Consider the following 57,671-nt stretch of genomic DNA (forward strand, 5'->3'; position numbering starts at 1 on the left):
GATCATTTTCAGAAGCTTTCCAACTCACTGACGTTGCCCAAAGCCCTGTCAGCGGAGGCGCATCTTACCGCGCCAGTTTGATTTGTCAACCGGTTGTTTTTCGTTCATCTCCAAACAACCCATTTTCAAACCGCACTTCCCGGTCAGCGATGATGATTCATTCTGCCGATCCGTGGTGACCGTTTGGGTCAGTCCGTGGAAGTGGGGCGCATTATACGGCAGATGTTTTATGTAACAACCTGAGGACAATACCTATAATTAAGCCACACTCCGAAGCAGGGGTGGCTGATAGCCTTTATGTAGGGGAGAGCCATGACATTGCCTTTACAAACCCCCTTCTTTAGAATGCCCTTCACAAAACAGACAATAGTTTGCGCCTGATTTAAAAGCGGCAAGTGGCTTCAGGATACTCAATCGTCCCAATGTGGCAGCAATGCTCCCAGCCAGCTTGCCGACACTCCATGTGTCTCGTTTGCTCCCGGTTCTTTTCACAATACTCCACCGGGCAGTAAGACATATGACAGCTCTACTATTCTCCAATAGTAAACAATCAATACCGGCACCTATATGCCGTTAACACCTTTCAAGACTCATATATATTACTGGAGACACCACTTGTTCGAACCCCACGCCAGAAACGTTGCCACCATAAAGAATGATCTTCTTTCCGGTTTAACGGTAGCACTTGCTCTTGTTCCAGAAGCTGTCGCCTTTGCCTTCGTTGCCGGGGTCGAACCTCTGGTCGGCTTATATGCCGCCTTTCTTGTTGGTCTGATTACAGCTGCCATTGGTGGCCGCCCGGGGATGATATCCGGAGCAACGGGCGCCCTGGCCGTGGTTATGGTCAGCCTGGTTGCCAGTCACGGGGTACAGTACCTGTTCGCGGCGGTGGTTCTGATGGGCATTATTCAAGTGCTCGCCGGCCTATTCAAACTCGGCAAGTTCATCAGAATGGTTCCCCATCCGGTGATGCTTGGCTTTGTAAATGGTCTGGCCATCGTGATCTTCCTGGCGCAGCTGAGTCAGTTTGGTGTTCAGGGTGAAGTCGGCTGGTTAACCGGCTCTTTCCTGGAAAATAGTGTTATTGATGTTGCCTGGATGAAAGGCAGTGAGCTCTATTTGATGCTCGGGCTGGTTGCCTTAACCATGGCCATCATCCATTTTCTGCCCAGGCTGACCACGGCCATTCCCTCTTCTCTGGCCGCCATCATGGTGGTCACCGCTCTCGCCCTTGGTTTGAATCTGGATACCAGAACCGTTGGTGATGTTGCCGGTATTGCGGGCGGGCTTCCGGCATTCAGCATTCCTTCAGTGCCGTTTACTTTTGAAACCCTGACGATCATCTTACCCTACTCTCTGATTCTGGCCGCTATTGGTATCATTGAGTCACTGCTGACCCTGAGAATGGTTGATGAAATCACCGAAACACACGGCAGCAGTAACCGGGAGTGTGTGGGCCAGGGTGTGGCCAATGTGGTTACCGGTTTCTTTGGCGGCATGGGTGGCTGTGCGATGATTGGCCAGAGTATGATCAATGTGAACTCTGGTGGCCGGGGCCGTCTGTCTGGTATTTCTGCGGCATTATTCTTGCTGAGCTTTATCCTCTTTGCTTCTTCATTAATTGAAATGATTCCGGTGGCGGCCCTGGTTGGTGTTATGTTCATCGTTGTTATCGGAACCTTTGAGTGGAGTAGCTTCCGAATCATCAACAAAGTGCCCAAAGGGGATGCCTTTGTGCTGGTGCTGGTTTCGGTAGTGACCGTTCTGACGGACCTGGCTGTGGCGGTTATTGTCGGCGTTATTGTTTCTGCCCTGATTTTTGCCTGGGAGCATGCCAAACAGATCAAAATCACAAAACTGGAAGACCAGGATGGCTCAACGATTTATAAGGTGCATGGTCCACTCTTCTTTGGTTCCACCACACACTTTCTGACGCAGTTTTCGCCTAAAGACGACAACAGAGATGTGATTATCGACTTCCGGGACTCCAGGGTCTGTGACCATTCCGGACTGGAAGCCATTGATACGCTGGCCGAGCGCTATATGAACAGTGGCAGGACGCTACACCTGCTTCACCTCAGCAATGACTGCAGAAAGCTGCTGAAAAAGGCGGGTAACCTGGTGGAAGTGAACGTCATCGAAGATCCCAAGTACTTTGTTGCTACCAATGCCTGATTATCATCCAGCATGACTCAGAGCCCGGACTTAACTCCGGGCTTTTTAATTGATGCAACTTTATACCCGTGGATAGCTGACCAGACACCAATTGAGAACCGTTGCACCAAATGATAAATTACCTCATGGTGTCAATAATAAGAAATATAAAGAGGCGTCTTAGCTATGAAAACCGTCGAGCAGTGGTTCACGGAATATGGCGAAAGCCACCAGAATCCCACCAATAAATTGATCCACTGGATCTGTGTGCCAGCCATCCTTTTCAGCATTATCGGTATACTATGGGCATTCAGCCCCGTTGCCACCTGGGCGATGATGGCCGTTACCCTGCTGTTCTATTTCAAGCTCTCCTATAAACTGTCGCTGGCCATGATTGTTGTCTTTGCCGCATCAGCAGCCATCTCTCAAGCGCTTGGAGCTTATGTCTTACAGGCCAGTATTGCGATTTTTGTCGTCGCCTGGATCTTTCAGTTTATTGGTCACAAGGTTGAAGGGAAAAAGCCGTCGTTTTTTGAGGATCTGCAGTTTCTGTTGATTGGGCCATTGTGGTGCCTGGGCTTCCTGTTTAGAAAGCTCAATATCAATTATTGAATCCCTTCTTTTAAAGGGGTGACCACTGTCGCTCATCCCTCCTTACCATGGCAATGGCCTCTTCAGCATCTTGCCAGCCACCCTGGCTGGACAAGATCTGATCGAAAGCAGGTAACGCCTGTTTTATCGGTAACTTTCACAGGTATAAACAGTTGATCGCAGTTAAATTACGACATTTGTACTTTTGATTCTGCCTCGCAGATTGTGCCTGATAATCCTTGCAGCAGGACTATACTTGACTGCCTGAGTCACCTTGGGGGGTTAACATTATGCTACCTGCAACAGGGTTAAAGACCAGTACCGATGTCGATACAGCGGGCAATGAAATCAAGCCTGAAGTAGTCCGTGATATGGCTCGCTTTGATCACCGGTGGGTTCGCGTACCCCAAGAAGTGTTCGACAAAATCGCCAGCTATTTATCAATCAACGATATCAATAATTTTGGGCAAGCATCGACGACAACAGGCAATCGTCTGCGGTCATGCGGCCTGGCAGAGGTCCAATACTTCCTCTCCCTGACCAGGCAAAGGCAGTCTTCGTGCCGGGCAATCATTCAGTCCAGTCAGCGACTCCTTGAGCACCTCAGGACGTTGTCCATATTTTCTGTTCGACGCTTTCCTGCGCAACTGGGCCCGGCCTTTTACTCATTTTATGCCCGCCATTTGCGCCAGCAGATTCTTGATGGGGCAGCACTGACCCTTATACCCAGTGGCAGCATAAATTTTAAACCCTACAGGCATCTTCTGCGTGATCATATTCCCGTCATCATTGAGAGGAAGGTGGAGAATTACAGTGATATTCTGGCTCTTGAGCATGGTCACTGGGTCAGGAAAGCTGAAATCATACAAGATGATTTTGTCATTTCTGAACATCAGTATGCCGACCATATCTTATTTGTCCCGCAACCGGTAAGTGTTGAGTGGGCGGGACTTTTTCACCGCAACTACAGTGGTAAAGAGCATTTACTGTCTGTTTATGAATGCAGGAATGGTGAGTGGGTTGAGCAACAGCAACTGACAACGGGTGACGTTTTTCCTCAATCCAGGTTCAAGTCTATTAGTGAAATATACCTGTCACCTGATGCCAGGTCACTGGTCTGCATTAACACGGGGCGAACGGGTGCAATTCTTTGTCGTGGGACTGATGGTCAGTGGGTCAATAGAGGCAACATTAATACAAGTCGTAATCATTTCTGGCTGTTCAGTGCCGACAGCAAACATCTTGTGGTTTATGATGAATCATCCTTTACGCTGATGAGCCAGGCAGACGATGAATCCTGGTCACAAACGGGTGATATTACTGTCAGTGATCGTTATGAAGACCTGAAACTCACACCCAATGGCGAGAAAATGAGCGAGTATCAGTTTTCTCTGGAAGTGGTATTCAGCCCGGATAACCGTCATTTTGCCATATGGTTTGACGATGATTATGTTGAAGATGCTATTGAGCGAGATTATTTCTTTGTCGTTATTTTGGCCCCTGACCCCCTAGGGCAGTGGCGTGAAAAACAGAGAATTATAAAAACCTGCGAGTCGCCACGTAATTGCTACCATCTCAAACCCCATTTCAGCCCCGATGGTCGGCTTCTGATCATCACCAGTCAAGATAGTTTGGATATCTGGGAATTAAATACTGACGACCAATGGCTACCCGCTGTTCAGGAGGAGTCCCAATGCGGTTGTGGTGAGATTCACTTTTCTGTGGACCCCTGTGAATTCATCAGAAAGGAGTGGAAGAGCGTAACGATCTGGCGCAAGGCTGCGTCCGGTATGTGGGGCCAGACAGAAACATTTACGGCAAAGTCCCTGACAAAAATCAGTCCCAACGGTGAAACCATTGTGTGTAACGATCTTGCAGGCCATACGGATATCTATCAACGTAAACCTGTTGGTGATACCGCCGGTGAGTGGGTTCGGCAACGCTTCGAATTTTCCGTCACAAAAGCACGTTTCAATCAAGAAGGTTACTTGCTGGCTTTGGTTCCTGAAGTGGATTCGCACAGTCTGATTCTGTTCGGATTGACGGCAGAAGGGAGCTGGCTGCAAATGGCCAGCTTGCAAACAGAAAACTGGATTATGAAATTTTACTTCAGCCCGTGCAGCCGCACCATTCAGGTCTCCAGTTGGCACCCTGACAATGGCGATGTTGAAGTGCAAGAGGTGGTTTCCTTTTGGCAAATTTGTCAAGAATCCCACCAATAAATTGATCCACTGGATCTTTCAGTTTGTTGGTCACAAGGTTGAAGGGAAAAAGCCGTCATTTTTTGAGGATCTGCAGTTTCTGTTGATTGGGCCATTGTGGTGCCTGGGCTTCCTGTTTAGAAAGCTCAATATCAATTATTGAATCCCTTCTTTTGAAGGGTGGACCACTGCTCATCGGGCCCACCCCTTGTCATGGTTGCCTCTTCAGCATCTTTCCAGCCCCCTTGGCTGGACAAGATCTGATCGAAAGCAGGTAACGCCTGTTTTATCGGTAACTTTCACAGGTATAAACAGTTGATCGCAGTAAAAGTACGACATTTGTACTTTTGATTCTGCCTCACAGATTGTGCCTGACCATCCTTGAGCAGGACTATACTTGACTGCCTGAGTCTCCTTGGGGGTTTAACATTATGTCACCTGCAATGAGGTTAAAGACCAGTACCGATATCAATACATTGGGCAATGAAATCAAGCCTGAAGTAGCCCGTGATATGGCTCGCTTTGATCACCGGTGGGTTCGCGTATCCCAGGAAGTGTTCACCAAAATCGCCAGCTATTTATCAATCAACGAAATCAATAATTTTGCACAAGCATCGCCGACAACGGCTGATCGTCTGCGGTCATGCGGCCTGGCAGAGGTCCAGTACTTCCTCTCCCTGACCAGGCAAAGGCAGTCTTCGTGCCGGGCAATCATTCAGTCCAGCCAGCAACTCCTTGAGCACCTCAGATCGTTGTCTATATTTTCTGTTCGACGCTTTCCGGCGCAACTGGGCCCGGCGTTTTACTCATTTTATGCCAGCCATTTGCGCCAGCAGATTCTTGATGGGGCAGCACTGACCCTTATACCCCGTGGCAGCTTAAGTGTTAAACGCTTTACCCATCATCTGCATGATCATATTCCCATCCTCACCGAGAGGAAGGCGGACAATTACAGTGATATTCTGGCTCTGGAGCATGGTCACTGGGTCAGGAAAGCTGAAATCAAACACGATCACATTACCAGTTTTAGTCATCAGAATGCCGACCATATTATATTTGTCACACAATCCGTTCCGGCAAGCTTTGGGAGTATGGGATTGTTTTGCTACAAAAGTGGTGAAGAGCACTTACTGTCTGTTTATGAATGCCGGAATGGTGCGTGGGTTGAGCAACAGCAACTGACAACGGGTGACGTTTTTCCTCAATGTCAGTCAGCGTTTACGACTTCCATGTACCTGTCACCTGATGCCAGGTCACTGGTCTGTATTAAAGCGGGACAATCTGGTGCTATTCTCGGTCGGGGTACCGATGGCCGGTGGGTCAATAGAGGCAACATTCATACAGGTCTTAATCATGATTTACTGTTCAGTGCCGACTGCAAACATCTTGTGCTTTATAGTGGATCATTCATTACGGTGATGAGCAAGGCAGACGATGAATCCTGGTCACAAACGGGTGACATTACTGTTAAAGATCCTGATGATGACCTGAAACTCACACCCAGTGGCGATAAAGTGAGCGAGTATGATTTTGATCTCCAAGTGCTATTCAGCCCGGATAACCGCCATTTTGCCACATGGTTTGAAGATGCCGGCGATGATTGCTACAACGCTTCTATTCGACGAGATTATTTCTTTGTCGTCATTTTTGCCCCGGACCCGGAAGGGCAGTGGCGTGAAAAACAGAGAATTATTAAAACCTGCGATTGTCCAAGTCGTTATTACGATATTCAACCTGATTTCAGCCCCGATGGTCGCTGTCTGATTATCACCACTGAAGATGATCTGGATATCTGGGAATTAAATGCTGACGACCAATGGCTGCCTGCTGTTCAGGAGCCCCCCCCTTGCCGTGGTGGTATGATTCATTTTTCTGAGAAGCCTTATGAATTCATTAGAAAGAGGTGGTGGTGCTTAACAATCTGGCGCAAGGCGGAGTCCGGAATGTGGTGCCGGACACAAACATTTCCGGCTGAGTCCCTGACAAAAATCAGCCCCAGCGGTGAAACCATTGTTTGCAATGATCCTGCGGGCCATACGGATATCTATCAGCGTAAGTCTGTTGGTGGACCTGCCGGTGAGTGGGTCAGCCAACGCATCGATTTTTCCATCAAGGAAGCAGATTTCAATCAAGAAGGTTACCTGCTGGCTGTAGTTCCTGAAACAAATACTCACAGCCTGATTTTGTTCGCGTTGACGGCAGACGGGAGCTGGCAGGAAAGGGCTCGTTTGCAAACAGAAAACAGTATTGCGAAATTCTGCTTCAGCCCTTGCAGCCGAAGTCTTAAGGTCACCGTTTTGCCCCCTGAAAATGGAGAAGCTTTTGTGCCAGAGGTTGTTTCCTTCTGGCAGATCATGCCCGATACAGGTTCACGGGAGGCCGACCAATAATTAACTGACCTGCTGTGGATTCCCCTGAATCTGGTCAAACATTCGCGTACTCTTCCCCCTTGCTCAGCCAGCGATTCACCAACGGCTCTACCGCTTCTGGTGACTGGTGAATTAATTCCTGAGCAGCCGTGCGCACAGCCATCAGCAAGTCACGATCCCGCTCCAGATCGGCAACCCGAAATTGTGCCAGACCTGTTTGCCGGGTACCTAAAACCTCACCCGGGCCTCTTAGCTGCAGATCTTTTTCAGCGATCACAAAGCCGTCATTCGAATCCCTCATCACCTGTAAACGTTCCCTGCTTTGCCGGGATAAAGGCGCGTGATACATCAACAGACAGTGGCTGGCAATATTCCCTCGACCCACTCGCCCCCGAAGCTGATGCAACTGGGCCAGCCCCAGCCTTTCCGGGTTTTCAATGATCATCAGGCTTGAATTGGGTACATCAACACCCACTTCAATAACGGTGGTTGCCACCAGCAGGTGCAGATGCCCCTCCTTGAAAGCGTTCATCACCTCCGCCTTTTCGTTGGCTTTCATCCGGCCATGAACCAGACCTATAGACAACTCTGGAAGTGTTTCTCGCAATTGCTCTGCCGTCACTTCTGCGGCCTGACACTGCAATGCTTCAGACTCTTCGATCAGCGTGCATACCCAATAAGCCTGGCGTCCTTCAAGGCAGGCGGCCTTGAGGCGTTTAATGACCTCTTCACGACGGTCGTCACCTATAACGACGGTGTTGATGGGTGTCCGTCCCGGTGGCAGCTCGTCAATCACAGAAACATCGAGATCGGCGTAAGCACTCATGGCCAATGTTCTGGGGATCGGGGTGGCGGTCATAATCAGCTGGTCCGGCAGCCCGCCATTTTTTGCCCCTTTTTTTCGCAGTGCCAGGCGTTGATGAACGCCAAATCGATGTTGCTCATCAATCACTGCCATGCCCAGCTTATGGAATATCACATCGTCCTGAAACAGGGCGTGAGTGCCGACCACAACCATGGCTTCGCCAGAAGCGATCCGGGCTAAAATCTCCTGACGTTTTTTACCTTTGGTTTTTCCGGACAGGAAAGCCGTGGCAATACCCAGCGGCTTAAGCCAGTTTGCGAAGTTAAGCTGATGTTGTTCAGCCAGAATTTCCGTTGGCGCCATCACTGCGGCCTGATAACCATTTTCCACCGCCTGCAGTGCTGCCAGGGCGGCGACAACGGTTTTGCCCGAACCAACATCCCCCTGCACCAGTCGCAGCATGGGCTTTTCCAGGGCCATATCCTGGCTGATATCATCGGCCACTCGCTGCTGGGCAGAGGTCAGGGAAAAGGGAAGTTGCGCCAATAACTGTTGGGTTAACCGGCTTTTTGGTGGCATGGCAAAACCTCCGATCGCCTGTACCCGCCTTCTGAGCTGCTGAAGACTGAGGTTATGGGCCAATAACTCCTCAAAAGCCAGACGTTGCTGGGCAGGATGCCGCCCTTCGCTGAGCAGTATCATCGACTCTTCCGGTGGCGGCTGATGCAGGAGTCGAACGGCTTCCACCAGTGAGCTGAGGTGATATTGCTGCCGAATCTGCTCCGGGAGAAGCTCTTGCAGAGAGCTTTCATCGGCGAGCAGCTTCAATGCCTGCTCGCACAAACTGCGGATTCGCTGTTGGGTCAGACCTTCTGTAGCCGGATAGACCGGCGTTAATGTCTCTTCAACGTCCGCCGGGGCATCGGCCTTGATCACCCGATATTCAGGGTGATACATCTCAAGCCCCGTAGCACCCCGCCGGGGTTCTCCGAAGCAGCGAATCTCAACCCCATGCCGGAGGTTGTTTTTCTGGGCAGCGGTAAAGTGAAAGAACCTCAGGCTTATGGAGCCGGACCCGTCGCCAACCCGGCAAAGCAGGCTGCGACGTTTGCCCATCACGATATCCGATGCCAGCACCTTCCCCTGAATCACCACATCGGTTTGAGGCTGAAGTGTGCCGATGGGTGTCACCCTGGTTCTGTCCTGATAACGCATTGGCAGGTGAAACAGCAGGTCCTGAATAGTGACAATGCCGATTCTGGCCAACTTCCCGGCCAGGGCATCACCAACGCCTTTTAACGTGGTTACCGGAATATCGTGTAATGACCTGTTCATACTCACCATAGGCCCACTTATTGATTAACCGAACACTGCCTCAAGGCATCAGAAAGCACATCAATTGCCTTCGGCCTCGGGAAGCTGGCGCGCCAGGCCAGGGCCACCGTCCTGCCAGGTGCTGGCGTACGAAATGGCCGGGTGCTGAGAATATTGGGCGCGTAGTGATGATCGACAACGGCTGACTGTGGCAGCACACTGATCCCCATACCCGACGCCACCATGTGTCGGATGGTTTCCAGTGAGGTTGCTTCAATACCACTGCCATCATCGCCCGCCTCTTTTTTACTGGCCAGCATCGGGCAGGCCTCCAGCACCTGGTCACGGAAACAGTGGCCTTCGCCCAGCAGCAGCAGCTTTTCCTGGGCCAGGTCAGCCGGATCAATTTCGCTCTGACGTTCCCAGGGATGACCACCTGGCAACAATACCCGGAAGGGCTCATCATAAAGCGGCCTGGTTAACACATCCGGTTCATTAAAGGGCAGGGCAATGATAATGGCATCCAGCTCACCCAGACGCAGTTTTTTGCGCAAAACAGCGGTAAAGTTTTCCTCAATATACAGCGGCATATTGGGGGCGGACTGTGCCAGTTGAGGAATCAGATGGGGAAAAAGGTAAGGGCCAATGGTGTAGATCGCGCCCACTCGCAGGGGAGAACTGAGCTGATCCTGACCGGTTTTCGCCAGTTGTTTGATGGCCGAGGCCTCTTCCAGAACTTTCTGGGCCTGACTGACGATCAATTCACCCATTGGGGTAACACGAACCGCATTCCGGGTTCGCTCAAACAGGGCAACACCCAGTTCATCTTCCAGCTTTTTGACCCCGACACTCAGTGTTGGCTGGCTGACAAAGCACTTACTGGCAGCTCTGCCAAAGTGCTGCTCCTGGGCAAGGGTGACAATGTAGCGAAGTTCTGTCAGTGTCATAATGATTTTCAACTGTTTTGATAAGACAGCTCGATAAACAGCCCTGAGTTCATATCAAGCCTTCAGCTCCTGAAAGCCCTGAAAGACTGGCAAGGATGCTCGTGCCATCTATAATACTGTAAATTTATACAGCCATATAAACGAAATTGCCATTATGTTTTTTCCGAAGATTATACCAACCAATAGACTATAGCTATGAATAAGCTCAATATACTGATTGCGGGTTGTGGCGATGTTGGCTGTGAACTCGCCCGGCAGTTAACCGCCATGAAATGCTTTAATGTCTGGGGGTTACGGCGAAATATTGCCAGGTTACCTGCTGACGTTAACCCCATCCGGGGTGACCTGTTTAATGCCAAAATGCTCGGTGACTGGCCTGAACAGATTGACTACGTGGTCTATGCCGCCGCCTCTAATGGACGAACAGAAGCGCATTATCAACAGGCTTACATTGATGGGCTGCAAAATATTCTTAACCGTCTGGTGAACGAGCAATACCAGCCAAAACGTATTTTTTTCACCTCCAGTACCAGCACTTTCCACCAGAGTAATGGCGAATGGGTGAACGAAACGTCGGCCACCCAGCCGGTGAAGTTCAATGGTCGAATCATGCTGGCCGCAGAAAAACAGTTACAGCATGCTCCCTTCCCTGGCACGGCCATACGTTTTGGCGGGATTTATGGGCCTGGCCGAAACCGGCTGATCAGCCGGGTGTTGAAAGGTGAAGGCTGCCCGATAAAGCCCGCCGTATACAGTAACCGAATTCACCAGAAAGACTGTGCCGGCATCATCGCCCACCTTATTCGGCGCGATATGGACCATCTGCCGGTGGATAACTTATATCTCGGCGTTGACAGTACCCCGGCGACCACGTTTGATGTGCTGCAATGGCTTGGTGAGCAGTTGAATGTGGCATTAGACAATAGCCATTATCCATCGCCACAAAGGGGTAATCGACGGTGCTCTAACCAGCGGATTATTGAGACAGGTTATAAATTTTACTTTCCTGATTACAAAAGTGGTTATACCAGCCTTCTCCATAACAGGGATTAAATCAGGCAGGTTCTGCGGGCAGACTGACAGCCAGCAGAGCCTGATCATCCACAGGCTAAAAAAACCTGAACGACCGTTAATACAGGCTTATTAACGGCTTACCAAGATATAATTCACAGAGTTATCCACAAGACAGGTTGATGGGCATGTCGAACCACAATTCGCTTTATTATTTTTGAACTATCGCTTTAAAAATCTTTCTAATGGTTATTAACCACTGGAAAGAGCACAAGATTGTGAGCGCCGCCCCATCAACTTCTGTCGCACCAATACACAACAGGGTGCAGAGCCTCAATGCAGAAAACACCAAGAGCACTTTGTCAGCGCATTGCCACTCAGGACGATCTGTTAATGAAATTGCCGGAGGGCAGGGTGATATAGCAATGCACTCATTACCGGCAGGGCAAGGCTGTATCAAGAATGAATCCGGCAAACATCACTCAGAAATTTTTGATATGCAATGGCAGAGCCACTGCCAGTTCTATTCTGAGTGCTCACACTGCCTGAGACTTCAGACTAAGCCCAGTATCGACAACGCAACTCGACCCATTGTGATTATTGATACATCAGAAAGCTGCCAAAGAATCAAACCAAAAAGCAATGTTCGCCGCAGAATATTCGTAAAGCCCCTGACTCAAGATGACCAGGAGCTGCTATCACTGCAAAAACTTATTTCAGTTCCAGAATAGCCTCTACCTCAACCGGTACACCTTTTGGCAACTCTTTGACACCAATAGCGGCACGGGCAGGATAAGGCTGTTTAAAAAACTCAGCCATGACCTCATTGACTTCAGCAAAGTTCGCCATATCGGTCAGGTAAATTGTCACCTTGGCAGCATCGCCAAGGGTTCCGCCAGCCGCCATGGCAATGGCTTTCAGGTTTTCAAAGCAGAGGCGGGTCTTCTCCTTAAAGCTTCCCTCCAGTAATTCCATGGTGTCTGCAACCAGTGGAATCTGGCCCGAGATATAAACAGTGGTTCCTGCTTTTACCGCCTGAGAATAGGTACCAATAGCTTTGGGTGCCTTATCAGTATTAATCGTCTGTCGGTTACTCATCGATCTACTCTCTTAAGCTTGGGAATCAGAAGCCCATGGAAAAAAAGAAAAAGAAGACACCCGATACTAGGGTGTAAACATTATTTTTCAAGGATTTAGAGCGATATTTACGGGATACTGTGTTTTTGCGGTGCAGCATCCGGTTTTTTCTTGTAATGCTTTAATTCACAGACGTTTATGAATCCCGGCGTCGTCGAATAATCGAGTAAACCCCTTTAATAACCCGAAGTCGTTTAATAATTTTGGCCAGATGCACCCGGTCACGAACACTGAGCAACAACTGAACAATGCTGCAACGGGAGTCCTGCTCGACCATACTGATCTTCTCAATATTGCCTTCCACTGCGGTAATGGCGGTAGCCAGGGAGGCAATCATACCACGGTGATGCTCCAGCTCTACGCTGAGTTCTACGGTAAACTCACCGGAGACGTCCTTATCCCACTCAACTTCCAGAACCTTCTCCGGGTTATGTCGAATTTCAGAGACATTCGGGCAGGTATCCGTATGAATAACAATGCCACGGCCCGAGCTGACATGGCCAACCACCGGGTCTCCCGGTATTGGATAGCAGCACTTGCCAAAGCTGATGACCATGCCTTCAGAGCCACGAATGGAGAGCGGTTTCTCACTGTTGGACAGGTCCAGCTGACTCTTGTTCTCAGGCAGGCTGCCGGGCTCAACCAGTATCTTGGCAACGATATAGGCCATACGGTTACCGAGACCAATATCTTCCAGCAGCCCATCAAGGTCATCCAGTTCAAACACGGACAGTTGCTGGCGAATGACCTGTTCACTGATTTGCTCAAGGCTGCTGTCAAAACTGACCAGTGCTTTGCTCAGCAAGCGTCGGCCCAGGGCAATTGACTCATTTCTGCGCTGATGCTTGAGGAAGTGGCGAATATTGGACCGCGCTTTACCCGTGACAACAAAATTCAACCAGGCCGCATTGGGTCGTGCGCCCGGTGCGGTAACCACTTCAACCGTTTGGCCACTCTGCAACGGCTGACTGAGTGACGCCAGACGTTTATTGATACGACAGGCTACACAGGTATTCCCCACATCGGTATGGACGGCATAAGCATAGTCAACCGCTGTCGCACCTTTGGGCAGCTCTAAAATATGCCCTTTGGGGGTAAAGACATACACCTCATCCGGGAAGAGATCGATTTTCACGTTCTCGATAAACTCCAGAGAGTCTCCGGCATTTTTCTGCAGTTCCAGTACGCCTTTGAGCCACTGCCGGGTTCTGGCATGACTGCCGGACAGCGCTTCTTCTCCGGACTTGTAAAGCCAGTGGGCAGCAATGCCGTTATTGGCCATGTCTTCCATTTCCTGGGTCCGGATCTGGATTTCTATGGGCACACCGTGCATACCAAACAGGGTGGTATGAAGCGACTGGTAGCCATTGGCTTTCGGGATGGCAATGTAATCTTTGAACCGCCCGGGAATGGGCTTATAGAAGTTATGGACAATGCCCAGCGCCCGATAGCAGCTGTCTACCTTGTCCACAATGATTCGGAACGCAAACATGTCCATGATGTCGTCAAAGGACTTACTCTGGTTCTTCATCTTGCTGTAGATGCTGTACAGATGCTTTTCACGACCCACTACCCGGCCTTTCAGGCCTTCTTCTTCCAGACGGGCAGCAATCGCCTGCTGAACCTGGCTGACCAGGTCTTTACGGTTGCCACGGGCATTACGCACCGCCTGTCGAATCAGCCGGGCCCGCATGGGGTACATGGCAAAGAAGCCCAGATCCTCCAGCTCTATTCGGAGCGTGTGCATGCCAAGACGGTTGGCAATTGGCACATAGATATCCAGCGTTTCCTTGGCTATACGACGGCGCTTGTCAGGCCTCAGCACACCCAGCGTGCGCATATTGTGGAGGCGGTCTGACAGCTTAACCAGAATGACGCGGATATCCTTGGCCATGGCCAGCGCCATTTTCTGGAAGTTTTCTGCCTGGGCCAGCGTCTTGTTTTCAAAGTTCATGTGGGTCAGCTTACTGACCCCATCCACAAGGTCCGCAATCACATCACCGAACTGCCCGGCAATGTCCTGCTTTTCGATACCGGTGTCTTCAATGACATCGTGCAACATGGCGGCCATCAGGCTCTGATGGTCCATGTGCATATCGGCAAGAATGGAGGCTACTTCCAGGGGGTGAATAATGTACGGATCGCCGCTGCGGCGGGTTTGTCCGTCATGGGCCTGCTCCGCATAATAGTAGGCCCGACGAACCAGGTTGACCTGCTCGGGATTCAGATAGGACTTCAAGCGGCCGGCAAACTCATCGATGGTCAGCAAAGTCCGCTCCTTAAGCGCAGATCATCCATTGCACCTTCTTATCTTCTAAAGCTTGTGATCCAAAGATAGTACGAAGGTAAAACGCTTATTGTTCTACACCAGCGAGAAACATTGCTGCTTCGTCGTCATCAACCGTGCGGTCATCAACGGAAAGAGGGGTTACCAGGCCTTCGGCGATTTCACGCAGAGCCACCACGGTTGCCTTATCATTTTCCCAGTCTACCTTGGGGTCCTTGCCACCAATGGTCAGCTGGCGGGCACGCTTGGAGGCGACCATCACCAGTTCAAAGCGGTTATCTACGTTATCCAGACAGTCTTCTACAGTTACTCGAGCCACGTTTTACTCCATCAATTAGAATCAGGTTCAGAAACAGAACCTTAATGCCGGTTTGCCTGACCCTTTAGTGTACTTTACGACCTGTAGCCAGACAAGCTTTAGCAGGGTTAGTGTTTGCTCCATAAAGGGTGCGGATTATAGTATTCGTAAGCATCATCTAAGCAGAAAAAAACCCTGCCCAACACTAACTCGCCGAATGGCCAAAAGCCTGGAATAGATACATGGTGAATACCCCGAACCGCTCTGACTCAACCAAGAGCCCAAAGAGCACCAAAAAGCTGCAAGATCTGCGTGGCGCAATGGCTGAATATAGCATTGACGTCTGGATTATTCCGTCTTCCGACGCCCATAACAGTGAGTATGTAGCCCCCCACTGGGAAGGGAGGGCCTGGCTCTCTGGCTTTACTGGCTCTGCTGGTACGATCGTAGTGACACAGGATAAAGCAGCCCTGTGGACAGACGGCCGCTACTTTATTCAGGCCTCAGAACAGCTGGCAGGCTCAGAAATCACCCTGATGAAAGATGGTCAGCCCGGCGTCCCATCAATGGTGGACTGGGTGACAGAAGCAGTCTCTGAGCAGGGTTGCATTGGCTTCGATGGTGCCACTCTGAGTCTGAGCCACGTCAGAAATCTCGAAAAGAAACTGGCAGCTAAATCGGTTACGTTGAAATTTGATCACGATTTGCTGAATGATATCTGGACCGACAGGCCAGCACGGCCTGCTGAGCCCGTCTTTATTCACCAGGACACCTATGCCGGCAAAACCCTCACAGAGAAGGTCACGGAGGTTCGGGAGATTCTCAAGGAGCGAAAAGCAACAGAGCTTTTGATCACCACACTGGATGATATTGCCTGGCTGTTTAATCTGAGGGGGTCTGATATTGACTGTAACCCGGTATTTCTTGCCTATGCACTGATTTCACCGGACAGCATCACGCTGTTTACCAACAAAGAGCGAATAGCAGCGGATGCGCTGTCAGCCCTGGCCAAGGCTGGTGTAGAGCTGGCGGCCTATGATGACGTCCTGGATAGGTTGTCAACGCTTGCGGATAGCACCCGCCTGATGATCAACCCGGCCACCACGGGTTACCAGCTGGCCTCCGCGATTCCTGCATCGATTCACCTGATCGAAGACAGATTGCCCACCACCGACCTGAAGTCCATCAAAAACAGCACTGAGATAGAGCGGATGAAGGAGTGCCATCGTCGTGATGGCGCTGCCATGGTTCGCTTTATCCGTTGGCTGGAAACCAATATTCCCACAGGGCAGCTGAATGAAGTCAATATTGATGAACAGCTGCTGCAGTTCCGCTCAGAGTCAGAGCATTTCCGGGGGGTCAGCTTTCCCTCGATTGTCGGTTATGCCGCCCATGGTGCTATCTGTCACTATCGGGCGGATGAAGAGTCTGCTTACTCCATTCAAACCAAAGGGTTGCTGTTAATCGACTCAGGCGCTCAATACCCGGATGGAACAACGGATATCACCCGCACATTTGCCTGCGGTGAGATGACGGATGAGGAGAAGAGAGACTATACCCTGGTGATGAAAAGCCATATCGCCCTGGCAACGGCCAGGTTCAAGGAGGGAACACGGGGAATACAGCTGGATGCCATTACCCGGCAGCCTTTGTGGAGTGAAGGTATCGACTTTAATCACGGCACCGGCCACGGAGTGGGCTATTTCCTGAATGTGCATGAAGGCCCCCAGAGCATCAGCCCGAGATGGTTTGACGTTGCCCTGAAGCCCGGCATGCTGGTGACCAACGAGCCCGGCATTTACCGTGATAACAAACATGGTGTCAGGCTTGAGAATATTATGCTGATCGCGGAGGACATTGAGAATGAGTTTGGCAAGTTCTATAAACTCATCCCGATGACCCTTGCGCCCTTTGACACTCGCCCGCTGCTGAAAGATTTGATGACGGATACAGAAATTAACTGGCTGAATGGGTACCACGAAATGGTCAGGGAGGCGCTTTCACCTGAACTCCAGGGACAAGATTTTGAATGGCTGAGGGAAGCGACCAAGGCTTTGTAAAATAAGGAAACAACACTATACCGCTCGCTGGCATAACAAAAGGCTAGTGCATGGTTTTTGACGTGTACAATCTCCGTTCACCCTGAGCGGAGTCGAAGGGTGCTTGGCACAATCTATCAGAGTCCGGAGTTTCCGCCTTTAGGCCCTATGGGTCCTTCGACAGGCTCAGGACTAACGGAGTGCGGAGGCACAACAACCCGTCAAACTCATTGAAACCATGTACTAGTGCGTAGTTTATAGCCAGATTGATTAAAGCCCGGAGACTCCCATATTCTGTAGCTGGGCAAATGGAACCCAATATTATTTCATTGGGTTTACTACTTATCCTCAATTCTGTGCTTCTCAGCAACGTCTTCAAAGAACTTGATCAGATCCTTAACTGCGGCCTGATTCTTAACATCAGAAGGCTTGTGCTGAATAGCTGCAGGAGCTTCTGGATTGTGATCCTCCTTATCAACAGCTTCTTTTAATACTTCCGTGACTGAGGTCGACCGTTTATTAGCTTCAGGGCTCTTTTTCCTGTGCACAGGCTTACGTGACCCACTGTTTCTATCAAAACTTGTTTTATCATCAACTTTATGAGTTGGCACTGCATCATTTTTATGCACAGGTAAAGGTTTTAAGTCAGAAGATTCTTTTATACCCCCAAGAAGCCCTGAAACCTCTTCATTCAGAAGTAAAAAAAGGTCGGTTCTTTTTTTCAGATAAACATCTTCCGCTTGAATACCCTTTTTCTGGTTGGCTGCATTTTTAGCTATAGACTCAGCTTTACTACGAAGGGTTGAATCCATCTTCCCCATTATTTGGTTAACCAACTTCTCTCCTTCATCAAAATTTGCTTTATTTTTTTGCTTTAATTGTTTCTTTAAGCCAACCCTGATTTCAGACCTGACTTGCTTCATCATAATTTCATAGCAGCTTTGGAAAAACTCTTTTTGGCCATGCATCCCCCCTACTTCTTTAGACACCAGCAGTTGATGCTTTCTCTCTAAATCAGCCCGTTCAATACCCGCAGATTTGATTCTGTGTTTCAGGCCTTCCGCCTCACCTTTTTTTGAACCAGCTAACTTCGTCTTCAGACTAGAAATTTTATTGTCTAAATTTCTTATGTCAGCAGTGTATTTATCCACAGAAATAATTTGAGTATTCAGGCAGGAGCCAAAAAGAAACGCTTTATCCTCTGGGGTCATCATTCCAAGGGAAAGAACGGCTGTCACCTGGCTGTTTACAAACTCAGCAGAAGAGGTTTTCAGGCCACTCAGCATTTGTTGAAGAAGCTCTGCTGTTAAACCAAGCGTTTTTTCCTTATCCTTATCCCGACCAGCGGTAAATTCAAAGCTCATTACCTTGGCAGACAGTTTTACAACGTCGTTATATAACTGCTCTCTTATTTCTGGTGAAGGAGGAGCCTCTCTGGAGTAAGATCTCCTCAGCAGCTGGAAATACTTTTGGATTGCACCTCTTGCCTCTTCTGCAGATTTAGCCTTGATCCCTTTGTTAGCCACTTTGGAAAGGAATTTTGGTGGTTTATCTCGATCAGACTGATGACTTTTCTCACCATTACGCTTCATAAAAGTGTCAGAAAGATGATCCAGAGCATCGACCTGTTTTGGCTTTATTGCTGCATGATCAACCTGGTAATGTTCAGTATTCGTTTTTCTAATTTGACTGTCACAGGAGACACTACCAACTTTATGATGATTATCCTGTGCGGAATTCTGACCTTTGTCAGACTTCTGATGTTTCTGATCATACCTTGGAACGTTTCCACCAGGTACTCTGTTCACACCCATAGCATTACTTCCTTTTAATTCTATGGATTTAAATATAGCTTGTTGCTTAAAGCTGATAAGTAGCTGGCCAAATGGGATCATATATTTCTACCTGAATGAACAGTCACTATGCAAGGACAACACAGGGAGCATAGCCGTTACATGACCCAAGTTGTAACGCCACGGAGTGACATACACCTGATCAGAAAATATGACCTTTTTTGATCAACTACTTACCCTTAATCACTCAGTTTATGAGACCTTTAATCAGATCTTCTTTGTAATGCTGCATCCAATTAATTGACAGGCGCTGGCTGCGAATAATGGTTTGCAGATCCCGCAAGGCAAGATCAAACTCATCATTGATTACCAGGTAGTCAAACTCACCATAATGGGACATTTCACTGACTGCCTGAGACATGCGCCTTTCAATGATCGAAAGGTCATCGGTAGCCCGCCCGATCAACCGTTCCCTCAGAGCCTCTAGAGAAGGCGGCAGGATAAAGATTGATACGGCATCAGGCAACAAACGGCGTACCTGCTGCGCCCCCTGCCAGTCAATCTCCAGAATAACATCTTCACCTTTGTTCAGCTGTTCACGAACCCAGTGTGCCGAGGTTCCATAATAATTTCCAAAGACTTCAGCATGCTCAAGAAACATGCCTTTGCTCAACATGTCCCGGAAGCCTTCGACAGAGGTAAAGTGATAGTTTACGCCATCCTGCTCACCAGGCCGGATACCCCGGGTGGTATGAGAGACCGACACACGCACATGGGGCGTAGATTCCACCATGGCCTTTACCAGGCTTGTCTTGCCAGCGCCGGAAGGGGCAGCGATTATATAAAGTTTGCCAATATTCATGAACACTCCAGGGAAGCCTCCCTGTTTTAAACCTATGTACTTCAGGATAAGTCAGACTAAGAAATAAGCCCTGCTATTTACCACAAGACAAAAATCACTTGTTGATTATATAAGGTTTCCTATTCAATATTCTGAACCTGCTCACGCATTTGCTCGATCAGGACCTTAAGATTAACAGCGGTCTGGGTAAGTCCAGCATGAATGGACTTGGACGACAGGGTATTTGCCTCCCGGTTGAGTTCCTGCATCAGAAAATCCAATCGCCGTCCAACCGCTCCCTGCCCGGGGCTTTTCAGTGTTCGGCGCACTTCCGCTATATGCGTTTCCAGACGATCCAGCTCTTCATCGACATCCATCTTCTGAGCCAACATCACCATTTCCTGCTCCAGCCTCTCCGGATTTAACTCCTGTCTGGCTTCAGCCAGTCGATCAAGGATTTTCTCACGCTGGCTTTGCAGAATGTCTGGCAGCAACCCACGAAGCCGCTGCACCTCATCCCCCATTTTATCCAAACGGGCCTCAATGAAAGACTGCAGTTCCTGTCCTTCCCGCTGTCTCATCTCATTCAGTTGAATAAGCGCTGTGTTGAACCCTTTTATGGCAGCCCGATGAACAACGGCCATTTCCGTCTCTTCATTGCTCTGCACGCCGGGCCACTGCAGAACCTCAAGAGGATTGACCGGTGCAACCCGGGAAAAATGGGCCTCAACCTCACGCACTGCCAGTTGCAGCTTTTCCAGCAGGACACGATTCAGGTCAAGCACCTGTTCTTTCTCAACCAGCTGAAATTTCAGGCTGCATTCAACCTTGCCTCGTTTCAGCTGCTTGCGAATCAGTTCTCTCAACGCAGGCTCGATCTCCCGTGCCTGTTCCATGAGACGGAAGTGGGGTTCAAGGTAACGGTGATTAACGGATCGAATCTCCCATACCAGGCTTCCCCAATCCTCCTGTATCTGAACACGGGCGAATGCAGTCATGCTGGAAGTCATGAAATACTCTTTAATCGGTGGGCTAATAAACACTCATTATTTCAGAAGTTTATCCACAAAATAAACCGATGAGATAAGATTTTGGAAAAACTATAGTTCTAAAAATACTGACCACTTGGGCGTATGTCATTGATTTAATAACGCAGCATCAACAAAGAGAGCTGATTATTCAAACTCTATTTTCCCGAAAACCCACTGAACAGTTATAATTCCGCAAATTTTGCAGTGCTCACGTTTTTTCAGACATACCAAGGTAACCCAAATGCGCCCTAGCGGAAGAACGGCAGACCAATTACGTGATGTAAACATCACCCGCAACTATACCAAACACGCAGAAGGATCTGTGCTCGTTGAGTTTGGCGATACCAAAGTCATCTGTACCGCGTCGGTCGAACGCGGTGTACCCCGGTTTCTCAAAGGAACCGGCCAGGGCTGGATCACCGCCGAGTACGGCATGCTACCCCGGTCCACCACGGAACGGATGGGAAGGGAAGCCTCCAGAGGCAAGCAGGGTGGCAGGACGCTGGAGATTCAACGCCTGATCGGCCGTGCCTTGCGTGCGGCGGTAGACATGAAAAAGCTCGGTGAAAACACCATTAATATTGACTGTGATGTGATTCAGGCCGACGGTGGCACACGCACAGCCTCAATTACCGGAGCCTGTGTGGCACTAGTGGATGCACTGCGCTATATGCAGGAGAAGAAGATGGTCAAAAGTGACCCTTTCCTGCACATGATTGCCGCCGTTTCCGTGGGAATCTACAAAGGCAGCCCGGTTCTTGACCTTGATTATCCTGAGGACTCCAGTGCCGAAACGGACATGAACGTTGTGATGACCGATGCTGGCGGCTTTATCGAGGTCCAGGGAACGGCAGAAGCAGCCCCTTTCAGCCAGAATGAAATGCTGGCGATGATGGCCTTGGCACGATCCGGTATTGAGGAAATTATCGAGTTACAGAAAAAAGCGTTAGCAGAATGACACTTTACTGCCTGCCCTTTTGCTTGAGCTATTTTTAATAGAACCCGGCTATATGCCGGGTTCTTACTCTGTAACAGGTCAGCAGTATGATTATTGCACTCATTGGTTCCCATGGAACGGGTAAAACAACGCTCTGCAACGCTCTGGTGAAAGAGCTTGGGAGTGAATGGTCGGTGTTCACCGACTATTACCGAAAAATCGCAAAACATCTGAAGTATAAGACGCCCCGCGATGCAATAGTTGAAGATCAGGCAATCCGTCAGGTGACTTCCACGGCCATGGCGGGATCGGCACTGGGCGCCATGCTTGAGTGGACAGAGAATCTGCAAGGTCATGGCATTATCGATACAGGTCCTCCCTCATTACTTGCCTACCATCGATATTGGCTGAAAATATGCGAGACCCCTATCAGCCCTTATATGCTCAAGCTGGCCAACGCCATTAGCCAGAAAATTGATGCTTACTGCTATCTGCCAACAGGAAAATTTGCACTGGAGAGTGACGGCATTCGCAGTGACGATATCATTTTCCAGAAAGATATTGATCAGTGGGTACTGTGCAACACCGTCGATCCCGGAATATCTGAAAAAAAGATCCTGATGATGGAAAGTACTGATATTGAAAAAAGAACCGACGAATGTATCCAGATGATCCAAAGCTTCATCAGAAAATAACAGTATATTAATCTTTTCTTAATTAATTGATGAAATATCCGGACTCTGATAGATCGTACCAAGCACCCTTCGACTCCGCTCAGGGTGAACGGAGATTGTACACTTCAAACCCATTGAAACCATGTACTAACGCCCGGATCAACTTCACGAACACTCATTTTACGGCAAAGTACCCAATGTCCTGTTTACTCCGTCGGGCGGGCCATTTTACTGGCGTGCGGAAGAGTATCATCGCTATTTTCTGGTCGTTTTCGAGTATTGTTGCCTGAGTTAGCTATAAAGCCCGGGCCTGAACTGCTGCCAGCTTGGTTATTCTGGTGATACTCCGGGGCGTATTGAGGGGTAAGCTTGAATTTCTCACAAACCCATGGGTTATTAATCATCCTGAAAAAGTTGGTATCCGGTACATACGTCAGTTGTTTACCGCACTCTTTGACCAATGCTTCCATGTTGTTTGATGTTTTTATGTACGATAAAACCGATAAGATCCTGCTGCTTTGCGACCAGGCATGCAATAAACTTTCCGAGGAGATCTCCACCTGCTGGATTTTCTGATCCCGTTTTGCCAGTTGATGCACATTCAGGCAGCCAACAATTACAGAAGACAGCGCTTCTGGATCCAGGCCTGAAGCCATCAGGCTCGCCCTGAATTCAAATGCGAACTGCAAATAAAACAGACATGCCTCAGGGCCAGGTATGGGCATTTGGGCGTGGCGATGGGTCAATGCTGTTCTGAGGATTTGTTTGTCACCAGCGGCCAGCATGCCAGCAGCGCGTTTATCGTCCAGCATCATACTGACCAGCTTTGAGTCAGGGTTGGTCATTTGTGCCAGCACTCGGGTCATCTTTGCCTGCAGGACACCCCGAATTTTCTGTACGCCGGATTCATCCCCCGGAAACACTCTGTTAGCCTCAATATCGATAATTGTTTGTGGGGAACTCAAGTCGAATAGTTGGGGTGCCGGGGGGTATAGACCCAGAGCATTCTGATAGGCTAACTGATGTCTGAACAGGTTGAGGGCTTGAGTTGTTTTTTCCACTGCAGCAGCGTTAACAAAGAGGGTCTGGTTTTTCAGAATATAGTTCTTGACCGCAGCTTTCCGGTCACTGTTCAGGTTTTCGTACGGGATGGTGATTCGCGTTGTTTCATAAACCAGGTTTTTCTTCAGACGTTTCGATGCTTCAATATTCCATCCCTCTACCATCAGAGTTTCCAGGCTGTTAATGCACTCACCCAAATATTGAAGGCCTCCTCCTTCCAGCCTGCCCTCCGTTTTACCGATAGGCATTTGCACATTAATGGCCGTGGCGATGGCACATTCGGCAATAAATCTTTTGCCCTGCTCTTTGGCAATGCATTTGGACAAGCCAAATTTAGCCAGCAAGGTAGTCTCAATCAATGGAAAATTAATCAATGACGCATTTGTTCTGATAATTTTGATTTTTCGGGACAACTCCTCCTGGCATACTTTCGTTCTTTGGTGAGGAAAACAGGTGTTATATAAATAACGGGGAGCAATAAGTTTCACCTCCTTTCCAAGGTGATTGATAGCACTTGTTTCTGTTTGCGTGGCTACATCCCGAGTCTGAACGACAGGACAGAATGACTGAGCGGGTTTGGGTTGAATATTCATGGCAACCAGCACTCCTGAATTAACCTGCCAGCATTTTTTAACTGTGATATTGACTGTGTGTCTATTTAAAAAGTTCCATACACAACGGGCTGCAAATCGACATATTACAGAGTGATCGGTCAAACCAGATACTTTATTCTTTTTTATTCACTAAAAATAAAAAAAGGAGATTGCCAACGTCGTTGACTCTCTCCTTTTTCAGCAATGTTCCCATTTATCCGGGAACAACAAAATGATGAATCAGGTTCAGAAAATAGTCAGAACCCCAGCTCCCAGTCATAATCAATGATGACCGGTGCATGGGATGAGAAGGCCTGACCCTTGTAGATACCGCCATTCAGCACGCGGTGACGCATGCCCGGAGTGATAATCTGGTAATCAATGCGCATGCCAACATTGTCATGGCGCAGATACTCATCTTGCCACCAGCTGTACTTGCCCGCCTCCCGGTCAACCTCACGGTAAGCATCAAAGAACCCCATATCACCCAGCAGACCTTCCATCCAGCCACGTTCCGCCTGATTGAAACCTGAAACCTCCTGGGCATCACGCCAGTTAGCCACATCAATCTTGCGGTGTGCAATGTTCCAGGTGCCACACATAAGGAACTCACGACGCTTACGACGTTGTTTGCTTAAGTGGTGGGAATAGCCGTCCAGGAAACGGTACTTGAAATTCAGGTTTTCTTCAGTGTCACCTTCCGGTACGTACAGGCTGACAAGACTGATCTTGTCAAAGTCTGCCTGAAGGTAACGGCCGGTTTCATCAACCTCAGGAATACCAAGGCCACTGATAATAGCCTTGGGAGCATGACGGGTATAGATGGCTACACCGCCTCGCTCAACCCTGTTGTAACCACTGAAAGCATAACCAAAGTAGCCATCAAGAAAATACTGATCCTCAATCACCTGCTCGTCTTCACGAGTATCCTGCAGACAGATAAGGTCAGCATCCTGCTCCAGGAGCCAGTCAAACAGGCCTTTTTCCCGTGCGCTTTTAATGCCTTCGCAATTTAAACTGATAACTCTCATCGAATACACCTTACCAGGCCGTTTACATGCTCTGGCATTAAGTAAGCTTGTTACCTCGGCAAGACAGTAACCGGAAAAACAGAAACTGAAGACCTGCAAAACCATTTGAGCAAATCTCAGCCTGAGCAGCAGTTGCTTTGATCAGGATGAACGACGGCTAAAGTCTAAGCTTTTCAAGGATACAGTTACTCAACCGGGATTAACCCTGCATCAACTGTACGACAGAGTTGGTAAGAGCCCTCACCCCTATTATAAGGCATGATTAACATTCTTATGGTACGGTTGAACACAGAAATTTCTGGATTATATCGAACAAATGATAACGGGTCGCCTCCCGTATGTTTATCCGCATAAATCCGGTCTCTTCTGCAGCAGCCTGCAGTTCTGACGAAGTGACACCTGACGGTTTCCGTAATTTCACACCTGCTGACCGGGATGCAACCAATATTATAAATTGCACAATATCTCTGAAATAACACCTCACACAGGGGATTTAGGGTCGTATATTGGTATAAGATCAGCCCTTGAGTCCGGCACTACGGGCATATAGCGAACAGGACCCTCCCGATGCATCAGTACCAAAAAGAATTTCTGGATTTCGCCATTGAGCAGCAAGTACTCCGTTTTGGAGAGTTCACCCTGAAGTCCGGAAGAAAATCTCCCTACTTCTTTAATGCCGGGTTATTCCATAGCGGTGAAGCCATCAGCAAACTCGGTCAGTTTTATGCCTCAGCCATGGTCAATGCCGGGCTTGAATTTGACCTGCTGTTTGGGCCCGCCTACAAAGGCATCCCATTGGCCACTGCGACCGCCGTCGCATTGTTTGAAAAGCATAACCGGAATGTGCCGTGGTGCTTCAATCGCAAGGAGGCCAAAGATCACGGCGAAGGAGGGAATATTGTCGGTGCGCCCCTGGAAGGGCGAGTCGTGATTGTTGATGATGTTATCACGGCAGGCACAGCGATTCGTGAAGTGATGACCATTATTGAGCAAACAGACGCGACGCCCGCAGCCGTTGTGGTCGCCATGGATCGTCAGGAAAAAGGGCAAGGGGAGTCTTCAACGCCAGGAGAGTCCGCAACGCTAAAAGAGCTTTCTGCCATCCAGGAAGTAGAGCGTGATTTCAATATTCCGGTGTTGAGTATTGTTTCCCTGTCTGACTTGCTTGAGTATAGTGAACATCATCCGGAGATCCGCCGATACGCACCGGAAATTAAAGCCTATAGAGATGCCTATGGAGTATGAGGTCGTCATTATACTGTTTGTTAAAGTGCGACCGTAGCCAATCTGGCTGCGGCGCAGGATCTATAAAAATATAGAAATATTGACGACAAGCGTCTGCTGATAAAAAAAGTATTTTAGCTAATAAGAAACTGACACGGCCGGGGGAGGCACACGTGATTAGCTTTAAGTTAAATGGACAAACGGTAAATGTCGACGCACCGGGAGATACACCGTTGCTCTGGGTGGTTCGTGAACATTTGACCATGAAAGGCACAAAATTCGGTTGCGGTATGGGCTTATGTGGTGCCTGTAGCATGCTAATCGATGGTGTGAGTACCCGAACCTGCATCATGCCGGTTCAAGCCGTGGCCAATCGACATATCACCACCATTGAAGGCCTTGGTAACCCACAAATGATGTCCACTTTGCAGAACGCCTGGGTTGAAGCCGACGTTCCCCAGTGTGGCTATTGCCAAAGTGGGCAAATCATCAGTGCTACCGCATTGCTGAGCCAGAACAACAACCCCAGTGACAGCGATATCGACATCGCCATGAGCGGCAATATCTGCCGATGCGGCACCTATCCCAATGTAAAAAAAGCCATCAAAAATGCAGCGGCAGATTTAAGAAATGGCAAAGGCCGTTTGCAAGCGGTTCAGGTATTTGATCCAACGGCAACTGCATCACCGGAGACACAGGAGGTGCAGTCATGAGTGTCATTGAACAACCACTAACGCAAAACAAACAGACATTAGAAAACAGCTCCCGCCGTAGCTTTCTCAAAAAAATGGGCATTGTCGGTGGTGGTTTAGTGGTGGGAATTCCACTGACGGGCTGTGCCAGTGTTAAATTTCCCAATGCCATGGATGGTGATTTGCAACCCAATGCATTGCTGCAAATTACCGCCAATAATGACATTTATTTTTATCTTCCCCGTTCCGAAATGGGCCAGGGCGTATACACGGGCCTGACCACCATGCTGGCGGAAGAACTCGACGTTCATCCGGGTAAAATCCAGGTTAAAAATGTTGGCGCTCACGAAGAATATGCAAACCCGGAATATGGACTGCAACTGACCGGTGGTAGCAACAGCATTCGTGTGCATTTTATTCCGCTGCGGCAAATGGCTGCAAATGTCCGTATGGTTATTCGACAGGCGGCCGCACAAGTACTTCAACTGCCGCTGGATCAAATTCAAACGGATAACGGCATGATTGTCGCCAATGGTAAAAAGCTGCCTTACGGTGACTTTACCAAAGTGGCTGCTCATTTGAGTCTTCCTGAAGAGACACCGCTCAAGAAAAAAGCAGACTTCAAATACATTGGTAAACACTCAAAACGTTTGGACGCCGTAGCGAAAAGCACAGGCTCAGCGGAATTTGGTCTGGACGTGGAGTTTGCTGGCCTGCACCGGGCGGCATTAAAACGCTGCCCCGTATCGGGTGGCACCGTGAAAAACTTTGATGATAGCAAAGTGAAAAGCCTGCCCGGCGTCAAAGCCGTGGTCAGCATCTTTAACGGTGTGGCCGTGGTAGCGGATCATTACTATCAGGCAAAAGCCGCCTTGCCTGTGCTGGACGTACAATGGGAATTACCGGAGACCCTGTCTGACTTTTCCAGTGACTCCACTGAAGCAGGCAACGGCAAACAATTATTTAAAGCTGCATTGGATAGCGATGAATCCGATAATGCACACAAAGAAGGCAACGGTCGTGATGCATTAAAAACCTCTGATACGGTTGTGTCCGGAGAGTATTGGGCCCCCTACCTGGCCCACGCCACAATGGAGCCGATGAATTGCACGGCGAAATTCACCGGTAATAAATTAGAAATCTGGACAGGCTGCCAAAACCCGGGTGTTGCTGCCAAATTAGCCGCCTTTTACGGTGATGTAGCAAAAGACGATGTAACTGTTCACAGTACGTTCCTGGGAGGAGGGTTCGGACGTCGTATCTCAAGCGATTATGTTGCAGAAGCCGTTTCCATAGCCAAAGCATCGGGTTTTCCGGTGCAACTGATCTGGAGCCGTGAAGACGATACAAAACGCGATTATTATCGTCCTGCATCCATGGCTGAATTTCAGGTTGGCCTGGATAAAGACGGTAATATTGACAGCTGGAACGTTAAGCGCTCCGGTCCAAACATCCTGCCCTATACCATCGACGAAGTGACCGATGCCATGATGCCGGGATTCCTGCCGGATGGCATGGTTGATTGGATCAGTAAAGCGGGTTACGGCCTGTTTGACGGCTGGACGGTCGATCCTACTTCCGTCGAAGGCTTATTCGAAGATTATGATGCCAACCATAAATCCGTTGACCACGTGACGGTTGATCCGGGGCTACCGGTAGGTTTCTGGCGCAGTGTTGGTCACTCATTCAGTGGCTTCTTTAAAGAAAGCATGATGGATGAAGTGGCCATTTCGCAACAACAAGACCCTGTCGCCTATCGCCTGAAACACTTAAAAAGTAATCCTCGACTGGCGAACACGCTGAAGCTGGCAGCCGAAAAAGCGGGATGGGGAAAACCCTTGCCTGAAGGTCACTATCACGGCGTAGCCGTTCATGCTTCGTTCCTGTCTTATGTGACTCAAATCGCAGAGGTATCGGTGAACAACGGTCAAATTAAAGTTCACAAAGTGACCTGTGTGCTGGATTGCGGCTTGGCGGTTAACCCTGAAATCGTTATCCAGCAAATGGAAAGTGGCATCCTGTTTGGCTTAACCGCTGCCCTTTACGGTGAGATCACCGTTAAAGACGGTGCAGTGGTGCAAAGTAACTTCCATGATTACCCGATACTGCGAATGAATGAATCACCAGACATTGAGGTAGTCATTGTAGAAAGTGATGAAGCACCAACGGGTGTCGGTGAACCCGGTTTACCGCCCATTGCCGGTGCCGTGGGCAATGCCATCTTTGCCGCAACGGGTAAGCGTTTAAGAAGCTTGCCTCTTAAACTGAGTTAATTTGAGTGTGGTGCTTCGTCCCTAGGAGGCTGTCCGAGGGACGAAGACCCGTTATGTGCAAAGGTTTAATTAAAACAATATGCAAGGTTCACAATTAGAAGTATTAAATGGTTGTTTATCCTGCCTTGAACAAGGCGAGAATATTACCCTCGTCAGTGTGGCTAAAACCTGGGGTACTTCCCCCCGCCCGGTAGGCTCCCTTTTAGCGGTAAGTTCCTCTGGTCGTTTTTTTGGCAGTGTCAGTGGCGGTTGTGTTGAAGAAGATTTGATCGAACAGCTAGCCCAACACCCGGTCAGATTTGTACAAAAAATCATGTACGGAGAAACGGCCGAAGAGCGTCACCGTTTTGGATTGCCTTGTGGCGGTGCTTTAGAACTGATGGCGGAACCTCTCAATGACATTAAAGACGTTGAATGTCTGATTGATCATATTGCAACCAGAAAAACCTGCTTAAGAAAGGTAAGCCTTGAAACGGGTCAGGTGACTTATCTTCCCTGGCAGCAACAGGCACCCGAGCTGTCACCAACCCACTGGCAAAACGTATTTGGCCCAACCTGGCGATTAATGGTGATTGGTGCCGGTGAAACTGGCCGATATCTGGCCGAATTTGCCCAGGGCCTTGGGTTTGAAGTGTTGGTTAGTGATCCCAGGCCTGATTATCGGAGCAACTGGCCCTTAAAAGACTTACCGCTGTTACAAGGTTTTCCTGACGATATCATTCAGGATTTAAACGTGGATGTTCGTACAGCCATTGTCGCCGTCGCCCATGACCCGAAAGTAGACGACATGGCGTTACTCACCGCCTTAAAAAGCGATGCCTTCTATGTTGGTGCCCTTGGCTCGAAACTCAACAACCAGGAACGCCGCGCACGCCTCAGGGAACACTTTGATTTCACTGAAGCTGAAGTTAACCAACTCCATGGCCCAGTGGGATTAAATATCGGCAGTAAATCCCCGGCTGAAATTGCGCTGTCTATTCTTGCTGAAATCACAGCCATTAAAAATGGCATACAGCCCGGTAAGGCATTGGAAAAGAAAGAAGATCAAATCAGTCAGACGGCCGCCTGTGACATCCGTTAGCATTTCAGCATCGAACCCTGGCGAGAAAATAACGGCGGTTATTTTAGCCGCCGGTAAAGGTACGCGATTTAACGGCCATAAAATGATGCATGATATTAACGGCATCCCTATGGCCATCCGCAGTGCATTGAATGCTCAGCACCATGTTCATCACGTTTTAGTTATCGTCAGACCGCAGGATCACCGCCTTAAACGTGCACTGGATAAATACCGGCTTGCCTACACGGACAACCCTGATTTTGAACAAGGTATGAGTTCATCCATTGTGCAAGCCATTGACCATATTCCTGACGATCAACATATCCTTCTCTGCCTGGGAGACATGCCCCACATCGAACCTGATACTTACCAGCGCCTTATTGCAGGTTTTAGAAAACATAAATTCAATAAAATCATCAGGCCGATCTATCAATCTGAAGATCCGATTCCGGCTCACCCCGTGTTATTTCCCGCATCTCTTCAGGCAGATTTGAAGTTACTCAGTGGTGATGCAGGTGCTAAATCTATTCTTAAGATCCACCAGCCGATTTTGCTGGAAACATCTGACGAAGGCGTGATCAAGGATATTGATTACTATACCGGTCATAACGAAATAGTTGGTCAGGTATCCGGTGCCTGACCATGGCCAGACACCAGGAAAACCAGAACTTATCTGAACGCCGCCGCAGAAAGAATTTGCCACTGATCCGCCCAGTTTTCCGTGGGCTTGCGCTTGAATTCACTGCGAACATACTGGGCAATCCGGCCTTCGGCAGCAGCCAGCATCAGATTTGCAGTTACGCTGACGGTCAGGCGGGGTCGCACACCTTCCTTGATTTCCGCTTCACGTAACGTCTGCTTGAGTTGTGTCTCCAGACGGTCAAACAGCTGAGTCACACGCTGGCGCAACCGCTCGGTCTCACCAGCCAATGCATCCCCGGTCAGGATACGGGTCAAGCCGGGGTTTTTCTCACAGAAGCCAATCAGCAACAGCAGGATCTTTTCACACCGTGCAGTCACATGGGGCTCTTCAGAAAGAATCAGCGAGATTCGGGAAAACAGCGTCTCCTCAATAAACTCGATCAGCCCTTCAAACATTTTTGCCTTGCTCGGGAAGTGACGGTACAGGGCCGCTTCGGAAACACCCACCGCTCTGGCCAGGGCCGAGGTGGTAATCCGGTTCCCCGGAGCCGTCTCCAGCATATGAGCCAGGGCTTCCAGAATCTGCTGCTTGCGAGAAATTTTCTGAGACATATCCATTATGAGTACTAAACACTATCTCCGGTTATCAGGGTGCCCACTCCCCGGTCAGTTAACAGTTCAAGCAGAACGGCATGTGGCACCCGGCCGTCAATGATGTGCGCTGTTTTTACACCGCACTTCACGGCATTAAGCGCGCATTGTATCTTGGGAAGCATACCGCCATAAATAGTTCCGTCAGCAATTAATGCTTCGACCTGCTCTGAGTTCAGCCCGGTCAGCAGGTTGTCATCCTTATCCAGCAGGCCTGCCGTATTGGTCAGTAACAACAGTTTTTCTGCCACCAGCTCTTCCGCCAGGCGTCCGGCAACGAGGTCGGCGTTGATATTGTAGGAGGCACCGGCATCATCCACCCCGATAGGCGCAACCACCGGAATAAAGTCGGAGTTTTGCAGCATGGTGATGATATCGGTGTCGATGGATTCCACTTCGCCCACCTGACCAATATCAATAATCTCCCGTGCGGTTATCTCCGGGGTCACCTCGGTCACCAGCAACCGTTTGGCACGAATAAATCGACCATCCTTGCCGGTAACACCAACAGCCCGCCCGCCATTGTTGTTGATAAGTGTCACTATCTCCTTGTTTACCAGCCCGCCCAATACCATCTGTACCACATCCATGGTATTGGAGTCGGTGACTCGCATGCCCTGGACAAAGCGGCTTTCGATGTTCAGCCGTTTCAGCATGTCGCCTATCTGTGGACCGCCACCGTGAACCACCACAGGATTAATACCCACCGCCTTCAGCAAGACCACGCCCTGGGCAAAGCTGTTTTTCAGTTCGTCGTTTTCCATGGCATTGCCACCGTATTTAACGACGACGGTCTTACCGGCATAGCGTTGCAAATAGGGCAGTGCCTCGGTCAGAACCGTGGCGATTTCCTGAGAGGATAAAGCAGGCTTATCCATGACTCCTCCTGCGTTGCTCTTACTGATTGAGCATGGTGTCCGGGCCTGTTGACTGCAGGCTCAATTTGAACTGGCAACGTAACATCAACAGGCCCTGGTTATTTTTTATTGGTGGCGGCCTGGCACAATCAGCCACGCCCTGGTGACAAAAAGCCGTAATCAGTGGGTTCCGGAGTGCCCAAAGCCTCCGGCACCGCGGTCACTTTCATCAAAGCTTGCCACAATCTCCAGTCGGGCCTGAACCACGGGAACCAGTATTAACTGGGCAATACGCTCCCCCGGCTGAATCGTGAACGTGGTATTTCCCCGGTTCCAGCAGGAGACCATCAGCTGCCCCTGGTAGTCAGAGTCAATCAGTCCCACAAGATTACCCAGAACGATGCCATGCTTATGACCCAGTCCGGAGCGGGGAAGGATCATCGCCGCCAGGGACGGGTCTTCAATGTGGATGGCCATACCGGTAGGCAGCAACTGGGTTTGACCCGGCTCCAGGCTCATAGGTTGATCAAGACAGGCTCGCAGATCAATACCTGCTGAGCCTTCTGTGGCATATTCCGGCAATGGAAACTCTGTGCCCAGCCGTGGATCCAGAATACGGGTTTTCAGTGTTCTCATGTCGTTTAATTCCCTGTGTATTTACCGTGAAATGCCTTTCAAGGCTGTTCAACTGTCTCAGTTTTGGGCTGTTGGCTTTTCCACTTTCTGAAACGGCGGGCAACAATTTGCAGCAGCTTGCGGGACACCACTTTTTTCGATGCTCTTGGTAATGGCTCTTCCAGCGCTTCGCCAATGACGGTGACTTCGTTGCTGTCGCTGCTGAAGCCAATCTCCCGGTCACCCACATCATTGGCCACCACCAGATTCATCTTCTTGCGGCGCAGCTTATCCGCAGCGTAGCCCAGTACATTGTGCGTCTCTGCGGCAAAACCCACCACAAAGGGCGGTGTGTCCAGAGCGGAGACCGAAGCAATAATATCGGGGTTCCGTACCAGTTTAATCTCCAGGGTTTCACTGCCATTGTCAGGGTCTTTCTTGATCTTTTCCCGGGCAACCTCGGCAGGGCGATAGTCACTGACAGCAGCACAACCGATAAAGATATCCACATCGGCTATCCGGTCATGAACCGCCTGATGCATATCCCTGGCACTGACCACATCCACCCGCCGGACCCGATCCGGTGTGTCCAGATTCACCGGGCCACTGATCAGGGTAACCGTTGCCCCGGATGCAACAGCCGCTTCGGCAATGGCAAAGCCCATTTTTCCGGAACTGTGGTTGGAAATATACCGAACCGGATCAATATCTTCGCGGGTGCCGCCAGCGGTGATCATGATATTCACCCCGGTGAGAATATCATGGCTGAACAGCCCCGATGTTTTTTCCACAATCAGCTCAGGGTCTAGCATCCTGCCCGGGCCGATATCACCACAGGCCTGGCTGCCATCGCCCGGGCCAAACAAATGGATATTCCGCTCCAGCAGCTCTTCGCAATTTCGCTGGGTCACACTATCACGCCACATCCCCTGGTTCATGGCCGGTGCCAGGCAGATAGGTGCACTGGTGGCCAGGCACAAAGTGGTTAACAGATCATCCGCATGGCCACCGGCCAGTCGTGCAATAAAGTCAGCCGTGGCAGGGGCAATCAGAACCACATCCGCCCAGCGGGCCAGTTCGATATGCCCCATGGCCGCTTCCGCCCCGGTGTCGAGCAGATCCAGATGCACCGGGTTGTGAGACAGTGCCTGCAGGGTTAACGGGGTAATAAACTCACAGGCGGCACTGGTCATGACCACACGGACATCAGCCCCCAGTTTGGTCAGCAGACGAATCAGCTCTGCACTCTTATAAGCAGCAATGCCACCGGTAACACCAAGAACAATGCGTTTGTTACTTAGCTGTTGCATTTTTTGCAAATTTCCTCAGGGAATTAAACCGGCAATTTTTTGTCTGAGTAGTCAGGAACCGCACAGAACGCCATGGGCTACTCACCATAAATCCGCTCCATCATAGCAGTGAATAGCTGACGGTATAACCACCATAAAAGCCCGGAGTCATCATTTGCTACCAAGAGAAAAGATACTGGCCATGGGCCCTTCAGCCCTCACTGAAGCGGAGCTATTGGCACTGCTGTTAAGAACGGGTTGCCAGGGTATGAACGTGATGGAACTGGCCAGCCATCTGCTGGAACAGTTTGGTGGCCTGGAAAAACTGCTGACCACCCGCCATCAGCATCTTATGTCCGTTAAAGGCCTTGGGCCTGCCAAAGCTACGCAGCTCAGCGCTACCCTGGAGCTTTGCCGAAGGGTACTGCGTGAAAAGGTAGCCAACTCCGATGTTATCTCCAGCCCAGAGTCAACCCGGGAGTACCTGCAGCTGCACTTCCAGGGTCTTCAGCGAGAGCAGTTTGCCTGTCTTTTTCTGGACACCCGGCACCGGGTTATTACGCTGGAAACACTCTTTCAGGGCACCTTGAACACAGCCACCGTTCATCCCAGGGAGGTGGTGAAACAGGCGCTGGCGTTGAATGCGGCATCACTGATTCTCTGTCACAACCACCCATCGGGCGATCCTGAGCCCAGTCAGGCTGACATTCGCATTACCCAGCGGTTGAAAGAGGCGTTGCAACTGGTGGATATTCAGGTGCTGGATCATATGATTGTGGGACAGGGAAAGATACTATCCATGGCGGAACGAGGGCTGGTTTAGCTTTCCATGCTCAGCAGTGAAACCTAATCATCAGACTCCAGGTGCTCGTCACCGTCATAAATGTCATCGGGCTCAGGTGCAAGAAACCACTCATCCAGTTTCATAGAGAGCTGATCAACACCGGTTTTCTTGAGGGAAGAGAATAACTGAACACTCACCTGTGGGAATCGGGACAGATCCTTTTTGAGGCTGTTCAGAACCTGTTTGGCGGCCCCCTGTTTCAGTTTGTCCGCCTTGGTGAGCAGTATGTGCAGCGGTAAGTTTGCACTTACACTCCAGTTAAGCATCATCTGATCGAACTCTTTCATCGGATGACGAATATCCATCAACAGCACCAGGCCAACCAGCGCCTCGCGACGCTCCAGATAATCGGTCATGTGATGCTGCCACTCCTGCTTCATGGCTTCAGGCACTTTGGCATAACCATAGCCCGGAAGATCCACCAGAAAGACACCATCCTGCACGTCAAAGAAGTTGATGAGCTGGGTTCTTCCCGGCGTCTTACTGGTACGAGCCAGTTTGTTGGAACCCGTCAGCGCATTCAGGGCGCTGGACTTTCCTGCATTAGAGCGACCTGCAAAGGCCACTTCACGACCTTCATTCTCCGGACACTGGCTCAGCCTGGCCGCGCTCTTGTAAAAAGAGGCCTGGCGGTAATTTAATGAAGATCTGGTATCACTCATGGGGTTTCATCTATTCCAGTAATCTTTGCTGATTGCCAATAAGTAGTTAACCAAATGAAATCATATATTTCTGACTAAGTTGTCAGTCACTCTGCGGCGTTGCAACTCCGGTCACATAGCTACGGCTATGCTCCCTACGTTGCGCCTTGCATAGCAACTGCCCACTTAGCCAGAAATATACGATTCCATTTGGCCAACTACTTAAGCCGGTGATAAATAAGCACGGGACTCAATAAATCACGTAAAAGAGATCAGCAAACGGGCAACGGGAGCCTGTCCGACTCCCGGGTATCACTTCCAACGGATCGATATCGCTCTGCCTGTACCGGTCGCCGGTTGAGTAGTTTATACTATCGTCGTTCAAGGTACATGCCGTCATGTCACCTGATGCTGAAACAGACAGAAAGCAGATGCGAATCTCTGTATGGGTCTTGTTTCGCTAAACAATAAAAGCTGTCAGGTCTGATGAATAATAACAGCCATTTAAGGCAAACGCCGTAACTGGGTCAGGTAATGAAAAAAGTCATTCTCACTCTGGTAATTTCTTTGGGGATAACGGGCATCGCCTTTGCCAAAGGCGATGCAGCAGCAGGCAAGAGCAAAGCAACGACCTGCGCCGCCTGCCATGGTGCCACAGGGATCAGTCTTGCTCCAAACTGGCCAAATCTCGCCGGTCAGGGGGAGCGTTACCTGATCAAACAGATCACTGAAATCAAGGACGGCACACGCTCTGTGCCAGAGATGATGCCCTTCGTCAGCGCTCTGACCACGCAGGATATTGCTGACCTGGCGGCTTACTTTGCCAGTCAGCCAGCCCCTCAGGGAGCAACTGACACCAAGTATGTCACATTGGGTCAAGCACTTTACCGTGGTGGGGATGCCAAGAAAGGTATTCCGGCCTGCTCCAGCTGTCACTCTCCCACGGGTAAGGGTAACTTCCTGGCGGGCTTCCCCTTACTGGCGGGCCAGAATGCAGAGTACACCGCCAAGCAGCTGCGTGACCTTCGTGAAGGTGATCGAACCAACGATGGTGACACCAAAATCATGAGAACCATTGCCGAGAAGATGAGCAATAAAGAGATCGAAGCGGTTTCTCACTACATCAGCGGTCTTCGTTGATCGTTTTTTATCCCTGATTAATGACAGAAGCCTGAGCTTTACCGGCTTCTGTCATTTTCCTCTCATACAAACCTGCCTGCTTGATCAGACTTCCTTTTCGTCAGATGCTGGCGTAATGTGTCGTCTATAAAGCGCCATATCCCTGAATAACAATGAAAAATAGAGGACTCTCGTATGATAAAAAAAACGAAGGGTATATTAGGTATCGCTGCATTCCTGGGCATCGCCACGGTCGCAGCGGGTTATCTGTTCAGTGATACCCAACACAGTCAGGAAGTGATCGTTACTCAAAATACCCCGGTAGCTCAGGCCAGCACGACCACGCACTCAGCAGCCGGTGATACCTCATCAGCGTCAGTCATCACTCAATCCGGTACACCGCAATTATTTCAGCCAGGCCAGCACTATCGGGTTTTATCCAATCCGGTTACCACGGACGCCATACCGGAGAAAGTGGAGGTGGTCTCCATATTCTGGTACGGATGCCCCCACTGTTACGCACTTGAGCCCAGGATTGAACAGTGGCAACAGACCTTGCCTGGCGATGTTGAGTTTATTCGAACGCCCGGTTTCTTCGGCCCTAACCTTTGGCAGACCCACGCCCGGCTTTACTATACTGTGCGCAATTTGGGACTGGAAGAGCAGGTTCATGCCGGTATCTTCAGTGAAATACAGAACCGCCGAAATCAGCTCAAGGACAGTGAACAAATGGCCGAGTTCCTGAATCGGGAGTTTGGTGTTGAACCTGAAGCGTTTAATAAAGCGTTCAAGGGTTTCGGTGTTAATAATCAGCTGCAAAAAGCCTTCTCCAAACTGAAAGGCTACAGGTTGTCTGGTGTACCCGCCATCGTGATTGATGGGCGCTATGTGGTTGAGCCCGGGCTGGCTGGATCACTGGCTAATATGCCGGTGATTGCCGACTACCTGATCCGGAAAGTTAAACAGGATCGAAAAGGCTAGGAGGCTCCTAGTGCATGGTTTCAATGAGTTTGACGGGTTGTCGTGCCTCCGCACTCCGTTCGTCCTGAGCCTGTCGAAGGACCCATAGGGCCTAAAGGCGGAAACTCCGGACTCTGATAGATCGTGCCAAGCACCCTTCGACTCCGCTCAGGGTGAACGGAGATTGTTCAGAAACCATGTGCTAGAGACATTGCAGCAGTGGTTAAATGTCATACATTTTGGCTTTTAACCACTTTCATTTGGTAAATCATCGATCATTCTTTGCAGGAAGTCGGATAAAAGGCCTGTAATATCTGTCTATCAGTTTCCCTTGTCCATTTCTGGCGGTAAAGCACTATGCCCATTCGAACCCTCACAGGTGCCATTCGACGACGTTTACACCGGCAGCGTTGTCAGTACCGTTCCGGGCATATTCATCACTCGGCACCGGGCGGGCCCCCGCGTCGGCTCAACAAAAAGACCCTCAAGCTGCTCAGCTTTAATATTCAGGTGGGCATCAATACTCAGCAATACCGCCATTATCTGACCCGCAGCTGGCAGCATATTCTGCCTCACGCCAAACGCCAGGCGACCCTTGACCGGATTGCCAGTGTTCTTCCTGACTTTGACCTTGTTGCCTTGCAGGAAGCTGACGGTGGCAGTATTCGCAGCAGCTTTATTAACCAGACTGAATATCTGGCTCTCAAAGGACACTTCCCTTACTGGTATCACCAGATCAACCGCAACCTTGGCAAGCTGGCACAACACAGTAATGGCTTTCTTAGCCGGTTTGAGCCTCTATCGCTGGAAGACCATAAACTGCCCGGTCTGATTCCCGGCCGGGGTGCCATTGTCGCCCGCTTTGGCAACCCTGAGGAGCCTCTTACGGTGGTGATGATGCATCTGGCCCTGAGCAAAAGGACCCGAAATATCCAGCTTTCCTATATCCGTGATGTTGTGCAGCACAATCAGCATGTGGTGCTGATGGGGGATATGAACACCCACGCGGATCAATTACTCAATGACTCACCGCTGAAAAATACATCCCTTCATGCGGCGCACTGGGGGCAAAATACCTTTCCCAGCTGGCAACCGAAGCGTTCTCTGGATCATATTCTGATCAGCCCATCCCTGATTGTTAATCGATTTGGCGTTATCGATATGCCCATCACGGACCACTTGCCGGTATCTGTGGAAATCCGGGTGCCTGACGCCGTATTGAGCAAAGTGTGATTCATCGAAATAGGGCTGAAGCTTCTCAGGCTCTGTTGGCAGGGTATTTGAGAAATGCTGGTCGACTACCACAAGGCAGGAAAAAATAAAAAAGGCCCGATATCAAGGGGGGAAGTAAGGAGGGAGATATCGGGCCTCGAAAAAAAAACCATCACTGTTTCAGTGACAGGGAGTCATTCCAGAAGGTGCATCTTACCTGACACACATTATTTGCCTATCAGTAAAAAACCCGCACCGGGTACGTAATGAATCTTTAACCGCTTCGGAATAAACCCACTGTCTGGTTGCCTTCGGTAGACCCTGTAAAATCGATATAATGAGGCCACGCTTTTGTCAGCGCGGATACCACCAAACACGGAGACTCAATGATGAGCCCTATCAAGCTGGGTGTTTTTGGCTCAGCATTTGACCCACCAACACTTGGGCATCTGGATGTGTTACAACAGGCAGCCACCTGCCATGACTGCATCCTGCTGGTTCCCAGTGCCTTTCATGCTTTTGACAAAAACCCTCTGCCATTCGGCCTCCGTCTGCAGATGCTGCAATGCTTTATTGATGAAGCAGAGGCTGGCTGCACCCTGGAGGTATGTGACCTGGAGGCAGAACTGCTGGAACAGAATCCCGGCAGGCCGGTATACACCTATGACCTGATGGCAGCCTTAACCAGTCAGTACCAGGATAAAGCCACACTGTCCTTCATCAGAGGGCCGGATAATGCCAGGCCGGAAACCTGGAAACGATTTTATAAAGCGCAGGAAATTGAGGAAACGTGGCCGATCTTTACCGCCACTGAACGGGTGGCCATCCGCAGCAGTAATGTCCGCAATATTCTTGAATCCGCAAAAATAGCCGATGATCTTCAGCAGGGGTTGAATATGCTGCTACCTTCTGTTCAGGCGTTTATTATCAATAACAACTTATACCAGACAGGGAACCCATGAAGCTTTCAGGTCTTGATGCCCGCGATGTACAGGTTCAGGAAGAGGCAAAGGTTTATTCAGGCTTTCTGAAGCTCTTTAAATACACGATTACGCATCGGCTCTTTAACGGGGGAATCAGCCGTCCCCTGATCCGTGAAGCCACCGTCAGGCCACCCTCTGTGGGCGTTATATTGTTTGATCCGGTGCATGACCAGGTGGTTCTGGTGGAGCAATTCCGCATGGGGCCTTTTTTGAGCGACGATGACCCCTGGTTGCTGGAGGTGGTTGCCGGTATCAGTGAGCCTGGCGAAACCCTGGAAGAAGTTGCCCTGCGCGAAGTAGAGGAAGAAACCGGTTATCAGATTACCTCGTTAATGCCGGTCTCGGATTTCTATGTCAGCCCCGGTGCCAGTAACGAAAAACTCAAGCTGTTCTGTGGTCTGGTAGATGCCACGGCTGCTGGCGGCATTTTTGGTGTTGCCGATGAAGGGGAGGATATCAAGGTTCATGTTCTTCCCTTCCAGGAAGCTTATGATATGGTGGAAGACGGAAGGATTGCCAATGCTCCAGCGGTCATTGCACTGCAATGGCTTAAGCTGCATCACCATGAGTTATGCCAACATGAAAAATAACGTCTTCCCAACCTGGCTCCGGCAACGGTATGCCTTTATCTTTATTGTCAGCTTTTTTGCGGTGACGCTCGCTGGATGCCAGACGAACGGCAAGATGTTCCCTGAGCTTAAGCAGGAAAAGCTCACGAAGGATAATAATTGGACCGTATTACCCTTTATCAGCCACGCTAAAGTGCCATACGAGGATCTTATTCAGCTTGAACGTATGTTGTTGGTCCAACTGCCCTCGAAAGGTATAAAAAACCCTACAATTTATCACTTACCTAAAACTTTCTCGGTTCCGGATTACCTTTCCGAGGTATTCCAGGTTGAGCAAGCACGCGTGTGGGCCATCAGTCAACACATCAAGTACTCCATATCTGCTGAAATTCTTGAATGGCACTTTGACCAGCAGAACCGTTTTTCCACAACTCTGAGCTTGAAAGTTAATGATTTATCATCGGGAGACCTGGTTTGGAGCATAGATGGCCTGGGAGAAGGGCGACCTGGTGAAGCGGCCTACGATGTGAGCCGCAAACTGATTGCTGATCTGGTGGCTGCCATGCCGCTTCAATAAGGCACCGGAAAACTGATACCAATTAATCAAAAACGAGAGAAAAGGACATGCTCTACGTACTCAGGGATGATAACAATCAGGTGTGTGCCGTTTCAGAGAAACCGCTGTCCAATGAGTGGCAACAGGCCGGGATGGACGACGAAAGCCTGATGCTCTTTCTGCACAATAATCCGGAAATCAGCTCCGGCATCATGGTGTCTTCCGATGCCGATTTTATCCGGGTACTTGAGGATGTGATTGATCTATTAATTGATAAGCAGATCATCCAGTTCACTGAGTTTCCGGATGTCGTTCAGGCAAAACTGCTCCATCGTCGCAGATATCGTGAAAGTCTCAGGAGTAATGCGGATACTACGCAGCTTCTGGAAGACGGTGATGACAGCATCTTTTAACTGAAAATCGGCGATCGTCAGAGTCAGATGGCTTTCACATGAATTCTTAATGCCTGGTCAGCAGGCTATCTTTCCGCCGAAATCATCCCCGGTGGTGTTATTCGGGCATTGATGGCTGGCCAGTTTTCCGGCCAGCGGCTCTGGGTTTCCATTGATATATTGGGCACCATCTGCGTTGTTTCATCAATCCGTTCCGGAAACAAGATCCCGTCCAGGTGATCAATTTCATGCAGCATAACCCTGGCGGCAAACCCATCCAGAATGAAAGTGGAATATCGGGCACAGCGGGATAACGTGATTTCGTCTCTTCAGTCACGCCTATGCACAATACCCTTGCTCCCCAGCCAATCTGAGGCGCGGCAATACCAATACCGTTTGCCTCAATTTGCCTGTTACGCAGAGTCTGGAGATTGTGCTGGAAATCATCGGTCAATATATCATCAACACACACCTGTTGATGTTGCTGAAAAAGCAGGGGATCACCCATGATGACCAGATCCGGGCTATCAGGCAAACGCATCATTACAAGAACCACTCCACATCTGGTTACGATCAATCAGTGTAACTTAATGAACCCGCAGGCAGAACGGTGAAAATTCCACTGAAGCACTGATCAGCATCAGGCAAAATATGATTTCATAGCGACTTCTACTTATAATTGCTGCTCAATTTACGTTTATTAAGCACCATGAACAGAACTTATCGCTTACTTGTTTCCTGCCCGGACGCTACAGGCATCGTAGCCACCGTCAGTGACTTTATCGCCAGACACGGCGGCTGGATTGTTGAAGCCAATCATCACTCTGATCCAGTGACCGGGCGCTTTTACATGCGCAACGAAATCAAAGCGGACAGTCTGCCTTTTTCTCTGGATGAATTTAAACATCATTTCACCCCTGTTGCTGAAAAACTCAGTCTGGACTGGCGCATCAATGACTCAGGAGTTCCCCAGCGTGTTGCCCTTCTGGCCAGCAAAGAGGCCCACTGCCTGTCTGACCTGCTTTACCGCTGGCGAAGTGGCGACCTGAACATGGAAATACCCTGTGTCATCTCCAATCATGAAGATTTGCGCAGCTATGTGGAGTGGCACGGTATTCCCTATCACCATGTACCTGTGGATAAAGGGGATAAGGCATCGGCCTTTGAGGCAATGACATCACTGCTGGAACAGTACAGTGTTGATACAATTGTACTTGCACGCTATATGCAAATTTTGCCCCCGCAACTGTGTGAGCAGTATGCCGACCGTGTCATTAATATCCATCACAGCTTTCTGCCTTCCTTTGTGGGTGCCAAGCCCTACCATCAGGCCTACGAGCGAGGCGTTAAGCTGGTGGGTGCCACCTGCCACTACGTGACGGAAATCCTTGATGCGGGCCCGATCATCGAGCAGGACGTCATCCGGGTTGGGCATCACCACCTGCCAGAAGATATGGTGCGTTTAGGAAAGGATGTCGAGAAAAGTGTACTGGCGCGGGGATTGAGATATCACATCGAAGACCGGGTTATTGTTGATGGCAGCAAGACCATTATTTTAGGATAGTGCTATACGATTGCCACCATCCTGTGGATAAGCTGTGAAAGTCTGTGCATAAGCTATGAATACACAGGGTATAACTAATCCATGACGCAGATATCGCTCAGGGAAGAGTCATGAAACTACAGTCCTGCCCCTGTTGCCGGGGTAAAGCTATATTTGCCGACCTGATTATCGGCAAAGGCAGTCAACGGGTGAAAATGTGGCAGGTCAGCTGCAGTGGCTGTGGTTTATCCACAGAAATGGACGAAGATAAAAGATATGTGGCAAAACGCTGGAATCTTCGCCAGGAGTACGCAAATCTGAAAATGTGGGTAACATTGCTGGCAGCCCTGCTGCCAGCGTCGATCATCATCAGTCTGCTGCTTGGCAACCTGATGGGTATCAGCCTGATCAGCTGAGTTTATCACTCTTCTTCACCGTACCCTGGATACAACTGGTGATGTTATCCACAAGCTGGTTGATAAACGTTGCATAGCTTTCAGGTCCGGATTGAATATTTTCTGCTAGTGGGTCAAGCACACCAACCTGGACGGAAAGCCCTTCTGTCAGCCGCTCAATATAAGCAGGCTGGAACTGCGGTTCCCGGAAAATGCAAGCTGACCCCGCTTTGTTCAACTGCCCTTTCAGGCTTACCAGGTGCCGGGCTCCGGGTTGCTGCTCAGGATTCAGGGTGAAATAGCCGGCAACTTCCAACCCATACTGCTCTTGTAAATAGCCATAGGCATTATGAAAAACGAAAAATGGCTGCCTGCCTGATTGTTCTACTTTTTGACCGTTGCGCACGTCCGTCTGGTCCATGCTGTTCAGAAACAGAGCAAGATTACGCTGATAGCGAGACTGGTTAACCTTGTCCACAGACATCAACACCCGGGCCATCTCTCTGGCAATAACCCTGGCGTTATCGGTGCTCAACCAGATATGAGGGTCATAGTCACCATGATCGTGATGCTCTCCATGCTCATGAATATGGTGCTCATGCTCTTCACTGCTGCGCAGGCGAATGCCATGCATGTCCATCGCGGATACGGCTTTTACCCCCTTTGCCGAGGCCAGCATTTTGGGCAGGAAAGTCTCCATTGAAGGGCCTACCCAGAAAATGACATCCGCACTTCTTAACTTGCGGGCATCAGAGGGCTTGAGGCTATGGCTATGAGGCGAACTTCCCGGAGGCAACAATACCTCAGTATGAGTCACCCCTTCCGTCACCGCCTGGGCAATCAGCTGCAATGGCTTGATGCTGGCCAGCACTTTTGGTGATTCTGCACGTGCACAAAAGCTGGCAGTCATTAGCAACACTGTTATCAGCAACTGTTTAATGGGGACAAACTGCATACGAAAACCGCTTCTTTTGGAAAGCGTTATAATATAACACTTCAATCTAAAAAAGGATCCCCACATTCATAGTTCAGAACCAAGATCTCAGTTAACTTTTTCTGAACCGTAGTAATACTTACAGAGACATAAAAAGGAATAGTGATTGAAAGTGACAGGCTGGAAATCAAATGAACAATCCGGCGGGGATTTTATGGTACTAACGTTCATTAAATCTATGGACGGGGTAGCGTATTTTTGAATACGAACCCTCACCGAGGAGTAAGCAAAGGTTCGCAGTTTTTGAAGTGGTTAGATGCCTTCCCAGTAATCTTCCCCAAAGATGGCGCTGAGCCGTTTGTCTTCTTCCCGATCCTCAAGTGCTCTGCGGATTTGCAGGGAGCGCTTGGAACCTTTCTGCTCAAGTTCAGGACGGATCAGGTGCTCATCCAGAATGAACTCTTTCTCGGCTTTTTTACCTTTTCCCATAACAGCATCCTCTTCTTGTATTTGTTATTAAATGATGCCTGATTACGATTACCAAAATATTAAATTACTGGTCGTACGACAACTACTCATGTCGTATAAAAATGTGCGATAAATCGCACAAATCAACCATTACAAGACCTCATGGCGCAGTTTCGCTAAACTCTCACTGTTCTGGAAAATACTCTCCCCATCACCAGGGGGCATCGACTTCTGACTGAAAGATTCTTATGGACGTAACCTCAATACTTGATTCACTGAATGATGCACAGCGCAGTGCTGTTGCAGCTCCCGTCAGCTCTATGCTGGTTCTGGCCGGTGCCGGTAGTGGTAAAACCCGCGTGCTTGTCCACCGGATCGCCTGGCTAGTGCAGGCTGAAGCCATGTCCCCTTATTCGGTGATGGCGGTAACCTTCACCAACAAGGCCGCGGCAGAGATGCGCTCACGTATTGAGGAACTGCTGGGCATCGCCCCCAGGGGAATGTGGGTGGGTACGTTTCATGGTCTTTCCCACCGTCTGCTCAGGGCACACTGGAAGGAAACAGGGCTGCCCGAAAACTTTCAGATTCTGGACAGTGACGATCAGCTGCGCGTGCTCAAGCGGATCATGAAAGCCATGCAGCTGGATGAACAGAAGTGGCCGCCACGTCAGGCCCAGTGGTTTATCAACAGCAAAAAAGATGAAGGGCTTCGTCCCGATTACATCGATCCCGGTTACGACCCATTCGAACGCACCATGGTTGATGTTTATCGACGCTACCATGAGTACTGCGAACAGATGGGAGTGGTGGACTTCGGGGAGCTGCTGCTGCGGGCACACGAACTGCTGCTGAAGCGGGCCGATATTCTCCAGCATTACCGTGAACGTTTCCGATACATTCTGGTGGATGAGTTTCAGGATACCAACGCCGTGCAGTATGCCTGGCTGCGATTACTGGCGGGAGACCAGGACAAGCTGATGGTGGTGGGTGATGATGACCAGTCCATTTATGGCTGGCGGGGTGCCAGAATTGAGAATATACGTCAGTTCACCCATGACTTCCCCAATGCCCAGACCATCAAACTGGAACAGAATTACCGCTCTACCGGCAATATCCTGCAGGCCGCCAATGCCGTTATTGCCAATAACCCGGATCGTCTGGGAAAAGAGCTTCGTACCGATGGTGATAAAGGCGAGCCAGTGCACCTGTACGCTGGCTTTAACGAGATGGACGAAGCCCGATTTATTACTGACCGGATTAAAGATGCCATCACCAAAGGCACGGCCCGCAGCGATATTGCCATCCTTTACCGGTCCAATGCGCAGTCCCGTATTCTTGAAGAGGCGATGCTCCGGGCTGCGATACCCTATCGAATCTACGGTGGGCAGCGCTTCTTTGAACGGGCAGAGATCAAAAACGCTCTGGCCTATCTCCGGCTTGTCCGCTCGCCGGATGACGACACCTCTCTGGAGCGGGTGATCAATATTCCCACCCGGGGTATCGGTGAGAAAACCGTAGAAAAGCTCAGAGAGGCGGCCCGGAGTCAGGGTATTTCACTGTGGCAGGCGCTGAAAAACCTGGTGGCAGCCTCGGCGGTTGGCGGTAAGGCGGGTAAATCCATGGCCGCTTTTGTGGAACTGATCGAGTCCCTGAGCCATGCCGGTGAAACACTGGATCTGGGTGAGCTGTCCGACCATGTGGTCACCATGAGCGGCCTGATTGACCACCACAGCAAAGAGAAGGGCGAGAAAGGTCAGGCCCGGGTGGAAAACCTGGAGGAACTGGTGAATGCCTGTCGTCAGTTTGATATGGACGAACTGTTCCTTGATGACGAGCAGGGCGAAGAAATCGAAACCATGACGCCCCTGGATGCCTTTCTGGCCAATGCCGCACTGGAAGCGGGCACCAGTCAGGCCGATCAGTTCCAGGACAGCGTGCAGATGATGACGCTTCACTCTGCCAAGGGGCTGGAGTTCCCGCTGGTCTTTCTGGCCGGTATGGAGGAGGGGTTATTCCCCCATAAAATGTCGTTGGATGAAGGCAACCTTGAGGAAGAGCGTCGACTTTGTTATGTGGGTATTACCCGAGCCATGAAAACCCTGTATCTGACCTATGCCGAAAGCCGACGCCTGTACGGCAGTGAAACCATGAACCGCCCTTCCCGTTTTATTCGGGAGATCCCCGGCGAACTGCTCCAGGAAGTGCGCCTTGGTGGCACCATTACCCGACCGGTAGCGACTCGCATGGCACCGGCATCACCTGACCATGGTCTGTCACTTGGCCAGCGCGTCCATCACAACGTGTTTGGCGAGGGAATCGTGATTAATTACGAAGGTGATGGCAACCAGGCCCGGGTGCAGGTCAATTTTGATTCTGAAGGCGCTAAATGGTTGATGATGGCTTACGCCAACCTGTCTCCAATCTAAGGGCATTACTGATGGTGCATTGCCTCTTGCCTATTTTCGCCGCCGACGCAGGCAGCCTCGTAAAACCCCGGAGCAGGAACTTTTGTTAAATTGCCAGATCTTAATGCTCAGGAACTGAATAAATGATCAGGCAGGTAATAGATGATGATTCCAACAACCTTGGGGTACTCATCTACCATGCCCGTATAAATTCCATTCCTGTGTCAATTTGACCGGAGTTATCATGCAACCAATTGCGCAAGGCATTGCAGCCGCAAGCAGAATAGAAACCAATGAACGGCAGTTATTTAATGACCTGAAAACGCTGAATAAATCAGTGGCTGCCTATAACAAACAGGTCTCAGAAATTTCTGGACCGGACCAGTTCAAATCGCTTGAACGGTTGAGGCTGGATTCACCACCCGAATTGACGTTCATCACCGCTATCGGTAAGCGTAAGCTGGAAATTATCGGACTGAACGTTTCCATGGTGCCGCAGTCACCAGGCATTGGTTTGGCCGATGCATCGCAACGAAGACCATCAACTGACGACTCATATATCGAATCATCAACTGACACCTCAGACACCGAATCATCAACTGACATCATTTCAGGCACCAAAGCTATTGACCCAATCAAGGCTCGTATTATCCAATGCCAGGCCAATTATCTGGAACTCCGACTGGCGACCGGCGTCGGTTGTTATATTCGCGATGTCAGCTTCAGCCCAACGAGTAAGAACCTGATTATCAATGGTCGCGATGATGAGAACGAGTTTAGTCTGAGCATCTGGCGACAGGGCGCGGATGGCAACTGGTTGCCAAAAGGGCAGGTCAAGAGTTCTGATGCAATCTTTCGTTACCAGCTTAACCAGTCGGAAAATACACTCCTGAGCATCAGCTATGATGGCAATATCTTGATGAGTACGCTGAACAGCGATGGCCGTTGGCAGGAGGCGGTGGTGCTTGAACACACCACCACTGATGAAAAGTGTCCGAGGGTTAAGGCAGACTTCAGCCCCTTGCAGGACAAAATAATGTCCTACGATCCACAGACCGGCAAAATCAACGTATTGCGCGAGGATAGCAACGGTCGGTGGACCCCGCTAACCCAGGCTAAAGAGATCAGTCACTGTCAGCAAACTGTGACACATCAAGTGCCTTTCGAGGCCACGAACCATTATTTACTGACTTACCAGGGTACAACAGCGACCATTTGGGGCTGTAGTGATGAGACTCACTGCCTGGAGGAGCAAAAGGTCATTGAGTGCAACAGGCAAATTGCCGGTGCTCAACTCAGTCATGATGAGCAGCATGCCGTGATCTTCACCGAAAGTGGCCAGGCCATCTTTCTGGGTTGTAATGTCGATGGCAATTGGTCACAGATCGGGGAGATCTGTCATCCTGAATGGAGTATGAATGAAGACTGCCAACCTTGCGCCAAACCTATTTGCGAAGCCGCCTTCAACGCCTCTGGGCACCTTGCGCTGACCCGTGATACCGACAATACATTTATTATTTCTGGTTATGACGCCAACGGTGACGCTAACGACAATCCCTGGGTAGTAAAAGCGAAAATTCACAGTTGTGCAGAGGCCAAATTCAGCGCCTCCGGGCGTAAATTATTGGCCAACTCCGGTATTGGCATCTTTAAACTCTGGGACTACAACAGTGCTGACCGTCGGCTGGTTAATGGCCAGACCATTTACCACAGTGGCAGTCACAAAGCTATCTTCAGTCCCTCAGAGAACCTTCTTCTGAGCTATGGCAATGAAACAAATTACGCCTGTATTTGGGGGAATTACGAGGAAGGTGATCTGGCTGAGAAAACGAGGATATATCATCAGGGGGGGATTGACTATGCTGCCTTCAACGCTCAGGAGGACTGTGTGCTGACCCGCAGTCGTGACCGGACGGTAAAAATTCAGGCTCTCGACAGCCAGGGCAAATGGCAGGAACAATTGGTGGTTCAACATCGCAACAGTATTATGGATGCTCGGTTTTCCCGTTCAGGGCGGCTTGCCTATACCATTAGCCTGGACGACACCGCTTGTATCCTGGGGCGCAACGATAATGGCCAGTGGGTGAAACTGGCGGTGACGGACTCTGATGCCGACTTCATCGGGGGCGCTAGTTTTAATGAATTGGAAAACCATTTTCTAACCTATGGCAACAAAATGAACCAGAAGGACAAACACCAGCCAGGCCTTGTGCAACTCTGGGATGATATTGCTGGCCTTGTGCAACTCGACCGCAAATGTTGGACAGAAAAAGAGCAGATAAATGGCCTTGTGCAACTCTGGGGTATTGGTGATGATGGCAAATGGTCAAAAAAAGAGCAGATAACACTGGATCATCCCGTTAAATCGGCCAAATTTAGCCCTGATGGCGATCATTTATTGATTTACTGTAACGATGGTATGTTTCCCATTGCTGGCTTTTTAAAAGGCGGTACTGCATTACTCTGGAAGGTTCCTGCCAGCCCGGGGCAGTGATAACCCATCTGGTTATTTCATGCCCGATTTTTCTTCCTCATATCAGACGGCATTCCTGCTCTTTTCTTGCCTATTTCTGCTGTAGTACTTTCAGCTCCAGCGACGTTTTTGCCCCTTTGGCAATCAGGCGTTCTGCACACGCTGGGTCGCTCCTTTGTTTGGCGAGGTCCAGTGGTGTGATGCCAGGGCGATCAGTAGCAGTAGCGACGGCATTGACATTCGCTCCCTTGAAGAGCAGCGCTTCCACGCAATCGACTCTTTCCCAATTGGCTGCGTGGTGCAGAGGAGTGAGGCCAAATGTACAGGTAACGTGGATATCTATCCCCGGGGTGTCGAGCAGCAACTTCAGGCTATCGGTGTTACCCTTTGCGGCGGCCCAGTGTAAAGGAGTGAGACCATAGACATCCTTGGCATTGATATCCACCCCGGGGTGAGCAATCAGCAATTTCAGGCAATCAGTGTGACAGTGGTTACCATTTGTGGCAGCCCAGTGTAAAGGGGTGAAACCATCGTCTTCGAGGGCACTGACATTCACTCCTGGGGTCTTGAGCAGCACCTTGAGGGAATCGGTGTCACCACAAAAGGCGACCATGTGTAAAAGGGTGGATCCATCGCTTAAGGTAGCGTTGACATTCGCGCCCGCCATGCACAAAAGCTCCAGGCATTTGCTATTCTTTTCCTGCAAAGTAATTAACAACAGACGTTTATCCAAAGGTATGCTGGCACCATGATCGACTTTAATCTTCAGAATCATTGCCAGTGCTTGCCAATTTCCGGAGCGGCAGGCGTACTCCTCCAGCGATTTGGATTCGCAAAGCAATGGCAGCACGGGAAGCTTCTGACATTCGGAGCAGCGGCGTTGGCCCAGTTTGAGTTGCTGCTGATCAGTCAGGGGAATACAACCAAGGTGAAGCTGGCATCCGTATTGACACGATGCCTTGACTTGCAACCGGCCAGCAAATTCGTTTGTGGCGCCGCCATCCTGCTCCTGACAGATACTGCATTTAAACAACTGATCGCTAGTATTAACCCTGACACTATCCATGTTTGCACCTGTATTCATGACTATTAACTGGCATGAGACAATAAGCGGCAGAGGAAGTTCCTTATCCTGAGTAACTTCCATTTTTTTCCTGCTCGTAACAAAACCTCAACAGGCCCTGAGGCTCCTGCTTCAAAGCCTCCCTGTTAATGGCAGCTTGTCAGCTTCCACCTATCCAATTACTATGCTTCTGTCGTGTTCCCTATAAATAAGATTAAGAAAACAGGGTCTTTTCATGAAACGTCGTCATTTATTGTCCTCTTTCGGGGTCGTTGCCGCAGTTGCAGCACTGGCAGGCTGTGGCCAGGGTGAACAACCGCAGCAAACCACCAACACCGAATCAGTAGCACCAGAAGCTCAAACAGCCATCGAGTGGAAGCTGGTGACTTCCTGGCCCAAAAATTTCCCGGGTCTGGGTATCGCGCCTGAGCGCTTTGCCGAGTCCGTTAATAAAATGAGTAATGGCCGACTGACCGTCAAAGTGTATGGCGGCGGTGAACTGGTACCACCTCTGGAAGTCTTTGATGCCGTATCCAGCGGCACGGCGGATATGGGGCACAGTGGCGCTTATTACTGGAAGGGTAAAGACCCGGCCACCCAGTTTTTTACTGCCGTTCCCTTTGGCTTGAACGCCCAGGAAATCAGCAGCTGGATTCACTATGGTGGCGGGCAGGCACTCTGGGACGAAGTGTATAAACCATTCAATGTGAAACCGATGGCCGGTGGCAACACCGGGGTTCAGATGGCGGGCTGGTTCAACAAGGAGATCAACAGCCTGGATGATCTGAAAGGTCTGAAAATGCGCATCCCGGGTATGGGCGGTGAAGTACTGCAGCGCCTTGGCGGGGTACCTGTAAATATCCCCGGTGGCGAGCTATTTACGGCGCTTCAGACCGGTGCTATTGATGCGACTGAGTGGGTCGGCCCATACAATGACCTGGCCTTTGGTTTCTATAAGGCCGCTTCTTACTACTACTATCCGGGCTGGCATGAGCCAGGCAGCATGATGGAATTCACCATCAATCTGGATGCATGGAATAAACTGCCAGAAGACCTGCAGGCCATTGTCAAAACGGCAGCCCGCGCAGCAAACCAGGACATGATTGATGAGTACACCGCACGGAATAATGCGGCGTTGCAACAGCTGGTGAATGAGCACGGGGTAACCGTAAAACGTTTGCCAGATGACGTACTTGCTGAACTGAAAAAGGTGGCTGATGAGATTACCGAGGAAGTTGCGGCCACCAGCGATGTGGCTGGACGGGTTTATCAATCGTTCAGCGAGTTCCGCGAGCAGTCCAAGGCCTACCACAGTATTTCAGAAGTCGCTTTTTATGAAGCCCGATCTTTTGAGTAATTGACAACGTTCTCACCGCAATGGACGCCACCGTCATTCTGTGACGGTGGCGTCATCACCTTCGACCCGACGGGTAAATGTCTCAGGGCAACAAATCCCATTTTCTCCAACGCTGGAACCAGGGCACTTACCTGATCATCCAGCCCTGTGTGCATAAAGAGATCGTGCGGTGCTGACTCTGCATCAAACCCGGCCGGGTCCAACAGGCTGACAACCCTGCGGGCAATAGCAGAGCCTGAGTCGATCCAGTGAATGTCGGCAGATACCTGCTGCAACGCTGTTCTCAGCAAAGGGAAGTGGGTACAGCCAAGAACTACCACATCCGGTACCTCTTCTTCGGCAAAAAAAGGGCCAAGAATCCGGTGCAGATCGTGCTCTGAAACCAGCTCACCCCGAAGGTGCCGTTCAGCCATCTGTACCAATTCGCTGGAACCCACTCGAATCACCTGACAGTCCCCGGCAAAATCATCAATCAGCTGGTCGGTATAGCTGCGGGCAATCGTGCCCGGTGTCGCCAGAAGCCCGATGCAGCGTTTTTTTGAGTACTCACTGGCCGTCTTGATGGCTGGCACCACGCCAACAACGGGGAAATCCAGCTCTTCGCGTACCCTGGGCAGAGAGATGGTACTGGCGGTATTGCAGGCTATAACAGCGAGCGAGGGATCAAACTGTTCGGCTAACGCATTCAGGCAGAGGCTGGTACGCTCAATCACTTCCTGCTCGGGCTTTGGGCCGTAGGGAAACCCCTGAGTATCGGAACAGTAAACCACCGGAGCATAAGGTAAAGCCTGCTTTATTTCCTGATAGATACTGAGGCCGCCGACACCGGAATCGAAAATAACGATCGGCTTTACCTTTGTATTCACGGCTGTTTTCACAAGATGTTTCCAAAAAAATGGTTTGTTTAGCTTTTGACCACCAACAGAGTCATGAAGTTTCTCCAACCGCCATTGATGACGCAATAAGCGTTGTTCCCCATTAAATACAGTGAGTCGGTTAGACGGTAATCTGAAGGAATGCATTATCTTTGGTCACATGCCGCCCTGCAACCCGCCTGCATCTGGACAACTCTGCGGGTGTGGGAGGGAGAAAAGCAAGAAGGATGGGGGCAGGGGAAGCCCCCAAAGAGGCTTAAGACGCAATCACTAACGTCGGTCATTCAGCCAGAGACTGAAGCAGTTGAAGATCTTTATCAATTTGTCCTGCCATTGCTCCGAGTGTGGTGATGTCAAGTCTATCCTGGCTGAAGACCGGGTCAGGATTCTCGATACCATCACCCATTTTTTCCGCTTTTTGCTCACCCTCCAGACGGTTTATAACCGGTCTCATATCAAAGAGTTTTGACTCAAGCTCGCCCTGTTGAGCCAAAAGAGCCTCCCCTAATTGATCCCTGACATCCTGGGGTATCTTGCTGAGGATTTCTTCGCAACCAATGAGACTGCCGCCGTGTTGCAAAAAGGCTTTTGCCGCCTCATAGTTGCCGGAGCTTAACGCATAATGAACGGGTGTGCCTGGATGACACCACCAACTGGCCTCATTTAACTCGCCCTTGTGGAGACTGTCTTCGACATAGTCGCTCATAGCAGCATCCTGAAATACCGGGACTGTATAGAAACTTCTGGGAGCGATTTTATCGGCGGTGCACAGTGCTGCAATCATCTCAGGACTGCCGGATTCTGCCAAGGCATAAAGCAGGGGCTTATTGTTGACTGACAGTTGCTGTATAGGTTCCTGCAACAACTTTAATTCTGATTGCCGATTATTTTCCACACACCTTTTGTTATGTGCTATTACTTCATTCCTCATCGCCTTGAGATGTTTGGTAAACATCCGGACATTATTTTCCTTCAATACCTTGGAGACCTCTGCCGCCCTGGCGGACTGACCGCACATCCTGTTATTGATGCTGCTGGCGATCCCTGAGATGGCTTTGGTAATTGTCCAGTTGCTTTTATCACTGTGCACCTCTGGACCGACTCTCGGAACCTGCTGTTGACTGGGGGTCGCACTTATTGTTCTCCCATTCCAACTGCCCTCTTTACCGATTTTGCCGGATTTTTCCGGAAATTCGCCTTCATTTCCAGGGATTTTTGTTGGGGCATTCCCGGGTTTGTATAGTCCATTGGTATGGAAGGTCATAATTAAATCCTTTTTTAATCAATCCTCGATTAACTTTAGCTAAGGTGTGTTTCCGTTTCTGTTACTGGTAAATCCATAGCTCTTCGAGCCCTGCAAACCATTGAAAAAGAGCAATGGAAATTCTCTCTTTTCCGTAGTACATAAGCAGCCTTGAATCCTGTCACCGGAGTAGCGCTATGAATCACAGAGCTTTTCAGGATCAACTGGCTCAGTTCCCGGCTAATGCTGCGGATATCCTGCAACAGTTGATTCACCAGCAGGGCCGCCTTGAGCCAGAACAGGTGAATGAGCTTCAGGGCTTAATGGAGGTGCCATCAGAGCATCTTCTCAAAGCACTGCTGCCTCTCGCTGCTGCCATGAGCACCTGCCCGATCTCAAATTTTTCCGTAGGGGCGATTGTTGAAGGCTTTCGACCGGAAGGACAAGGGCCGGTCTATCTGGGTGCAAACCTTGAAATAGCCGGGCAGCCTCTGAAAATGGCCATTCACGCCGAGCAGGCAGCGATCTGCAACGCCTGGCACCAGGGAGAAACCCGGCTGCGCCGCCTGATGGTCAATGAAGCCCCCTGTGGGCACTGCCGACAGTTTATGAACGAACTGAATGGGGTCGACCAGGTGGATATTCTGGTCAGTCAGCTCAACAGTGACCAGCAGCGCCACTATAGGATCTCAACCCTGCTGCCAGACGCCTTTGGCCCCGGCGACCTGCAACAAGGCACTCGACTGATGAGCCCATCGCTGCTCTCCTTCGAGAGCCCGGCCCCTGCTGATAAGCTGGTCAATGCAGCAACAGAAGCGGCCCGCCGGAGTTATGCACCTTATTCTGGCTGTCATTCAGGTGTTGCTCTTCTTATAGATAATGGAGATATAATTTCTGGTAGATATGCTGAAAACGTAGCCTTCAATCCGGGAATGACCGCCATAGAGGCCGCCCTGGTGAATCTCCGCCTATCCAGCCTGACCAAGGCACCGGGTAAGATTATTGATGCGGTTATGGTTGAAAACCAGGCCTCTATTTCTCATAGGGCCATGGCAGATTCAATCATTAGTCATGCAGGAACAGAATTACGCTATTTCGTTGTATAAACTTATAGGAACTCATTGAGCAAGGAGGCCAGATTGTGAGTTCCGGTTACAGAATTGATTCATCATCCTCTCCCCATCTTGACTACGGCCAGGGCAATGGCGACAGTACGGGTCACCATGACAACAGTGCCAATGCTTCCTCTACAGACCACAAGTCTTACATTGACCGCTCAGGCTCACGAAAGGGTCGGGATAAATCTCTGGAAATGCGTAAGGCCCGGAAAAAAAACCGGCGCAAAAAGAAAAAAATCTCTGAGAGAAATACCAAAGAGTTTAATGATGGCCAGACCGATGAGTGAAGGCCATCACCAGACTGCAGTTAACGTTCTTTCTCAATAATCCCTTCTCAGCCAATAGCATCTTCCTCCGAAGGGTGCCCCCGGACACTTCATTTGACTAATTCCATTCCCGGTGAAAAGATCCTGATCGGGAAGATAGATGGTGTGCGCTGCTGCACGGATTTATGACGCTTACATACAATGCTTGTTTATGAAAAGAACAGACGCACAAAGTGATGACCGGCAACACTACGATGTACTTATTGTCGGCGGCGGTATGGTGGGTGCCACGATTGCCTGTGGCCTCGGCCAGCAGGGAATAAAGGTTGCCTTATTCGACCACTGTGCGCCATCGCCATTACCAGTGGACGCACTACCTGAACTGCGAGTATCTGCGCTCAGCACAGCATCGGAGGAAATTCTTCGCCAACTGGGCGCATGGCCACATATGCAGTCCATGCGTATGACGCCGTATCGTCGTATGGCGGTGTGGGAAAAACTGCACTCCCCCTTTGGCAAAGAGATAGATTCAAGAGCCAACCGGGTGATGTTTGACGCCAGGCAGATTCATCACTCGCAGCTGGGTTTTATTGTTGAAAACCGGGTGACTCAATCAGGTCTGTTAGAAGCCATCAAATCCTACCCATCCGTCTCTTTTTTCTGTCCGGTCAGTATTCAAACCATTCATACCTCTTCGACGCCCCCGGTGATTGAGTTGTCCGATGGTCGTCGCTTTTCCGGTGATCTTTTAGTGGGGGCAGACGGTGCTAACTCACGGGTTCGCCAAGCTGCCGGGCTGGGCATAAAACAACGGGATTATGAGCAGCAATGCCTGGTGGCAACGGTCGAAATTGTCGGCGGTTGCCAGGACATTACCTGGCAGGCCTTTACCCCGACAGGTCCGGAGGCCTTTTTGCCACTGCCGGATATTAACGGCAGAAGTTACGGATCGATTGTCTGGTATAACCATCCGGAGAAAGTTCGGGAACTGCTGGCACTGTCCGAAGAGGACTTCATTGAAGCGCTGGTAACCACTTTTCCTGCTGAACTACCGGATGTTATTCAGCTCCATGAGCGTGGTGCTTTTCCTATTGCCCGCCGTCATGTTACTGAATATTTTCGCCAGGGGGTGGTTCTTGCCGGCGATGCAGCTCACACGATAAATCCCCTGGCAGGACAGGGGGTAAACCTCGGTTTGCAGGATGCCGCCTGGCTGATTGAAATTCTGGTGGATGCCTTGAGGGCCGGTGAAAACCCCGGCAGCCCGGAGGTTCTTGCCCGGTATGAACAGGCCAGGCGAAGCGATAATGCCTTGATGATGAACACCATGGACGCTTTTTACCATACCTTCAGTAATCAGAGTAAGCCGCTGCAGCTTCTGCGAAATCTCGGCCTGACTCTGGCTGGCAAGCTGTCCCCTGCGATCAACCAGGTGATGAAGTACGCCATGGGGCTTTCTGGCAAACAGCCCAGGCTGGCAACCGGAAAAAAACGATAAATCCAACATTGGTCTTGTTGTTATGGCCTGCGGTGTGTTCAACGCCATGATTTCTGACTCTCTGTGCTGACGGCTCATTTGCATATCACCGTTAGCCCGGGCAATTGATTATTGTCGGACTTTTGCCGATTAACAGCAGTACAAATAAACAAAAATAACACATGAAGACAGCCTCAATTTAAAGCACGCTCATCGTGCTTCTGCCTTCAGGCTTCCCTGGCAGCAACTGTTATGAAGGATTGATTTCAAGGATGATCATGACTAATAACCCCTTTTTCATCATCTTAAGTCTGCTGTTTTTGCTCGCTGGCTGTGATTTTTCCGAAGACGATAAGAAGC

General features: G+C 50.0%; 51 protein-coding genes and 2 pseudogenes (1 of these 53 running past the window's edge). 31 read left to right on the forward strand and 22 right to left on the reverse strand.

Annotated elements, in window-relative coordinates:
- The first annotated feature begins 615 nt into the window (after positions 1 to 615).
- The 5 genes and pseudogenes from ACO6VE_RS12840 (at position 616) to ACO6VE_RS12860 (ending at position 7,336) form a co-directional block, all read left to right on the forward strand.
- Complete coding sequence (locus ACO6VE_RS12840; RefSeq protein ID WP_422444086.1) at positions 616 to 2,175, forward strand: SulP family inorganic anion transporter; 1,560 nt, start codon at positions 616 to 618, stop codon at positions 2,173 to 2,175.
- A gap of 165 nt (positions 2,176 to 2,340) precedes the next feature.
- A complete protein-coding gene (locus ACO6VE_RS12845) occupies positions 2,341 to 2,766 on the forward strand; it encodes a DUF962 domain-containing protein (RefSeq protein WP_422444088.1) in 426 nt (141 codons plus the stop codon).
- Between the two features lie 269 nt (positions 2,767 to 3,035).
- A complete protein-coding gene (locus ACO6VE_RS12850; RefSeq protein ID WP_422461636.1) occupies positions 3,036 to 4,967 on the forward strand; it encodes a hypothetical protein in 1,932 nt (643 codons plus the stop codon).
- 1 nt (position 4,968) lies between these two features.
- Positions 4,969 to 5,109: pseudogene (locus ACO6VE_RS12855) on the forward strand (Mpo1-like protein); the annotation flags it as partial.
- Positions 5,110 to 5,377: 268 nt separating this feature from the next.
- On the forward strand, positions 5,378 to 7,336 hold the full coding sequence (locus ACO6VE_RS12860) for a hypothetical protein (RefSeq protein ID WP_422444092.1): 1,959 nt from the start codon (positions 5,378 to 5,380) through the stop codon (positions 7,334 to 7,336).
- A 34-nt stretch (positions 7,337 to 7,370) separates the two neighbouring features.
- On the opposite strand, the gene recG is transcribed toward ACO6VE_RS12860, so the two are convergent.
- Positions 7,371 to 9,455, reverse strand: a complete 2,085-nt coding sequence (gene recG, locus ACO6VE_RS12865; protein ID WP_422444094.1) for an ATP-dependent DNA helicase RecG — start codon at positions 9,453 to 9,455, stop codon at positions 7,371 to 7,373.
- A 17-nt stretch (positions 9,456 to 9,472) separates the two neighbouring features.
- Positions 9,473 to 10,381, reverse strand: a complete 909-nt coding sequence (locus tag ACO6VE_RS12870; protein WP_422444096.1) for a hydrogen peroxide-inducible genes activator — start codon at positions 10,379 to 10,381, stop codon at positions 9,473 to 9,475.
- Between the two features lie 195 nt (positions 10,382 to 10,576).
- Between ACO6VE_RS12870 and ACO6VE_RS12875 the strand changes: the two genes are divergently transcribed.
- Complete coding sequence (locus ACO6VE_RS12875; protein ID WP_422444237.1) at positions 10,577 to 11,434, forward strand: SDR family oxidoreductase; 858 nt, start codon at positions 10,577 to 10,579, stop codon at positions 11,432 to 11,434.
- A 669-nt stretch (positions 11,435 to 12,103) separates the two neighbouring features.
- Here the strand turns inward: ACO6VE_RS12875 and ACO6VE_RS12880 are convergent.
- The 3 genes from ACO6VE_RS12880 to rpoZ form a co-directional block, all read right to left on the reverse strand.
- On the reverse strand, positions 12,104 to 12,490 hold the full coding sequence (locus tag ACO6VE_RS12880; protein WP_101748583.1) for a RidA family protein: 387 nt from the start codon (positions 12,488 to 12,490) through the stop codon (positions 12,104 to 12,106).
- Positions 12,491 to 12,665: 175 nt separating this feature from the next.
- On the reverse strand, positions 12,666 to 14,798 hold the full coding sequence (spoT, locus tag ACO6VE_RS12885) for a bifunctional GTP diphosphokinase/guanosine-3',5'-bis pyrophosphate 3'-pyrophosphohydrolase (RefSeq protein WP_422444239.1): 2,133 nt from the start codon (positions 14,796 to 14,798) through the stop codon (positions 12,666 to 12,668).
- An 85-nt stretch (positions 14,799 to 14,883) separates the two neighbouring features.
- Positions 14,884 to 15,135, reverse strand: coding sequence for a DNA-directed RNA polymerase subunit omega (gene rpoZ / locus ACO6VE_RS12890; protein WP_066016900.1), 252 nt, complete (start codon positions 15,133 to 15,135; stop codon positions 14,884 to 14,886).
- Positions 15,136 to 15,356: 221 nt separating this feature from the next.
- Between rpoZ and ACO6VE_RS12895 the strand changes: the two genes are divergently transcribed.
- Positions 15,357 to 17,174: an aminopeptidase P family protein gene (locus ACO6VE_RS12895; protein WP_422461638.1), complete on the forward strand. Its 1,818-nt coding sequence runs from the start codon at positions 15,357 to 15,359 to the stop codon at positions 17,172 to 17,174.
- A gap of 317 nt (positions 17,175 to 17,491) precedes the next feature.
- Here ACO6VE_RS12895 and ACO6VE_RS12900 read toward each other — a convergent pair whose 3' ends face one another.
- The 3 genes from ACO6VE_RS12900 to ACO6VE_RS12910 form a co-directional block, all read right to left on the reverse strand.
- Positions 17,492 to 19,048, reverse strand: a complete 1,557-nt coding sequence (locus ACO6VE_RS12900) for a hypothetical protein (RefSeq protein WP_422444244.1) — start codon at positions 19,046 to 19,048, stop codon at positions 17,492 to 17,494.
- Positions 19,049 to 19,193: 145 nt separating this feature from the next.
- Positions 19,194 to 19,808: a guanylate kinase gene (gmk, locus tag ACO6VE_RS12905; protein WP_101748579.1), complete on the reverse strand. Its 615-nt coding sequence runs from the start codon at positions 19,806 to 19,808 to the stop codon at positions 19,194 to 19,196.
- Positions 19,809 to 19,927: 119 nt separating this feature from the next.
- Positions 19,928 to 20,785 carry a YicC/YloC family endoribonuclease gene (locus tag ACO6VE_RS12910; RefSeq protein ID WP_422444246.1) on the reverse strand — a complete coding sequence of 286 codons (858 nt, stop codon included), beginning with the start codon at positions 20,783 to 20,785 and terminating at the stop codon, positions 19,928 to 19,930.
- A gap of 274 nt (positions 20,786 to 21,059) precedes the next feature.
- Here ACO6VE_RS12910 and rph point away from each other — a divergent pair, with 274 nt between their 5' ends.
- Together rph and ACO6VE_RS12920 are read left to right on the forward strand one after the other, a co-directional pair.
- Positions 21,060 to 21,776, forward strand: a complete 717-nt coding sequence (gene rph, locus ACO6VE_RS12915; RefSeq protein WP_163372308.1) for a ribonuclease PH — start codon at positions 21,060 to 21,062, stop codon at positions 21,774 to 21,776.
- An 86-nt stretch (positions 21,777 to 21,862) separates the two neighbouring features.
- Positions 21,863 to 22,450, forward strand: coding sequence for an AAA family ATPase (locus tag ACO6VE_RS12920; protein WP_101746421.1), 588 nt, complete (start codon positions 21,863 to 21,865; stop codon positions 22,448 to 22,450).
- 185 nt (positions 22,451 to 22,635) lie between these two features.
- Here ACO6VE_RS12920 and ACO6VE_RS12925 read toward each other — a convergent pair whose 3' ends face one another.
- Positions 22,636 to 23,835: a hypothetical protein gene (locus ACO6VE_RS12925; protein WP_422461640.1), complete on the reverse strand. Its 1,200-nt coding sequence runs from the start codon at positions 23,833 to 23,835 to the stop codon at positions 22,636 to 22,638.
- Between the two features lie 506 nt (positions 23,836 to 24,341).
- Positions 24,342 to 25,115: an exodeoxyribonuclease III gene (locus ACO6VE_RS12930; RefSeq protein ID WP_422444253.1), complete on the reverse strand. Its 774-nt coding sequence runs from the start codon at positions 25,113 to 25,115 to the stop codon at positions 24,342 to 24,344.
- Positions 25,116 to 25,682: 567 nt separating this feature from the next.
- On the opposite strand from ACO6VE_RS12930, the gene pyrE reads away from it, so the two are divergent.
- The 5 genes from pyrE to ACO6VE_RS12955 all read left to right on the forward strand — a co-directional run bounded on the left by pyrE (position 25,683) and on the right by ACO6VE_RS12955 (position 31,004).
- The gene (gene pyrE, locus ACO6VE_RS12935; RefSeq protein ID WP_422444255.1) at positions 25,683 to 26,360 is read left to right on the forward strand and encodes an orotate phosphoribosyltransferase; all 678 of its coding nucleotides are present in this window, start codon (positions 25,683 to 25,685) and stop codon (positions 26,358 to 26,360) included.
- A 152-nt stretch (positions 26,361 to 26,512) separates the two neighbouring features.
- Positions 26,513 to 27,052: a (2Fe-2S)-binding protein gene (locus tag ACO6VE_RS12940; RefSeq protein ID WP_163372303.1), complete on the forward strand. Its 540-nt coding sequence runs from the start codon at positions 26,513 to 26,515 to the stop codon at positions 27,050 to 27,052.
- A complete protein-coding gene (locus ACO6VE_RS12945) occupies positions 27,049 to 29,304 on the forward strand; it encodes a molybdopterin cofactor-binding domain-containing protein (RefSeq protein WP_422461642.1) in 2,256 nt (751 codons plus the stop codon). The genes ACO6VE_RS12940 and ACO6VE_RS12945 overlap by 4 nt, the downstream gene beginning before the upstream one ends.
- Positions 29,305 to 29,383: 79 nt before the next feature.
- Positions 29,384 to 30,385, forward strand: a complete 1,002-nt coding sequence (locus ACO6VE_RS12950; RefSeq protein ID WP_422461644.1) for an XdhC family protein — start codon at positions 29,384 to 29,386, stop codon at positions 30,383 to 30,385.
- A complete protein-coding gene (locus ACO6VE_RS12955) occupies positions 30,372 to 31,004 on the forward strand; it encodes a nucleotidyltransferase family protein (protein ID WP_422444261.1) in 633 nt (210 codons plus the stop codon). Before ACO6VE_RS12950 ends, ACO6VE_RS12955 begins: the two co-directional genes overlap by 14 nt.
- A gap of 29 nt (positions 31,005 to 31,033) precedes the next feature.
- Here ACO6VE_RS12955 and slmA read toward each other — a convergent pair whose 3' ends face one another.
- The 4 genes from slmA to coaBC all read right to left on the reverse strand — a co-directional run bounded on the left by slmA (position 31,034) and on the right by coaBC (position 34,439).
- Positions 31,034 to 31,624: a nucleoid occlusion factor SlmA gene (gene slmA / locus ACO6VE_RS12960; RefSeq protein WP_422461646.1), complete on the reverse strand. Its 591-nt coding sequence runs from the start codon at positions 31,622 to 31,624 to the stop codon at positions 31,034 to 31,036.
- 8 nt (positions 31,625 to 31,632) lie between these two features.
- On the reverse strand, positions 31,633 to 32,535 hold the full coding sequence (argB, locus tag ACO6VE_RS12965) for an acetylglutamate kinase (RefSeq protein WP_422461648.1): 903 nt from the start codon (positions 32,533 to 32,535) through the stop codon (positions 31,633 to 31,635).
- A gap of 159 nt (positions 32,536 to 32,694) precedes the next feature.
- Complete coding sequence (gene dut / locus ACO6VE_RS12970) at positions 32,695 to 33,150, reverse strand: dUTP diphosphatase (protein ID WP_422444267.1); 456 nt, start codon at positions 33,148 to 33,150, stop codon at positions 32,695 to 32,697.
- A 38-nt stretch (positions 33,151 to 33,188) separates the two neighbouring features.
- Entirely contained in the window at positions 33,189 to 34,439 is a 1,251-nt protein-coding gene (gene coaBC / locus ACO6VE_RS12975) for a bifunctional phosphopantothenoylcysteine decarboxylase/phosphopantothenate--cysteine ligase CoaBC (protein WP_422444269.1), read from the reverse strand.
- 154 nt (positions 34,440 to 34,593) lie between these two features.
- On the opposite strand from coaBC, the gene radC reads away from it, so the two are divergent.
- Positions 34,594 to 35,241 carry a RadC family protein gene (gene radC, locus ACO6VE_RS12980; protein ID WP_276508144.1) on the forward strand — a complete coding sequence of 216 codons (648 nt, stop codon included), beginning with the start codon at positions 34,594 to 34,596 and terminating at the stop codon, positions 35,239 to 35,241.
- Between the two features lie 23 nt (positions 35,242 to 35,264).
- On the opposite strand, the gene yihA is transcribed toward radC, so the two are convergent.
- Positions 35,265 to 35,924, reverse strand: coding sequence for a ribosome biogenesis GTP-binding protein YihA/YsxC (gene yihA, locus ACO6VE_RS12985; protein ID WP_422444272.1), 660 nt, complete (start codon positions 35,922 to 35,924; stop codon positions 35,265 to 35,267).
- Positions 35,925 to 36,437: 513 nt separating this feature from the next.
- On the opposite strand from yihA, the gene ACO6VE_RS12990 reads away from it, so the two are divergent.
- The 7 genes from ACO6VE_RS12990 to ACO6VE_RS13020 all read left to right on the forward strand — a co-directional run bounded on the left by ACO6VE_RS12990 (position 36,438) and on the right by ACO6VE_RS13020 (position 41,715).
- A complete protein-coding gene (locus ACO6VE_RS12990) occupies positions 36,438 to 37,043 on the forward strand; it encodes a c-type cytochrome (protein WP_422444274.1) in 606 nt (201 codons plus the stop codon).
- 174 nt (positions 37,044 to 37,217) lie between these two features.
- Positions 37,218 to 38,003, forward strand: coding sequence for a thiol:disulfide interchange protein DsbA/DsbL (locus tag ACO6VE_RS12995; RefSeq protein ID WP_422444276.1), 786 nt, complete (start codon positions 37,218 to 37,220; stop codon positions 38,001 to 38,003).
- 336 nt (positions 38,004 to 38,339) lie between these two features.
- Positions 38,340 to 39,215: an endonuclease/exonuclease/phosphatase family protein gene (locus ACO6VE_RS13000; RefSeq protein WP_422461650.1), complete on the forward strand. Its 876-nt coding sequence runs from the start codon at positions 38,340 to 38,342 to the stop codon at positions 39,213 to 39,215.
- Between the two features lie 365 nt (positions 39,216 to 39,580).
- Positions 39,581 to 40,156, forward strand: coding sequence for an adenylyltransferase/cytidyltransferase family protein (locus ACO6VE_RS13005; protein ID WP_422461652.1), 576 nt, complete (start codon positions 39,581 to 39,583; stop codon positions 40,154 to 40,156).
- Complete coding sequence (locus tag ACO6VE_RS13010) at positions 40,153 to 40,767, forward strand: NUDIX domain-containing protein (RefSeq protein WP_422444282.1); 615 nt, start codon at positions 40,153 to 40,155, stop codon at positions 40,765 to 40,767. Before ACO6VE_RS13005 ends, ACO6VE_RS13010 begins: the two co-directional genes overlap by 4 nt.
- Positions 40,742 to 41,323 carry a hypothetical protein gene (locus tag ACO6VE_RS13015; protein WP_422461654.1) on the forward strand — a complete coding sequence of 194 codons (582 nt, stop codon included), beginning with the start codon at positions 40,742 to 40,744 and terminating at the stop codon, positions 41,321 to 41,323. The genes ACO6VE_RS13010 and ACO6VE_RS13015 overlap by 26 nt, the downstream gene beginning before the upstream one ends.
- A 47-nt stretch (positions 41,324 to 41,370) precedes the next feature.
- The gene (locus ACO6VE_RS13020; RefSeq protein WP_422444286.1) at positions 41,371 to 41,715 is read left to right on the forward strand and encodes a hypothetical protein; all 345 of its coding nucleotides are present in this window, start codon (positions 41,371 to 41,373) and stop codon (positions 41,713 to 41,715) included.
- 65 nt (positions 41,716 to 41,780) lie between these two features.
- On the opposite strand, the gene ACO6VE_RS13025 is transcribed toward ACO6VE_RS13020, so the two are convergent.
- Positions 41,781 to 42,014 (reverse strand): peptide deformylase, encoded by a 234-nt coding sequence (locus tag ACO6VE_RS13025; RefSeq protein WP_422461675.1) that lies wholly within the window; start codon positions 42,012 to 42,014, stop codon positions 41,781 to 41,783.
- Between the two features lie 53 nt (positions 42,015 to 42,067).
- Positions 42,068 to 42,238 (reverse strand): annotated as a pseudogene (locus ACO6VE_RS13030) (hypothetical protein); the annotation flags it as partial.
- Positions 42,239 to 42,403: 165 nt separating this feature from the next.
- Between ACO6VE_RS13030 and purU the strand changes: the two are divergent.
- The gene (gene purU / locus ACO6VE_RS13035) at positions 42,404 to 43,258 is read left to right on the forward strand and encodes a formyltetrahydrofolate deformylase (RefSeq protein ID WP_422461656.1); all 855 of its coding nucleotides are present in this window, start codon (positions 42,404 to 42,406) and stop codon (positions 43,256 to 43,258) included.
- 110 nt (positions 43,259 to 43,368) lie between these two features.
- On the forward strand, positions 43,369 to 43,653 hold the full coding sequence (locus ACO6VE_RS13040; RefSeq protein WP_163372288.1) for a Lar family restriction alleviation protein: 285 nt from the start codon (positions 43,369 to 43,371) through the stop codon (positions 43,651 to 43,653).
- Here the strand turns inward: ACO6VE_RS13040 and znuA are convergent.
- Both znuA and ACO6VE_RS13050 read right to left on the reverse strand, forming a co-directional pair.
- Positions 43,646 to 44,587 (reverse strand): zinc ABC transporter substrate-binding protein ZnuA, encoded by a 942-nt coding sequence (gene znuA / locus ACO6VE_RS13045; RefSeq protein ID WP_422461658.1) that lies wholly within the window; start codon positions 44,585 to 44,587, stop codon positions 43,646 to 43,648. The genes ACO6VE_RS13040 and znuA overlap by 8 nt on opposite strands.
- A 291-nt stretch (positions 44,588 to 44,878) precedes the next feature.
- Entirely contained in the window at positions 44,879 to 45,055 is a 177-nt protein-coding gene (locus tag ACO6VE_RS13050; RefSeq protein ID WP_163372284.1) for a hypothetical protein, read from the reverse strand.
- A 227-nt stretch (positions 45,056 to 45,282) separates the two neighbouring features.
- Here ACO6VE_RS13050 and uvrD point away from each other — a divergent pair, with 227 nt between their 5' ends.
- Both uvrD and ACO6VE_RS13060 read left to right on the forward strand, forming a co-directional pair.
- Positions 45,283 to 47,460: a DNA helicase II gene (gene uvrD, locus ACO6VE_RS13055; protein WP_422444297.1), complete on the forward strand. Its 2,178-nt coding sequence runs from the start codon at positions 45,283 to 45,285 to the stop codon at positions 47,458 to 47,460.
- A 223-nt stretch (positions 47,461 to 47,683) separates the two neighbouring features.
- Positions 47,684 to 49,933: a WD40 repeat domain-containing protein gene (locus ACO6VE_RS13060; protein WP_422461660.1), complete on the forward strand. Its 2,250-nt coding sequence runs from the start codon at positions 47,684 to 47,686 to the stop codon at positions 49,931 to 49,933.
- A gap of 70 nt (positions 49,934 to 50,003) precedes the next feature.
- Here the strand turns inward: ACO6VE_RS13060 and ACO6VE_RS13065 are convergent, their stop codons facing one another.
- A complete protein-coding gene (locus ACO6VE_RS13065; RefSeq protein WP_422461662.1) occupies positions 50,004 to 50,978 on the reverse strand; it encodes an ankyrin repeat domain-containing protein in 975 nt (324 codons plus the stop codon).
- 232 nt (positions 50,979 to 51,210) lie between these two features.
- Between ACO6VE_RS13065 and ACO6VE_RS13070 the strand changes: the two genes are divergently transcribed.
- Entirely contained in the window at positions 51,211 to 52,332 is a 1,122-nt protein-coding gene (locus ACO6VE_RS13070) for a TRAP transporter substrate-binding protein (RefSeq protein WP_422444303.1), read from the forward strand.
- On the opposite strand, the gene murI is transcribed toward ACO6VE_RS13070, so the two are convergent.
- A complete protein-coding gene (gene murI, locus ACO6VE_RS13075) occupies positions 52,308 to 53,198 on the reverse strand; it encodes a glutamate racemase (RefSeq protein WP_422461663.1) in 891 nt (296 codons plus the stop codon). The genes ACO6VE_RS13070 and murI overlap by 25 nt on opposite strands.
- 289 nt (positions 53,199 to 53,487) lie before the next feature.
- Entirely contained in the window at positions 53,488 to 54,183 is a 696-nt protein-coding gene (locus ACO6VE_RS13080; protein WP_422461664.1) for an ankyrin repeat domain-containing protein, read from the reverse strand.
- Positions 54,184 to 54,647: 464 nt separating this feature from the next.
- On the opposite strand from ACO6VE_RS13080, the gene cdd reads away from it, so the two are divergent.
- From cdd to ACO6VE_RS13100, 4 genes are all read left to right on the forward strand, one after another.
- Positions 54,648 to 55,556: a cytidine deaminase gene (gene cdd, locus ACO6VE_RS13085; RefSeq protein ID WP_422461666.1), complete on the forward strand. Its 909-nt coding sequence runs from the start codon at positions 54,648 to 54,650 to the stop codon at positions 55,554 to 55,556.
- Positions 55,557 to 55,591: 35 nt separating this feature from the next.
- The gene (locus ACO6VE_RS13090) at positions 55,592 to 55,855 is read left to right on the forward strand and encodes a hypothetical protein (protein ID WP_422461668.1); all 264 of its coding nucleotides are present in this window, start codon (positions 55,592 to 55,594) and stop codon (positions 55,853 to 55,855) included.
- 190 nt (positions 55,856 to 56,045) lie between these two features.
- Positions 56,046 to 57,332 carry a UbiH/UbiF/VisC/COQ6 family ubiquinone biosynthesis hydroxylase gene (locus ACO6VE_RS13095; RefSeq protein WP_422461670.1) on the forward strand — a complete coding sequence of 429 codons (1,287 nt, stop codon included), beginning with the start codon at positions 56,046 to 56,048 and terminating at the stop codon, positions 57,330 to 57,332.
- A gap of 257 nt (positions 57,333 to 57,589) precedes the next feature.
- Positions 57,590 to 57,671, forward strand: the 5' end (the start) of a protein-coding gene (locus tag ACO6VE_RS13100; RefSeq protein ID WP_422461671.1) for a di-heme oxidoredictase family protein. Its footprint extends 1,379 nt past the window's final position; the window shows 82 of its 1,461 coding nt (coding positions 1-82); its start codon is at positions 57,590 to 57,592; the stop codon falls past the right edge of the window.

Source organism: Endozoicomonas sp. ALB115 (assembly GCF_049310245.1).
In the GTDB taxonomy this organism is placed as follows: domain Bacteria; phylum Pseudomonadota; class Gammaproteobacteria; order Pseudomonadales; family Endozoicomonadaceae; genus Endozoicomonas.

Excerpts from the sequence above, each read along its gene's own strand:
- ACO6VE_RS12845 (WP_422444088.1), top strand. The coding sequence starts at position 2,341 with ATGAAAACCGTCGAGCAGTGGTTCACGGAATATGGCGAAAGCCACCAG.
- ACO6VE_RS12850 (WP_422461636.1), top strand. The coding sequence starts at position 3,036 with ATGCTACCTGCAACAGGGTTAAAGACCAGTACCGATGTCGATACAGCG.
- ACO6VE_RS12860 (WP_422444092.1), top strand. The coding sequence starts at position 5,378 with ATGTCACCTGCAATGAGGTTAAAGACCAGTACCGATATCAATACATTG.
- recG (WP_422444094.1), bottom strand. The coding sequence starts at position 9,455 with ATGAACAGGTCATTACACGATATTCCGGTAACCACGTTAAAAGGCGTT.
- ACO6VE_RS12870 (WP_422444096.1), bottom strand. The coding sequence starts at position 10,381 with ATGACACTGACAGAACTTCGCTACATTGTCACCCTTGCCCAGGAGCAG.
- ACO6VE_RS12875 (WP_422444237.1), top strand. The coding sequence starts at position 10,577 with ATGAATAAGCTCAATATACTGATTGCGGGTTGTGGCGATGTTGGCTGT.
- ACO6VE_RS12880 (WP_101748583.1), bottom strand. The coding sequence starts at position 12,490 with ATGAGTAACCGACAGACGATTAATACTGATAAGGCACCCAAAGCTATT.
- ACO6VE_RS12895 (WP_422461638.1), top strand. The coding sequence starts at position 15,357 with ATGGTGAATACCCCGAACCGCTCTGACTCAACCAAGAGCCCAAAGAGC.
- ACO6VE_RS12900 (WP_422444244.1), bottom strand. The coding sequence starts at position 19,048 with ATGATCCCATTTGGCCAGCTACTTATCAGCTTTAAGCAACAAGCTATA.
- gmk (WP_101748579.1), bottom strand. The coding sequence starts at position 19,808 with ATGAATATTGGCAAACTTTATATAATCGCTGCCCCTTCCGGCGCTGGC.
- ACO6VE_RS12910 (WP_422444246.1), bottom strand. The coding sequence starts at position 20,785 with ATGACTGCATTCGCCCGTGTTCAGATACAGGAGGATTGGGGAAGCCTG.
- rph (WP_163372308.1), top strand. The coding sequence starts at position 21,060 with ATGCGCCCTAGCGGAAGAACGGCAGACCAATTACGTGATGTAAACATC.
- ACO6VE_RS12920 (WP_101746421.1), top strand. The coding sequence starts at position 21,863 with ATGATTATTGCACTCATTGGTTCCCATGGAACGGGTAAAACAACGCTC.
- ACO6VE_RS12930 (WP_422444253.1), bottom strand. The coding sequence starts at position 25,115 with ATGAGAGTTATCAGTTTAAATTGCGAAGGCATTAAAAGCGCACGGGAA.
- pyrE (WP_422444255.1), top strand. The coding sequence starts at position 25,683 with ATGCATCAGTACCAAAAAGAATTTCTGGATTTCGCCATTGAGCAGCAA.
- ACO6VE_RS12945 (WP_422461642.1), top strand. The coding sequence starts at position 27,049 with ATGAGTGTCATTGAACAACCACTAACGCAAAACAAACAGACATTAGAA.
- ACO6VE_RS12950 (WP_422461644.1), top strand. The coding sequence starts at position 29,384 with ATGCAAGGTTCACAATTAGAAGTATTAAATGGTTGTTTATCCTGCCTT.
- slmA (WP_422461646.1), bottom strand. The coding sequence starts at position 31,624 with ATGGATATGTCTCAGAAAATTTCTCGCAAGCAGCAGATTCTGGAAGCC.
- argB (WP_422461648.1), bottom strand. The coding sequence starts at position 32,535 with ATGGATAAGCCTGCTTTATCCTCTCAGGAAATCGCCACGGTTCTGACC.
- dut (WP_422444267.1), bottom strand. The coding sequence starts at position 33,150 with ATGAGAACACTGAAAACCCGTATTCTGGATCCACGGCTGGGCACAGAG.
- coaBC (WP_422444269.1), bottom strand. The coding sequence starts at position 34,439 with ATGCAACAGCTAAGTAACAAACGCATTGTTCTTGGTGTTACCGGTGGC.
- yihA (WP_422444272.1), bottom strand. The coding sequence starts at position 35,924 with ATGAGTGATACCAGATCTTCATTAAATTACCGCCAGGCCTCTTTTTAC.
- ACO6VE_RS12990 (WP_422444274.1), top strand. The coding sequence starts at position 36,438 with ATGAAAAAAGTCATTCTCACTCTGGTAATTTCTTTGGGGATAACGGGC.
- ACO6VE_RS12995 (WP_422444276.1), top strand. The coding sequence starts at position 37,218 with ATGATAAAAAAAACGAAGGGTATATTAGGTATCGCTGCATTCCTGGGC.
- ACO6VE_RS13000 (WP_422461650.1), top strand. The coding sequence starts at position 38,340 with ATGCCCATTCGAACCCTCACAGGTGCCATTCGACGACGTTTACACCGG.
- ACO6VE_RS13005 (WP_422461652.1), top strand. The coding sequence starts at position 39,581 with ATGATGAGCCCTATCAAGCTGGGTGTTTTTGGCTCAGCATTTGACCCA.
- ACO6VE_RS13010 (WP_422444282.1), top strand. The coding sequence starts at position 40,153 with ATGAAGCTTTCAGGTCTTGATGCCCGCGATGTACAGGTTCAGGAAGAG.
- ACO6VE_RS13015 (WP_422461654.1), top strand. The coding sequence starts at position 40,742 with ATGAGTTATGCCAACATGAAAAATAACGTCTTCCCAACCTGGCTCCGG.
- ACO6VE_RS13020 (WP_422444286.1), top strand. The coding sequence starts at position 41,371 with ATGCTCTACGTACTCAGGGATGATAACAATCAGGTGTGTGCCGTTTCA.
- purU (WP_422461656.1), top strand. The coding sequence starts at position 42,404 with ATGAACAGAACTTATCGCTTACTTGTTTCCTGCCCGGACGCTACAGGC.
- ACO6VE_RS13040 (WP_163372288.1), top strand. The coding sequence starts at position 43,369 with ATGAAACTACAGTCCTGCCCCTGTTGCCGGGGTAAAGCTATATTTGCC.
- znuA (WP_422461658.1), bottom strand. The coding sequence starts at position 44,587 with ATGCAGTTTGTCCCCATTAAACAGTTGCTGATAACAGTGTTGCTAATG.
- ACO6VE_RS13050 (WP_163372284.1), bottom strand. The coding sequence starts at position 45,055 with ATGGGAAAAGGTAAAAAAGCCGAGAAAGAGTTCATTCTGGATGAGCAC.
- uvrD (WP_422444297.1), top strand. The coding sequence starts at position 45,283 with ATGGACGTAACCTCAATACTTGATTCACTGAATGATGCACAGCGCAGT.
- ACO6VE_RS13060 (WP_422461660.1), top strand. The coding sequence starts at position 47,684 with ATGCAACCAATTGCGCAAGGCATTGCAGCCGCAAGCAGAATAGAAACC.
- ACO6VE_RS13065 (WP_422461662.1), bottom strand. The coding sequence starts at position 50,978 with ATGGATAGTGTCAGGGTTAATACTAGCGATCAGTTGTTTAAATGCAGT.
- ACO6VE_RS13070 (WP_422444303.1), top strand. The coding sequence starts at position 51,211 with ATGAAACGTCGTCATTTATTGTCCTCTTTCGGGGTCGTTGCCGCAGTT.
- cdd (WP_422461666.1), top strand. The coding sequence starts at position 54,648 with ATGAATCACAGAGCTTTTCAGGATCAACTGGCTCAGTTCCCGGCTAAT.
- ACO6VE_RS13095 (WP_422461670.1), top strand. The coding sequence starts at position 56,046 with ATGAAAAGAACAGACGCACAAAGTGATGACCGGCAACACTACGATGTA.